This is a genomic window from Thauera sp. K11 (genome assembly GCF_002354895.1).
GTDB classification, from domain to species: domain Bacteria; phylum Pseudomonadota; class Gammaproteobacteria; order Burkholderiales; family Rhodocyclaceae; genus Thauera; species Thauera sinica.
The window spans coordinates 1,258,867-1,316,537 of the sequence record NZ_CP023439.1 but is presented as its reverse complement, the minus strand read 5'-3'; the positions used below and the strand labels follow the sequence as shown (position 1 = coordinate 1,316,537).

Sequence of the window (57,671 nt, the reverse complement as noted above, 5' to 3'; positions counted from 1 at the left end):
GCGAAGTGCTGGCCGGCATTCACCCACTTCTTGGTGGGCACGTAGTTCTTGCCGTCCTTGAACTGGTGCGACGGCGTGATTTCGCGATCATCCGCGGCCAGGACCTTGCGCACGAAGAATATGCCGTAGAAGCGGTATGCCAGTGCGAGGACACAGACCGACGCGATGACGAAGTAGATCGCTTTGTCCATTTTTCTCTCCTCAGAAGATATGTGAACCCTTGGTTGCACGAGACTCATCTTAGGGACGCACCGGCAAGCGCCCCGGAGTTTCCCCGGAGCGGCAGAGGCCGGGGGGCGAGTGGCATGAAACGGGTGGCGAACGGTGGCGGCGCCGGTGCGTCCTGCACGGCCTCGCGGCGAACCAGAAAAAAAGGGTGGCCTGCGGGCCACCCTTGCGCCTGCCGGAGCCGGCCTCAGAGGCCGAGCGTTTCGGCGGTGTACATCGCGATCAGGCGCTCTTCGTCGGTCGGCACGACCGCGACCGCCACCGCACTTCCCGGCGCGTCGATGCGCGCCGCGTGGCGGGCGTTGGCGTCCGCGTCCAGGCGCAGGCCCGCCCAGGCCGACAGCTCGGCCACCCTCGCCCGCACCGGCGCCGCGTTCTCGCCGATGCCGCCGGTGAACACCACCGCATCCAGCCCGCCGACGGCGGCGACCAGCGAACCCAGCTCGCGGGCGATGCGGTAGCAGTAGAGTTCCAGCGCCTCCGCCGCCTCGGGCGCATCCGAGGCGAGCAGCACGCGCATGTCCTGGCTGATGCCCGACACGCCCAGCAGGCCCGACTCCTTGTAGATCAGCCGCTCCACCTGGTGCAGGTCCATGCCGCGCTGCTGCATCAGGTAGAGCAGCACGCCGGGGTCCAGCGTGCCCGTCCGGGTCCCCATCAGGAGGCCGTCCAGCGCGGTGAAGCCCATCGTGGAAGCCTGGCTCCGGCCTTCCTCGAGCGCGCACAGCGAAGAACCGTTGCCCAGGTGGCAGATCACCACCCGCCCCGCGGCGCGTTCGCCCAGCACCCGTTTCATCCGGCGCGAGACGTTGTCGTAGGACAGGCCATGGAAGCCGTAGCGCCTGATGCCTTCCGCCGTCATCGCCCGCGGCAGGCCGAAGGTCTGCGCCACCGGCGGCTGGGTGCGGTGGAAGGCGGTATCGAAACAGGCGACCTGGCCGATGTCCGGCATCAGCGCCGCCACCGCGCGCATGGCGCGGATATGGTGCGGCTGGTGCAGCGGAGCCAGCGGCACGAGGGCCTCCAGATCGCCGAGCACCCCGTCGTCCAGCGCAACCGGGGCGCCGTAGCGCTCGCCGCCGTGTACCACCCGGTGGCCGGCGGCGGCGATGCGCGTGCCCGGCTGGTTCTCGCCCAGCCAGCCCAGCAGATGCACGAGCGCCTCGCGGTGCTGTCCGTCCGGCTCGGGCGCCGCCACCGGCAGCGCCGTCCGGCTGCGGCCGGCGGCCGTCTTCAACGCCAGTTCGGGAGCCGTGCCGATGCCCTCGATCAGCCCGCAGACCGAGGGGGTATCCGCCAGGCCGCCGGCGACCGGGAAGACGGCGAACTTCAGGCTCGAAGAGCCCGCATTCAGGACGAGTACGGATCTCACTTGCAGCTCCGCTCGCGGTTGCGGTGGGCCATCAGTTGCGCCACCGCGCAGGATGCGGCGCGGGTTTCCGCCGTGTCGGCACGGCTCGTCAGCACGATGGGTACGCGCGCGCCGAGCACGACGCCGGCCATCAGCGCGTCCGCCAGGTACTCGAGCTGCTTGGCGAGCATGTTGCCCGCCTCCAGGTCCGGCACGACGAGGATGTGGGCCCTGCCCGCGACTTCCGAACGGATGCCCTTGGTCCGCGCCGCGGCGGGCGATACCGCGTTGTCGAAGGCCAGCGGGCCGTCCAGCACGCCGCCGGTGATCTGCCCGCGATCTGCCATCTTGCACAGCGCCGCCGCATCCAGCGTCGCCCGCATCCTGGGGTTGACCGTCTCGACGGCGGCGAGGATGGCCACCCTGGGTTCGGCGATGTTCATCGTGCGGGCGAGGTCGATGGCGTTCTGGACGATGCTGACCTTGTCCTCCAGGCTGGGCTCGATGGAGATCGCCGCGTCGGTGATCATCAGCGGATGCGGATAGGTCGGCACGTCGGCCAGGAAGACGTGGCTGATCCGCCGTCCGGTGCGCAGGCCGTGCTCGCGCGACACCACGCAGCGCATCAGTTCGTCGGTGTGCAGGCAGCCCTTCATCAGCGCCTCGGCCTCGCCGTCGCGGCACATGGCGACCGCCGCGGACGCGGCGGCCATGGCATCGGGCACGTCGACGACGGGGCAGCCGTCGAGTTCGAGCCCGTGCTCCTCGGCCACCGCCCGGATCCTGCCGGCGGGGCCGACGAGGATCGGCTTCACCAGGCCGGCCCTGGCCGCCTGCAGCGGTCCGGCGAGCGATTCCCGGTCGCATGGGTAGGCGACGGCGATGGGGATGGGCGGCAGGCCGGCCGAAATGCCCAGCAGGTGGCCGTAGCGCCGGGCGCGGTCCAGGATCTTCACTTCCGGCAGGCGCACCTGCGGACGCCGGATCTTGCCCTCCGGCGCGGCCACCACCGCCACCCCGTCCATCACCAGCAGGCCCGCGCGATTGGTCGCCTCGCACGAAAACACGACGTGCCTGCCGTCCGGGCGCTTCTCCCGGCAGGTGAGCGTGACCGCCAGACTGTCGCCGATCGTGATCGGGCGATGGAAGTTCAGGCTCTGGGACACATAGGTCGAGCCCGGCCCGGGAAACTCGTTGCCGAGCAGCGACGAAATCAGGGCGCTGCCCCACATGCTGTGGCCCACCACCTGCCGCGCCGGGCTGGAACGGGCGAAGTCCGGGTCGGTATGCGTCGGATTGAGGTCGCCCGAGATCAGGGCGAACAGGTGGATGTCGTCGGGCGTGAGCGTGCGCAGCAACTGTGCGGAATCGCCGACCCGGATCTCGTCGAACGTGCGGTTTTCGAGGTACTTCTGATTTGAGTGGTCCATGGCTCGATCTCTCCCGATCTGAATGCGCGGCCTCGCGGCCGCCGCGGAAAACCGCTCCCCGCCTCACGCAGGAAATGTTAGGGAGGCCGCCGGAGGGGGCCGGCACTTTCCCCGGAGCGGCCGCAAGGCAGGATTCAATGGCCGGATCCGCGGCGCGAACGGCCCCGGGCGGGTCCGGCGCCGGAGACGGCCGCGGGCCGCGTCGCGCGCCGTCTGCGCGAATGGCGCATTTCCGACACGGGGCCGCCATATATCTGCAATGAAATAGCAACGAAATATTCCTTCGTTCAGTCCGGAAGCCGTTCGCAATAGGCTGGCCGCACCCGATAACCCGTCAGGAGCGCAGCCATGCCGCACACCACGACACGCGAGATCCTGTGCACCGTCGGCCCGTCTTCGCTCAACGCGAGCGTGCTCGTCCGGCTGCAGGAACTGGGCGTGAGCCTGTTCCGCATCAATCTCTCCCACACCCGGCTCCAGGATCTGCCCCGGGTCGTCGAATCCATCCGCTCGCACAGCGACGTGCCGATCTGCCTCGACACCGAGGGCGCCCAGGTGCGCACCGGCGACCTGGTGGGCGGGGAGATCGTGCTGCGCGAGAACACCATCGTCTGGGCCCACCGCGATCGGGTGCCGGGCGATCCGCACAACTTCAACCTCTATCCGCTCGACATCGTCGACCAGCTGGAGGAAGGCGATTTCATCAGCATCGACTTCAACGCCGTGCTGGTGCAGGTGACGCAGCGCCTGCCGGACCGCGTGGCGATGCGCGTGATCCACGGCGGCACGGTCGGCCGCAACAAGGCGGTGACGGTGGAGCGCGACCTGCCGCTCGCGCCGCTGACGGCCAAGGACGTCGAGGCGCTGAAATGGGGGCGCCAGAACGGCATCCGGCACGTCGCGCTGTCGTTCGCCAACCGCGGCAGCGACGTCGATGCAGTGCGCCGGCTCGTCGGCGGCGACACCTTCCTGATCTCCAAGATCGAATGCCGCAACGCGCTGCACAACCTGGACGACATCGCGCAGCGCTCCGACGCGCTGCTCATCGACCGCGGCGACCTGTCGCGCCAGGAGCCGATCGAACGCATCCCCAGCCTGCAGAAGATGATCATCCGGCGCGGCGCGGAACTGGGGCGGCGCGTGTACGTGGCGACCAACCTGCTCGAATCGATGATCGACGCGCCGCGCCCGACGCGCGCTGAGGTCAATGACGTGGTCAATACGCTGCTGGACGGCGCCGACGGCCTCGTGCTGGCCGCCGAGACCGCGATCGGCCGCGACCCGGTGGGCTGCGTCGGGATGATCCTGAAGCTGATCCACGAGTACGAGAACTACCGCGACGCCGTCCATGCGTCGCCGCGCCCCTATCGCGCCAACGACGGCCTGTCGCTGCTCGTCGCGCCGCACGGCGGCGAACTCGTCGAACGGCTCGAACCGGAAGCGGGCCGGGATGCGCTCGGCGCGCTGCCCAGGCTCGCCGTCGGCCGCGACGTCCTGCAGGACGCGCAGCACATCGCGCTCGGCACCTTCTCGCCGCTGCGCGGCTTCATGGACGCGGCCACGCTGGAATCGGTGCTGGCGACCCACCGCCTGCCCGACGGCACGCCCTGGCCCATGCCCATCCTGCTGCCGCTGGATGAAGAGGCCGCGGCCGCGCTCGACTCGGCGCCGGCGGCCGGCGCCGTCGTCCTCACCGACGAGGCCGGACGGCCCCATGCCGTCATCCGCGATGCAAGGCCGTTCTCGTTCGACCGCGATACGCTGGCCGCGCAATGGTTCGGCACCCGCTCCGGCGCCCATCCGGGCGTGCAGCGCGTGCGCCGCTGGAGCGGCCGCTTCCTCGCCGGCACGGTGAGCCTGCTGCAGCGCCTGCCGTCGCCGCACCGCGAGTACGAACTGACGCCGCGCGAGAACCGCTTCGTGCTGCAGCACAAGGGCTGGCGCAAGGTGATCGGCGTCCAGGCGCACGGCCCGGCCACGCGCCTCGACGAACACGTGCAGGTCGGTGCGCTCGAGCGCCACAGTGCCGACGGGCTGTTCCTCAACGTCGGCGTCGACGGCGACTCCGGCCGCGGCTTCCCGCCCGACGCCGTGCTGGGCAGCTACCGCCTGATGCTGGATTTCGGCTACTACCCGGCGGGCAAGGCCACCCTCGGCGTGCTGCCGATCTACCGGCGCCACGCCGGCGCCCGCGAGCAGGTGTTCCAGGCGCTGTGCCACAAGAACGTCGGCTGCAGCCACTTCCTGTTCGACCGCCCGGTTCCGGCCGAACCGGCGGACGACGTCCGCGCGCTGCTGGCCGGCCTGGGCGACATCGGCATCACGCCGATCTTCGCCGGCCAGGTCGAATACGACCCCGACACCCAGCGCTACGTGGAGCACGAAGCGAGGAAGCGCCGCGCCGGCAGCCGCCGGGCCGCCGTCCCCGCCGCCGAAGCCCGCGCGACGCTCAGCCGCAACGAACCCCTCCCCGACTGGTTCATGCGCGAGCCCATCCAGGACATGCTCCGCTCCCGCCTGACCGCCCCGAACCAGGAGCGCAGCCATGCCCACGCCCACTGAGCACGGCGCGGTGGCGCCCGCGGAAAACGAGTTCTGGCACAAGGTGGACAAGACCCTGCGCCACCACGCCGGGCGCGCGAAGGTGACCCTGCGCGCCGCGCTGTGGCAGATGAACCAGTGGCCGGCGGACCGGCCGGTGTTCGTCGTCAGCGGCAGCCGCTCCGGCACGCAGATGCTGTACAAGACCCTGTCGCAGTCGCGCGCCATCGGCACGCTGAACCGCGAGATCTACGCGATCTGGTCGCGGCTGCACGCCCCGCACCACAAGCAGTGGCAAAGCCACGTGCTGACCGCCGAGGATGCGGAGCCGGGCGACCGCAGCTTCATCACCCGCTATTTCTACGCCCATACCGGCCAGCACCGCTTCGTCGACAAGAACAACCAGCACGGGCTGGCGGTGCCCTATCTGCATGCGCTGTTTCCCGACGCGCGTTTCGTCTACATCAAGCGCAACCCGGGCGACACGCTCAATTCGATGATCGAGGGCTGGCACCGGCCGGAGCGCTACGCGACCTGGTCTGCCGGCCTGCCGGCCGAAGTGCAGATCGACGGCGGCCGCTTCACGCGCTGGTGCCACTTCCTGCCCGAGGGATGGCGGGACTACCTTGAAGCCCCGCTCGAAGAGGTGAACGCCTTCCAGTACGCGTCCATCCACCGCGCCATCCGCCACGCTTCGCGCAGCATCCCGCCCGCGCAATGGCACGAGGTGTTCTACGAGGACGTGGTGCGCGACCCGGTCGGCGCCAACCGCCGCATCTTCGAGCACTGCGACCTGCCCTTCACCCCCGAGGTGGAAGCGCATTGCCGCGGCCTGCTCGACAAGCCCTACGACGCCTTTTCCGAGATCCGGATCGACAAGTGGCGCGACCAGCGCCACCGCGAGCGCATCGAGCGCGTGCTGCCCGGGCTGGAGGGCCTCGCCCGCGAGATGGGCTATCGCCTGTAGCGGTGCCGGGCTGCCGGACGCCACGGGGGAGCACGCATGAACCTCGCCAGCCTCGACATCTTCCACATCATCGTCACGCTGTCGGCGATCCTCGCCTGCGCGCACCTGGGCGGATTCGCCGCTGCCCGCGCCGGCCTGCCGCCCATGGTGGGCGAGCTGGGCGGGGGGCTCCTCCTCGGCGCCACCGTACTCGAGCGCATCTGGCCGGAAGGCCACGCCTGGCTGCTGCCCGCCGCGCCGGGCGCGGGCGCGCCGGTGCCGCCGGTGCTCACCACGCTGGGCTTTTGCAGCACCATCGGCCTGTTGCTGCTGCTCTTCGTCGGCGGCCTGCAACTGCGCCGCCTGCTGACCCGGGACGACACGGCGGCGGTGGGCTGGATCGCGGCGACGGGCGTCATCGTCCCGGTCGCGGCCGGCCTGCTGCTGCTCGAATTCGTCGATGTCGGCCGCTACGCCGGCAGCGCCGGTCACCTGGCGGCGCTCAGGATCGTGCTGCTGATCGAACTGGCGATCACCAGCATCCCGGTCATCACCCGCATCTTCCTCGACCTCGGCCTGATGCACACGCGGCTCGCCCGCATCGTGCTGTCGGTCGCCGTCATCGAAGACGTGCTGCTGTACGTCGCGCTGTCGATCGCGCTCGGCATGGTCCAGGCTAGGCCGGGGGGCGACGCGTCGATCCCGCATTTCCTCGGCCTGGCGCCCGATTCGGGCGCGTTCATCGCCTGGCACGTCGCCGCCAGCCTCGCCCTGCTCGCCGCGGCGGCGTGGGGCTTCGGCAAGCCGGGGGCGAGCGGAGGCGCGGTACGCGGCGCGATCCACGCCGTCGCGCAGCGCAGCCCGCTGGCCTGGCTGCTCACCTCCATCCTCGTCATCACCGGCGTCGCGATGCTGCTCGGCCTCGCGCCGATGTTCGGCGCCCTCGTCGCCGGCATCGTGGCCTCGAACAATACCGAACCGCCTTTCGCGAAGGCCCAGCAGCAGGTCGAGTCGGTCGGGCTGGCGTTCTTCATCCCGATCTATTTCGCCCTCATCGGCGCCTCGCTCGACCTGATCGGGGATTTCGACTGGGTGCTCACCGCCGGCATCCTCGTCTTCGGCAGCCTCGTCAAGTACGGCGGCGCCCTCGCCGGCGGTGTCATCGCCGGCGAACCGCGCGCGATGGCGAATGCGCTGGCGATCAGCGTCAATGCGCGCGGCGGACCCGGCCTCGTCGTCGCGTCGACCGCGTTTGCGGCCGGCATCATCAACCCGGCGGCCTACACCAGCCTGGTCGTGCTCGCCATCGCCACCTCGGTCGGCGCCGGCCTCGTCCTCGCCCGCATGCTGCGCAGCAACGCGATCGCCGCCGAACTGGCCGGCGAACGCGGACGCGGCTGCGCACCCTCCGCCCCGCAGCCCGCCGACGCCGCGGGCACATCCGGCGGCACCCCGGTTCCAGCGCAACCCGGAGCGGCATAGACGCGCGCAATAGGGTCCGGCCGGCGGTCCGGCCGGGCGGTGGCGCTCAGGCCGCGGCGCGTGCGCCCGCCAAGCCGGCGACGGGGCGGCAGTCCTGCGCCGGACGCCCGATCAGGTAGCCCTGCAGCCCATCCACCGCCAGATCGCGGGCCAGCCGGAGCTGCTCGTCGTTCTCGATGCACTGGCTCACCACCTTCATGCCGAGGCGGCGGATCTCGGGCACCAGCTCCTCCATCACCTTGCGCGCCAGGCTCAACTGCCCGGCGTGGCCCGACAGGCTGCGGTCGAGCTTGACGATGTCGGGCGCCAGTTCCGCGAGGCGGTCGAGGTCCGAGGAATGGCGGCCGAAATTGTCCAGCGCGATGCGGTAGCCCCGCTCGCGGTATTCCGAGATCGCCGCCGCGAGCCGCGCGGGATGGCGGAAACCGTCGTCGGAGATCTCCAGCACGATGCGATCGGGCGCGAGCCCGCAGCGCGACAGGACCGTTTCGAACACCTGCCCGTGGTGGTCCGGCACCGCCTGCACGAGCTGCGAATGCACGTTGAGGGAGAGAAAGCCGCCGGACTGGTCCGGCTGCAGCAGGAAGTTCAGCGCATGCAGCGTGCGCGCGAGGCGATCCAGATGGACCAGTTCGTCGTCGTCGCCGGCCTCGAGGAACACCGCCTGGGCCGGAAGCCCGTCGCCCTGGCCGTCCACCGCCTGCAGATGGGCTTCATGACCGATCGTCCGCGTGCCGTCCGGCGCCACCACCGGCTGGAACAGCGTGCCAAGCACGCGTCCGCCGAAGCGCGCATGCACGCGCCCGTCGACGATGTCGAAGCAGTCTTCCAGCGCACCGCCGCGGACGAATTGGCTGCGCTTGTTGAAGTAATGCACGAGTTCGGTCAGGGGCACGTCGATCTCCGTGGAGGGCAGGTTGATTCCGGGCGGGCAGACACGGTAACGGCAGGGAGTCCGGCGGCAAACCAAGAATTCATGCAGTCCATATGCCGCGGGAGGCAATCGCCGGCATCGCCGCAGGCCGCGGCCCGCCGGGCGTTTCCGCCCCGGCGGGCGGACGCCGCCGCGGCGCGGGCCATGTCGATTTTTCCGCCCGCCGTACGTCGTGATAGCAGGAGGCGGGCAATAACGCGACCCCCTCGATCCGCCACGGAGATAGTCATGCGCTTTCTGATCATCGTCTACGCCACCACCGAATCGGAAGCGGGCGCCCTGCCCGCCGCAAGCCTGAGCGCCCGGATGGCCGGCTACCACGAAGAGCTGGCCCGGGCCGGCGCGCTGCTCGACGCCTCGGGGCTCGCGCCCACGTCGGCGGGCTGGCGCATCCGCTACGACGATGCCGGCCGCAGCGTGATCCCCGGACCGTTCTCCGCCGACGGCCGGCTGGTGGCCGGCTACACGCTGATCCAGGCGCGCTCGCGCGAGGAAGCGCTGGAATGGACGCGGCGCTTCCCCAACCCGCGCGGCGAAGGCCGGGCGGCCGAGATCGAGGTGCGCCCGCTGTACGACATCGACGGCCTCCCGCCGCCGGACGCCGTCGAGCGCCCGCGTGCGCCGGACGTGGACGGCTGAGGCGGAAAGATCCGCTTGCATGTCGATTCCACCCTGCGCCATGCGTCGACCACAATGAAACGGGTCCCTCGCCCGCTTCCCTCCCTCCACTCCCCGACAAGGAGACAAGCATGAGTTCCGTACAAGCCATCCCCGCCGGCATGACCGCGGTCACCCCGCACCTCGTCTGCGCCGATGCGGCCAAGGCCATCGACTTCTACGTGCGCGCCTTCGGCGCCGCCGAGCACGGACGCCTCACCGGCCCCGACGGCCGGCTGTGGCACGCCCTCATCACCATCGGCGGCGCGGCGGTGATGCTGGTCGACGAATTCCCCGAGATGGGATCGGTCGGCCCGCTCGCGCTCAAGGGCTCGCCGGTGACGATCCACCTCTACGTCGAGGACGTGGACGCCGCCGTCGAGCGCGCGGTGGCGGCCGGCGCCCGCGCCACCATGCCGGTGGCCGACATGTTCTGGGGCGATCGCTACGGCCAGTTGGAAGACCCCTTCGGCCACCGCTGGTCGGTGGCCACCCACGTGCGCGACGTGAGCCCGGAAGAAATCGCCGCCGCGGCCGCCAAGGGCTGCCCCTGACGCACGCAGCGGAGAAAACGCCATGACATTCATGCTGCTGATCGTCGAACCCCGCGGCCAGCGCGCCGAGCGCAGCGAAAGCGAGGCCCGCGGCCTGTATGCGCAGATGCAAGCCTTCGGCGACGAACTGAAGGCGCAGGGCTGCTACATCGCCAGCGAATCGCTGCGCCCGGACGAACACGCGGTGCGCGTCGCCGCGCCCGCCGGCACGCCGCAACTGCGCGACGGCCCGTTCGCCGAAGCCAAGGAAATGGTCGGCGGCTTCTTCCTCATCGAGGCCGCCAGCCGCGAAGAAGCCGTCGCCATCGCCAGCCGCTGCCCGGCCGCGCGCTGGGCCACGGTCGAAGTGCGCGAATGCGCCCCCTGCCACGTGCGGTGAATCCGCCCCGCCCGACACCCGCAGCACCCCGAAGGAGAGATGAAATGGACAACACCGGAAAGTACGTCGACGGCTTCCTGATCCCCGTCCCGAAGGACAGGATCGGGCGGTACCGCGAAATCGCCAGCCTCGCCGGCCAGGTGTGGATGGAACACGGCGCCCTGCAGTACTACGAATGCATCGGCGACGACCTGGAGATCAAGGACATGGTGCCCTTCCCCCGCGCGGCCGGCGCCGGGGCGGAAGACGCCGTGATCTTCTCGTGGATCGTCTACGAATCGCGCGCGCACCGCGACGAGGTCAACGCCGCGGTGATGGCCGACCCGCGCATGAAGTCGATGATGAACGACGACGCCCCCCCGTTCGACTGCAAGCGCATGGCCTACGGCGGGTTCCGCACCCTGGTCGTCCTCGACAAGAACTGAGCGGAGACAGCGATGGCCAGGCAGATCTTCATCAACCTCCCGGTGGCCGACCTGAAGGCGGCCATCGCCTTCTTCGCCGCCCTGGGCTTCGCCTTCGACGCGAAATGGACCGACGACACCGCCACCTGCATGATCGCCGGCGACAACATCTTCGTCATGCTGCTGACGCGCGAGCGCTTTGGCGGCTTCACGCCGAAGCCGGTCGCCGACGCCACCCGCAGCACCGAAGTGCTGATCTGCCTGGCGCTCGACAGCCGGGATGCGGTGGACGGCATGGTGCGGGCCGCCGTCGCCGCCGGCGGCACCACCTACAACCAGCCGCAGGACCACGGCTTCATGTACGGCCACGGTTTCCAGGACCTCGACGGCCACATCTGGGAGCTGGTCCACCTCACGCCGCAGGCCGCAGGCGCCGCATGAAGGCGCCGCCGCGGCACCCGCGCGGGCCGTCGCGCGGCGCAAAGGCGCGCCGATGAGGCACGGCGGCGCGGACGCGATCCGGCGCACGGTCGAAGCCGTCTGGCACATCGAGGCGGCGAAGGTCATCGGCCACGTCGCGCGCATCGTGCGCGACGTCGGCCTGGCCGAAGAATTCGCCCAGGATGCGCTGGTCGCCGCGCTGGAGCACTGGCCGGCCGCCGGCGTCCCCGACAGGCCCGGCGCATGGCTGCTGACGGCCGCCCGGCGGCGTGCGCTCGACCACCTCCGCCACGAGCGCACCGCCGCCGCCAGGGCCGCCGAACTCGGCCACGAACTCGATCTGCGCCACGAACTGGCGAGCGACGCGCTGGCCGAGCAGGTCGACGCCGCCCTCGACGACGACATCGGCGACGACCCGTTGCGCCTCATCTTCGCCGCCTGCCACCCCGTGCTCTCGCCCGACGCCCGCTGCGCGCTCACCCTGCGCCTGATGGGCGGGCTCACCACCGAGGAAATCGCCCGCGCCTACCTCAAGCCCGAACCCACCATCGCCCAGCGCATCGTGCGCGCCAAGCGCACCCTGGCCGCGGCGCGCGTACCCTTCGAAGTGCCGCCGGCGCACGAACTGCGCGAGCGCCTCGCGCCGGTGCTCGAAGTCCTCTACCTGATCTTCAACGAAGGCTATTCCGCCACCTCGGGCAACGACTGGATGCGCCCGGCGCTGTGCGAGGAAGCGGTGCGCCTGGGCCGCGTGCTCGCCGGCCTGATGCCGGCGGAAGGCGAAGTGCTCGGCCTGCTCGCGCTGATGGAGATCCAGTCCTCGCGCCTGAAGGCCCGCGTGGCGCCCGACGGCGAACCCGTGCTGCTGCTCGACCAGGACCGCGGCCGCTGGGACCGCCTGCTGATCCGCCGCGGCCTCGACGCGCTGGCCCGCGCCGAAGCCCTGCCCGGCCCGCTCGGCCCCTACGCCCTGCAGGCCGCCATCGCCGCCTGCCACGCCCGCGCGCCGACGCGCGAACACACCGACTGGCAGCGCATCGCCGCGCTCTACGACGCGCTGGCGCAGGTCGCGCCTTCCCCGGTGGTCACCCTCAACCGTGCGGTCGCGGTGTCGATGGCCTTCGGCCCCGCGGCCGGACTGGAGATCGTCGACGGCCTCGCCGGCGATCCGCAACTGCAGCACTACCACCTGCTGCCCAGCGTGCGCGGCGACCTGCTGACGCGGCTGGACCGCCCCGGCGAAGCGCGGGCGGAATTCGAGCGCGCCGCCGAACTCACCCGCAACGCCCGCGAACGCGCCCTGCTGCTGGCGCGGGCGGCACGCTGCGGCCGCCGCGGCTAGACCGGACGAAACGCAAGGGCAGCCGGAGAGTGCGGCAACGCCGCCCGAAATGCGGGCGGGCACGGCGGGCCATGCCTTTCGGCGAGGGCCGAACGGACCAATACATCGACATTTCAGTTCGCCTGTTCGTCATGGGCGGCCGCTAAGCTTGCGCACTTGTCATGCAGACTCGAGTGTGCCCATGCCGTCCCTCATCCGCCGCCGTTTCCCGCGTCTGGCGAACGTGTTGTCTGCCTGTCTGGCAGCGCTGGCATGCCTCGCGTTCGCGCCCAATGCCGCCGCCGCGACCGGTTGCACCTACCTCAACTTCTCGCTCGGCTTCGAACTGGTCGCCGTCGAAGGCCCCAACGCCGCCGGCGAATACCGCTATGCCACCACCGGGCTGCGCTGCAGCAGCGCAGGGGAGGTGATCTACGATTCGGGCACCGGCCTGAGCCTTCCCTACGACATGGGCTGGAGAGATCCCGTCACGCTGGTGTCCGCCTTCCAGAGCGCATTCGGCTCTCCCGTGGGGCGCCTCTACGTTTCCGGTTGCGGCACCCACCTGCTGTTCGTCAACCGGTTCTGGTCGGCGTCGCGGAGCATCGCCGGGATACCGATCAGCCATCCGGTCAGCACCACCCCCTACGTCGACGTGTTCGAGAGCCCGATCTTCCTGCAACCGGGCACGAACATCGGCATCGCGAAAGACCCGACGACGCAATCGTGCGCCTTGCGCCCGGACAGCGGCCTCAATAACGGCATGTGCATGGCAGGCGTGGACAACGGCCTGGGCAGCACCACCGACAACGGCACCAATCCGATCAACCCCGCGTGGCGGGGCAACAAGACGCAGCGCGAGACCGATTTCACCGGCGAAGGCGCATCGCCGCTGAGCTTCGTGCGGACCTACAGCAGCCGCGCCGCGCGCGTGGCCGGCCTGACGAAAGGCTTCGACAGCAGCATCGCGGGCCAGTGGACGCACACCTACCAGCGCTCGCTGCAACTGTTCGTGCCCTACCTCAACACCGGGGTCAACACGGTGCAGTCGGCGGCGGTGTTCCGCCCAGACGGCAAGATCGTGGTGTTCAGGCCGTCGGGCAGCAACTGGGTTGCCGCGACGGGCGGCGTGGCCGACACGCTTGCGAAGCAGAGCGACGGCACCTGGCGCTACGTGACGAGCGCGGGCGAGGTCGAGATCTACAGCGCGGCCGGCAGGCTCGTCTCGATCACGAGCCCGGAAGGGATCGCGCAGACGCTGGCCTACGATGCGAACGGGCGGCTGGCCACGGTCACCGATCCGTTCGGCCGTGCGCTCGCCTTCGGCCACGACGCCGGCGGCCGCCTGACGAGCCTCACCGAACCGGGCGGCGGCGTCATCCAGTACGGCTACGACACCCAGGGCAACCTGGCGTCGGCCACCTACCCCGGCGGCCAGGCGCGCACCTACCACTACGAGAACGCGAATTTCCCGAAGGCGCTGACCGGCATCGGCGACGAGAGCGGCCAGCGCTACGCGAGCTTCGCCTACGACGGCCAGGGCCGGGCGATCTCGAGCGAGCATGGTGCCGCCGGCAGCGGCATCGACCACCACGGCGTCACCTACAACGCCAACGGCACGGTCACGATCCAGGACGCGCTGTCGAGCAGCCGCACCTTCACCTACCAGGACCAGTTCAACACCGCCAAGCTCATCAATGCGAGCCAGCCGGGCGGCTCGGGCTGCGGTCCGTCGGCGCAGAGCGTGAGCTACGCCTCGAACGGCTTCGTGCAACGCCGCACCAACTTCAACAACGTGCAGACCACCTATGTACACGACGGCCGCGGCCTGCAGACGCAGCGGGTCGAAGCTGCGGGCAAGCCCGAAGCGCGCACGATCTCGACCCAGTGGCACGGCGACTGGCGGCTGCCGGCCAGGGTGGCCGAACCCAAGAAGCGCACCACCTACGTCTACAACGGCGACGGCGGCGTCTACTGCGCCCCGCAGGACGCCACGGTGCCCGGCCCGACCGGCACGCGTCCGCTGGGCGTGCTGTGTTCGCGCACCGAAGAAGCCACCACCGACGCCAACGGCAGCCAGGGCTTCAATGCCACGCTCGCGGGCACGCCGGCGCGTGCCTGGCAGTGGACCTACGACGCGCGCGGCCAGGTGCTGAGCGAGAACGGCCCGAGGACCGACGTCAATGACGTCACCACCTACGGCTACTACACCGACGCCACCCCCGATCACGCCGCGGGCGATCTCGCCACGGTCACCAACGCGCTCGGCCACCTCACCCGCATCACCGCCTACGACGGCGCGGGCCGTCCGCTCACGGTGATCGACGCCAACGGCAACACCATCACCTACGCGTACTGGCCGCGCGGCGGGTTGAGAAGCGTGACGCTCGCGGGCAAGACCACCACCTACGACTACACCGCCTGGGGCGGCCTACAGCGCATCACCCGCCCCAACGGCGGTTTCACCGACTACCGGTACGACAGCGCCCACCGGCTCATCGGCATGAGCGATAGCCGCGGCGACACGCTGCACTACGTGCTGGACAACGCGGGCAACGTGCTACAGACCGACTGGACCAACCCCGATGCCTCGATCGCGCGCAGCCAGCGCTTCGCCTTCGATGCATTGGGCCGCCTGCAGCACCTGATCGAGACCCGCAACGGCGAGGACGTCTCGACGCTGTACGGCTACGACGCCAACGGCAACCGCACGAGCGACGCCAGCTTCCGGGGCAAGACCACCACCACCGAGTACGACGGCCTGGACCGCCCGCTGCGGATCACCGATCCGCTCGCCGGCCTCACCCAGCTCGCCTACGACGGCCAGGACCGCCTGACCGGCCTCACCGCGCCCAACCAGGCCGCGACCAGCTTCACCATCGACGGCCTGGGCAACGTACAGGAAGCATCCGCCGACCGCGGCAGCCGGCCGGCCACCTTCGATGCGGCGGGCAACCTCAAGACCCTGAGCGACGGGCGCGGCACCACCGCGAGCTTCACCTACGACGCGCTCAACCGCCCGCTCACCATCGCCTACCCGCAAAGCGGAGAGAACGTCACCTACACCTGGGACACCGGCTGCGCGAACGGCATCGGCCGGCTGTGCCAGGCGAGCGACAAGCTGGGGAGCACGCGCTACGCGTACGACGCCCGCGGCAACCTCGAGAGCGAGACCCGCACCATCGGCACGGTGAGCCTGACCACCCGGTACACCTACGACGACGCCGACCGGCCGATCACCACGATCACCCCCTCGGGCAAGGTGCTCACCACGAGCCGCGATGCGGACGGGCGCATCGGCAAGGTCGCCGGGGACGTGGCGGGGACGCCGATCGATCTGGTCAAGGACGTGCAGACGGACGCCGCGGGCAACGTCACCGCGCAGACCTTCGGCAACGGCACGGGCCTGAGCCGGCAGTTCTCGGACGACGGCCTGCCCATCGGACAAACGGTTACCCAGGCGACACGCCCCCAGGACGGCGACGTGCCGCTGCCGGCCTGGGCCCTGGCGCTGCTCGGTGCGGGGCTGCTCGGTGCGCTGGGACGGCGCCGCGCCGCGCTGGTACTGGTCTTGGGCCTCGCGGCCATGCTCCTGCCGCACACTTCCACATGGGCCCGGGAAACCCTGACCTACGACGCCGACGGCAACATCGTCGAGCGCGCGAGCCCGAGCGGCACCACCACCTACGGCTACGACGCCCTCGGCCGCCTCGACAGCGAAGCCGGCCCCGCCAAGACCCAGTCGCTCGGCTACGACGCCAACGGCAACCGCACGAGCGACGCCGGCGGCAGCCACACCTACACGCCCCACACCAACCGCCCGGCCAGCGTCGCCGGCCAGGCAGTGAGCGTCGATGCCGCGGGCAACGTCACGCAGCTTCGCAACCTCGGCTTCGTCTGGAACCAGGCCGGCTACCTCGCCGAAGTGCGCCAGGGCACCCCGGCCGGTCCCCTGCTCGCCACCTACGACTACGACCACAAGGGCCGGCGGCTGAGAAAGAGCACCACGGCCGCCGCGCCCCAGGGCGCGACGACGACGCTCTACCTCTACGACCACGCCGACCGCCTGCTGGTCGAGGCCGATGGGGCGGGAAACCCAAGAATCACCTACGTCTGGCGCGACGACACCCCCGTCGCGCTGATCCGCCACGGCACGCCAGAGACGGTGCTGTACCTGGAGACGGATCACCTGAACACCCCGAGGGCTGCGCGCAACCAGGCCGGGCAGGTGGTGTGGCGGTGGGAATCGGATGCGTTCGGCAGCACGGCGGCGAACGAAGACCCCGCGGGCACAGGTACCAGCACGACGGTCAATCTGCGGTTTCCGGGGCAGTACTTCGACAAGGAATCAGGGCTGCATTACAACTGGCACCGGTACTATGATCCGAAGAGCGGGCGGTATGTCTCCAGCGATCCGATTGGGGTGGCGGGTGGGGTCAATACATACGGCTATGTCGGGGGAGATCCGATTTCGAGGATCGATCCTACTGGGAGAATATTCTTCATTCCTGCGCTGATTGGTGCTGCCTGGGGTACAGGCGGATCAGTCACCGCATGGGGTTTGGGCGGTTTAGGTGTTCTGGGTGCAAGCTGGTGGATCATTGAACAAAGCAAGACACCGAATACAGGTGAAGCCGGCTCTTGTCATATCAACCCAGGCAGTGGCCAGGAACGCAAATATGGTGCCGACGGACTGCCTGAATGGGACATAGACTGGGATCACGATCACGGACAGGGTATTCCACACGGGCATAATTGGGATCGCGGTCCAAGTGGAGAGCCAATACGTGGTCCAGGTGTTCCGATTTCTCCTGTCCCGAGAGACCGTGAAAGGGGGCAATAACTGTGAATACTGAGTGTTCTTTATCTTTACATGATGCTGAATTGGTGGCAGTAGCTGTTGATCGCCACAAAGCAGTTGCATGCCTAGATTTTTGTCTTGAGGACAGGAGCCGTCATGTGGTCGAGTTGCGCGGCCTTAAGTCATTCCGCTGCGAAGACCTAACATTACAGAACGTCGTCAATAGGGTTCTTCGCTCCTCCAGCAAGGAATTTTCTGCCGAATATCTCGCCTATTGGACAATATGGAGTACAAGTCTTTCGGATTCAGTCTCATGGTTAAGCGAACAACGCAGGCAAGAGTGGATAGATGCATACGCAAGTGGAGCGTTGGAATTGGTTGTCTTAGAACCATCGGCGGGAGCACAGCTTGCCGCAGTGTGTGAGAAACTTGTATTATTAACCCGGCAATCATCAAGACCCTGAGCGACGGGCGCGGCACCACCGCGAGCTTCACCTACGACGCGCTCAACCGCCCGCTCACCGTCGCCTACCCGCAAAGCGGAGAGAACGTCACCTACACCTGGGACACCGGCTGCGCGAACGGCATCGGCCGGCTGTGCCAGGCGAGCGACAAGCTGGGGAGCACGCGCTACGCGTACGACGCCCGCGGCAACCTCGAGAGCGAGACGCGCACCATCGGCACGGTGAGCCTGACCACCCGCTACAGCTACGACGACGCCGACCGGCCGATCACCACGATCACCCCCTCGGGCAAGGTGCTCACCACGAGCCGCGATGCGGACGGGCGCATCGGCAAGGTCGCCGGGGACGTGGCGGGGACGCCGATCGATCTGGTCAAGGACGTGCAGACGGACGCCGCGGGCAACGTCACCGCGCAGACCTTCGGCAACGGCACGGGCCTGAGCCGGCAGTTCTCGGACGACGGCCTGCCCATCGGGCAAACGGTTACCCAGGCGACACGCCCCCAGGACGGCGACGTGCCGCTGCCGGCCTGGGCCCTGGCGCTGCTCGGTGCGGGGCTGCTCGGTGCGCTGGGACGGCGCCGCACGGCACTGGTACTGGTACTGGGCCTCGCGGCCATGCTCCTGCCGCACACTTCCACATGGGCCCGGGAAACCCTGACCTACGACGCCGACGGCAACATCGTCGAGCGCGCGAGCCCGGCCGGCACCACCACCTACGGCTACGACGCCCTCGGCCGCCTCGACAGCGAAGCCGGCCCCGCCAAGACCCAGTCGCTCGGCTACGATGCCAACGGCAACCGCACGAGCGACGCCGGTGGCAGCCACACCTACACGCCCCACACCAACCGCCCGGCCAGCGTCGCCGGCCAGGCGGTGAGCGTCGATGCCGCGGGCAACGTCACGCAGCTTCGCAACCTCGGCTTCGTCTGGAACCAGGCCGGCTACCTCGCCGAAGTGCGCCAGGGCACCCCGGCAGGCCCCCTGCTCGCCACCTACGACTACGACCACAAGGGCCGGCGGCTGAGAAAGAGCACCACGGCCGCCGCGCCCCAGGGCGCGACGACGACGCTCTACCTCTACGACCACGCCGACCGCCTGCTGGTCGAGGCTGACGGGGCGGGCACCCCGCGCATCACCTACGTCTGGCGCGACGACACCCCCGTCGCGCTGATCCGCCACGGCACGCCAGAGACGGTGCTGTACCTGGAGACAGATCACCTGAACACCCCGAGGGTGGCGCGCAACCAGGCCGGGCAGGTGGTGTGGCGGTGGGAATCGGATGCGTTCGGCAGCACGGCGGCGAACGAAGACCCCGCAGGCACAGGTACCAGCACGACGGTCAATCTGCGGTTTCCGGGGCAGTACTTCGATAAGGAATCAGGGCTCTTTTACAATCTGAACCGGTATTATGATCCGACGATCGGGCGGTACATCTCGCCGGATCCGATCGGGCTCGCGGGCGGCCTGAACTCGTTTGGGTACGCAAGTCAGAACCCGCTGAGCTTCACAGACCCCGATGGCTTACAGGCAACGGCTGTATTGGGCGGGTTCGGCGGTGGAAGTTCAGTAGCCGGAGCAGGCGCTACTGCCGGTCTTGGGGCGAGTGCCGCTGTCGCTGGCGCGGGGCTTGCTGGCTATGGTTTGGGTACGTTACTTTATCCATACGTCGAACCGGCAATATCCAAAGCTGTCGACTGGTGCATGAGCACTTCTGCTGATCGGGAGCAGAAATGCTGGGCTGCATACCAGGCGCAAATACGTATATGCAAAATGAGCCCAACGGCCGCAGCTCGGAAACAGTGTTATGCGCGAGCTGCTGACATTTACGGTGATTGCCTTCGGGGGAAAAATTGAGTTCATCCGCGAAAATGAATGTAATTGCTGAGCGCTCATTGGTCTTGGTGGAGAATGGGACCGGCCAGCGCAGGCCGGTTACAGTGAGGCTGGGACAGCCATATTGGATTGAGGAAGGCATTGAAGCTGCATGTCCCGTCCTGATCGAAGGCATGCTGAGTGGGGCTTCCGATATATATGGAATGGATTTGCTCGATGCGGTCGAGTGCGCAGTTAGGTTCGTTAACTCCTACTTGAAGGATAGTTCCGAAGGAAGTCTCTGCTGGCCTAGCGGAGAATCTTATGAAAGCGAGGGCGAATAGTACAAAGGGGCCGGGCTGCCGTTCCTTGGTTGTGGCAAATCGGGCGTCGTCACGCCCATCCGCCGCGGGATGGGCTATATTGATCTTTGACGTACCCAACCGGTAGCTAGGCCCGAAGGTCTTCAACGACGGGGAGTCGGCAATCCACGGTATGTCATTCCGCATCCTGGCAATCGTCCCGGCGGCTGGAGTTTCGGGCGGTTCTATCCAAGAATAGGTGATTCTCTCCCTCCGCCCAAGAGTCCCCCAGTCATCGCGGATGGTCCATATTGCCCTACACCTACAGTGGGCAACAATCCGAGACCCGGAGGGGGGAGGACAAATACCGATGGTGTCGGAGATCCGTATCAGACATTCGTAAGGAATTCTGGGCCAGGACCCTACACGATTGGCGAAACCGCCAGTGGTGGGACTAGGATATCTGCGCCGGGGCCAAATGGCAGAACAACTCAAATTCGCATCAATGCAGATGGATCCATTAGAGTCGATATTGCGCCTCCATCGCCGGCTCTGCCGGAAACGCTTCATTGGCCCCGGTAGGACATCGAAAGCGAGGTCGTCATGCAGAGTATGTGGTTAAGCTTGGAACCAAATGAACAGGAACTCCTGGCGACTATAGGGCGGAGTCTATGGAATTCTTGGTGTATCGATGAGTCTATGTTTCAGGAGTCATCAAACACATTTCGTGTGTCTGGAATTGTTGTTCGGACGCGCAATGTGATCGTGAGAATACGAAGTCTCGATGTGACCTTGCCCCATGGGGAGGATGAGGCATTTAGGCTTAAGATCGAACGTGACGTTCGGTCGCTGGCTACTCAAGAGCTAAGCGCTATTCAGATTGAAATGCCTAACTGCATGCCGAACGTGTCTGATGAACACCGTTTGTTTCTTGCATATCGAGAACACGATTATCAGTCCAAAGCAATTCTCGTCGGAGAGAGATTTTCCGTAGTTTCGCCAGACACCCTGATTATCAGGAGCGGTGAAAACCAAGTGATGATTCAATCGCACCTTATTCCTACTTGGTTACGCATTAGCTGCGATGCAGATGCGATTCAAGCTGCTATTGCTGCAGCCATTAGGCTTGAGATGTTCTGAACACCGCCATTACCAACGCGTACTGACCACGCGGCGGTCTGCAGCGGATCACCCGCCAACGGCAGTTTCACCGACTACCAGTACGACAGCGCCCACCGGCTCATCCGCGTGGACGACAGCCGCGGCTACACGCTGGACAACGCGGGCAACATGCCGCAGACAAACTGGGCCAACCCGGATGCGTCGGTCGCGCACAGCCAGCGCTTCGCCTTCAATACGCTGGGCCGCCTGCAGCACCTGATCGAGACCCGCAACGGCGAGGACGTCTCGACGCTCCGCGGCTACGACGCCAACGGCAACCGCACGAGCGACGCCGGCGGCAGCCACACCTACACGCCCCACACCAACCGCCCGGCCAGCGTCGCCGGCCAGGCGGTGAGCGTCGATGCCGCGGGCAACGTCACGCAGCTTCGCAACCTCGGCTTCGTCTGGAACCAGGCGGGCTACCTCGCCGAAGTGCGCCAGGGCACCCCGGCAGGCCCCCTGCTCGCCACCTACGACTACGACCACAAGGGCCGGCGGGCGAGAAAGAGCACCACGGCCGCCGCGCCCCAGGGCGCGACGACGACGCTCTACCTCTACGACCACGCCGACCGCCTGCTGGTCGAGGCTGACGGGGCGGGAAACCCAAGAATCACCTACGTCTGGCGCGAGGACACTCCAATCGCGCTGATCCGCCACGGCACACCAGAGACGGTGCTGTACCTGGAGACGGATCACCTGAACACCCCGAGGGCTGCGCGCAACCAGGCCGGGCAGGTGGTGTGGCGGTGGGAATCGGATGCGTTCGGCAGCACGGCGGCGAACGAAGACCCCGCGGGCACAGGTACCAGCACGACGGTCAATCTGCGGTTTCCGGGGCAGTACTTCGACAAGGAATCGGGGCTCTTTTACAATTGGAATCGGTACTATGATCCGACGATCGGGCGGTACATCTCGCCCGATCCTATTGGGCTCGACGGCGGCCTGAACTTGTTTGGGTATGCAAATCAAAATCCGCTCCGATACTCAGACCCAACAGGGGAGGCGGCTACGCTGAGTTGGTGCTTGGGAGGGCCAATTGCGTGCGCTGCGGGCGTTGGTTCGTTAATTCTTATGTCACCGCCCGGGCAGAAGACACTCAAATCTGCGGGCAAAGCAATCGCTGATCTATGCAACGGGAACGATGATGACGACAAGCCTGATTGCCGGAAAGCCAGCAAGTGGGATCTTGTGCAGGCGGGGATACTGGATGAGCATGCTTATAAACGGGAAAACGGTGCTGTGCCAGAATCCCGCTACGACATCTGCAAGTGCAAGGACGGCACAATTCGCATTGCTGCTGTCGGGATGTGCGGTAAGACAAGTGATTTCTGGCACTGATCATGTTTAGGATACTCGGCCAAATATCAATTTATGGCAGGAAAGCCAGTGTTGATCGGTGTGCGTTAGCTGCACCAATTCCGGGATCGACAATTACGCAAATTGGATTAATGCGGAAGATTCCTGACGTAGATTCATGGTGTTATGCCTCACCTTGGTACCGCTTCCATCTTGACTTGATTGATGCCGAAGTGCGCGATTTCATTGCGGCTCATGCGCAACTTGCTGGTGCTTTTTCGGCTTGTGATACCGGAATAGACTATGCTTTTTTTACGCTGTGCCCAGTCGAGCAAAGTGATGAGGAGTGCTTTGCATGTGTGTTGGACCGTGAAACTCTACAGGCACTTTCTGGCTTGGGGGTGGGGCTTCAAATTGCACCAGCACTTGTAATGCCGGATGTGCCTTATTGGGTAGGCGAAAAGGTGCCGGGTTCGGATTAAACCTTTATTGAGGGGGGAACGGCCCGCCTTCTACCAACCAAGCCCCCGGCGTTGGCGGCATTTGAGGGTGGCAATCGTCGTCGCGCCCTTGAATCCCGGATGATCCCTGCGCCGTACTGCAAGGGCTTCTGCGGACATCGTGTCTGCCCAGCCTTCAGCGGCGATCTCCATCACCCTGAAGCCCAGCCCTGCTGGCGTCGCAGTCGTTACCTGCCTTGTAGATTCCCGGCTTTGGTCGGGTCCGGCCATCGCATCGGTCGTGAGACTTGTTCAGCCGCTCGGCTGAATGCAGTGCTGTCCGTGCCGTGCCACCTTCGGGTGGATCGGCATCGAGCGAAGGCCCCGTTCGCAAGAATCGTGGGCCTTCCTTTTGCGCGTGCCGCCCCGTGCGGCGCCGAGCCCCCTCGGCCGCAGGGCGTCAGCAGTATGACTGCCGGCTGTGGCCAATTCCCTATAGCGAAACGTGGCGACGGTGTTGACCGGCGCTCGCTTCACCTCGTCGTCGGCCGATGCAATTGCGGTCGTGCGGCAGGGCGGCACAGCGAGCCCGGGTAGCCCGTCGCCACCGCGCGCGCGTCGTCACTAGGAGCAGCGCGGCTAGTGACGACGCGACTACCACCGCCCGCGGATTCCGCCAGCCCCTGAGGCGCGCGGCCTCCCGAAGCGGGTGGATCGGTAGAAAGGCGATGGCGGCGCATGACGCCGCCGCGTGACGGGCCCCTGGGCCCGATCCCCGAGGTCCCGAACCTCGTTTCCCTCGAACGCAACCGCAGCCCAACTGCCGTTGCCGGCTGATCCCCGGACGGATCACCTTCGCGCCTGATCAGCGCTCCTCGGACCCTGGGTGAATGGTCCTCCCGGTGATGCGTTTCCACCGAAACGCCCCGGGATGCCAAGGCGCGTGCAGCGCCGGCAAGCCGCACAACCCCTGCACACAACGGGAGAGGTGTCCCGTGCTCAGCAATCTTCCACCTGCCCGGTTACGGCCAGCAGGTCGAGCAGAAACACTTATTGGACCAACCCCGATGCCTCGATCGCGCGCAGCCAGCGCTTCGCCTTCGATGCATTGGGCCGCCTGCAGCACCTGATCGAGACCCGCAACGGCGAGGACGTCTCGACGCTGTACGGCTACGACGCCAACGGCAACCGCACGAGCGACGCCAGCTTCCGGGGCAAGACCACCACCACCGAGTACGACGGCCTGGACCGCCCGCTGCGGATCGCCGATCCGCTCGCCGGCCTCACCCAGCTCGCCTACGACGGCCAGGACCGCCTGACCGGCCTCACCGCGCCCAACCAGGTCGCGACCGGCTTCACCATCGACGGCCTGGGCAACGTACAGGAAACATCGGCCGACCGCGGCAGCCGGCCGGCCACCTTCGATGCGGCAGGCAACCTCAAGACCCTGAGCGACGGGCGCGGCACCACCGCGAGCTTCACCTACGACGCGCTCAACCGCCCGCTCACCGTCGCCTACCCGCAAAGCGGAGAGAACGTCACCTACACCTGGGACACCGGCTGCGCGAACGGCATCGGCCGGCTGTGCCAGGCGAGCGACAAGCTGGGGAGCACGCGCTACGCGTACGACGCCCGCGGCAACCTCGAGAGCGAGACCCGCACCATCGGCACGGTGAGCCTGACCACCCGATACACCTACGACGACGCCGACCGGCCGATCACCACGATCACCCCCTCGGGCAAGGTGCTCACCACGAGCCGCGATGCGGACGGGCGCATCGGCAAGGTCGCCGGGGACGTGGCGGGGACGCCGATCGATCTGGTCAAGGACGTGCAGACGGACGCCGCGGGCAACGTCACCGCGCAGACCTTCGGCAACGGCACGGGCCTGAGCCGGCAGTTCTCGGACGACGGCCTGCCCATCGGACAAACGGTTACCCAGGCGACACGCCCCCAGGACGGCGACGTGCCGCTGCCGGCCTGGGCCCTGGCGCTGCTCGGTGCGGGGCTGCTCGGTGCGCTGGGACGGCGCCGCACGGCACTGGTACTGGTACTGGGCCTCGCGGCCATGCTCCTGCCGCACACGTCCACATGGGCCCGGGAAACCCTGACCTACGACGCCGACGGCAACATCGTCGAGCGCGCGAGCCCGAGCGGCACCACCACCTACGGCTACGACGCCCTCGGCCGCCTCGACAGCGAAGCCGGCCCCGCCAAGACCCAGTCGCTCGGCTACGACGCCAACGGCAACCGCACGAGCGACGCCGGTGGCAGCCACACCTACACGCCCCACACCAACCGCCCGGCCAGCGTCGCCGGCCAGGCGGTGAGCGTCGATGCCGCGGGCAACGTCACGCAGCTTCGCAACCTCGGCTTCGTCTGGAACCAGGCCGGCTACCTCGCCGAAGTGCGCCAGGGCACCCCGGCCGGTCCCTTGCTCGCCACCTACGACTACGACCACAAGGGCCGGCGGCTGAGAAAGAGCACCACGGCCGCCGCGCCCCAGGGCGCGACGACGACGCTCTACCTCTACGACCACGCCGACCGCCTGCTGGTCGAGGCTGACGGGGCGGGCACCCCGCGCATCACCTACGTCTGGCGCGACGACACCCCCGTCGCGCTGATCCGCCACGGCACGCCAGAGACGGTGCTGTACCTGGAGACAGATCACCTGAACACCCCGAGGGTGGCGCGCAACCAGGCCGGGCAGGTGGTGTGGCGGTGGGAATCGGATGCCTTCGGCAGCACGGCGGCGAACGAAGACCCCGCGGGCACAGGTACCAGCACGACGGTCAATCTGCGGTTTCCCGGCCAGTACTTCGATAGAGAATCAGGGCTCTTTTACAATTGGAATCGGTACTATGATCCGACGATCGGGCGGTACATCTCGCCCGATCCGATCGGCCTCGCGGGGGGCCTGAACTTGTTCGGGTACGCGAATCAAAGCCCGCTGAGGTTCACCGATCCGAAAGGCTTGGTCGCAGGGGTAGATGACGCAATGCTGCTTGGCGGAATTCTCATAGTTGGTGCTGCTATGAGTACTCCACAGGGGCAAGCTGCAGTCCAACAGATTGGCAATGCCATCAAGGAGATGTGCAAACCCAGCGAGGAATTCTGCAGAAAGCGCAAGAACTACTGCATTACATTCTGCCAGTATGAACTCGACATGCCTGGCAGAACGGATAATGTTGGGCCATACCGTGCCTGTATTCGGCGTTGCATGAATGCAGTTGGGTGCGATTACTAAGAACCTGTTCACGATCTTTCCCCCATTGGGCAAACTCCCCGGATGCGAGAGAAGACCTATCGGAGTGACATGAGTCGTGATCGATTCGAGCAGATTCTTCCGATTCTGGAACAAGCACGCAAGCGTACCAAGCCACGCAGAGTGGATCTGTACGAGGTGTGGTGCGCGGTGTTGTACCTGCTGCGTACGGGCTGCCAGTGGCGAGCGCTGCCCAGCGATTTTCCGAAATGGCGAACCGTGCACTCGTACTTTGCCAAGTGGAGCGAGCCGGATGAGAACGGCGTGAGCCTGCTTGAGCGGGCGCTCAAAAAATCAGGTTGGCGCGGCCCGCGAGAAACAGGGACGCAACGCTTGCAGCAGGTTCTTGATCGTGGACGCGCAGAGCGTGAAGAACACTGACACGGCGGGTCAGAAGGGTTATGACGCGGGCAAGAAGGTCTCGGGAATCAAACGGCACATCGCGGTGGACACGCAAGGCTTGCCGCACGCCATCGCGGTGACGACAGCGGAAGTGACCGACCGCAAGGGTGCGCTACGAGCGTTGGAGCGGTGCAAGCCTGGCTTGAAGCGAGTGGAAAGCTTGCTGGGCGACAGCGGCTACAGCGGTAAACCGTTCGCCCAGGGTGTAGGAGACATCTTGGGCGAACAGGTCACGGTGCAGATCGCCAAGCGCAGTGAGTTGCATACCTTCAAGGTCATGCCCAAGCGCTGGATCGTCGAGCGCAGCTTTGCCTGGCTTGAGAAGAATCGAAGACTGTGGAAGAACTGCGAGCGCAAGCTCAACACCAGCTTGCAATTCATCCACCTGGCCTTCTTGGTGCTATTGCTTAAAAGATCGTGAACAGGTTCTAAGGAGTAATGAATGAATCGTACGGAAGCAGAGAGGATTCACGCGCTGGTGTCTGAAATGTTCGAGCGAGCAAATGATGTGCTCTACATCGTCAACAATTCAGAGGACGCGCAGTTTCGGAAAAAGACACAGCAAGCGATTGGGATGGTGGTTGCTGAGATGGACCTAGAGCTCTTGGAGCCCTTGTACAAGGAGTTTCCAGATCTTCGCCCTCCGGAAATGGAAGAGATCAAAACCTAAGAATTATATTCTTATGTCAAAAAAATAACCCGTAAAGCCACTCTCCCGCTGCCTTTAGCGGCGAGTGGCTGCTACGAGAAAGGCCGTTGATGCGGCCTTTCGTTTCGTCCGGCACCCTGCCATTGCCACGCACAATCGCCGGCAAACCCCGGCGAAGTCGTCATCGCCACTTGACGCGCCCCGGCCCGAGTCGTCCAATGAAGGCTGCATTAAGGCTCCTTGTCCTGCGCCATCGCGGCGCAAAAAGGCGTAGCGCTCGTTACGCGCCTTTCAAGTTCAGCTGATCCTGAATCGGCGTGCGTGGCTCCCGAGGCCGCGCTGTGCAGTTCTTCACTGTTCCTGGTGCGTATGCACCTTGCTGAATCGCCGCGCGGCGCGACCGTCGGCGATGTTCTCCCGTGCACGCGCAAGTTCGCGTGCGCCAATCTCCCTGCACCGGCGTCGGGCCGGCAACATCGATCGCCGCCCGGTGTGCGCGCCGATCGGCTGTGCCCCGGCACCCGGCTGAGCCAGCGCCGCGCGTCGTCACTAGGAGCAGCGCGGCTAGTGACGACGCGCCGACCACCGCCCGCAGATTCCGCCAGCCCCTGAGGCACGCGGTCTCCCGAAGCGGGTGGATCGGTAGAAAGGCGATGGTGGCGCATGACGCCGCCGCGTGACGGGCCCCTGAGCCCGATCCCCGAGGTCCCGAACCTCGTTTCCCTCGAACGCAACCGCAGCCCAACTGCCGTTGCCGGCTGATCCCCGGACGGATCACCTTCGCGCCTGATCAGCGCTCCTCGGCCCCTGGGTGAATGGTCCTCCCGGTGATGCGTTTCCACCGAAACGCCCCGGGATGCCAAGGCACGTGCAGCGCCGGCAAGCCGCACAACCCCTCCACACAACGGGAGTGGTGTCCCGTGCTCAGCAATCTTCCACCTGCCCGGTTACGGCCAGCAGGTCGAGCAGAAACACTTATTGGACCAACCCGGATGCCTCGGTCGCGCGCAGCCAGCGCTTCGCCTTCGATGCATTGGGCCGCCTGCAGCACCTGATCGAGACCCGCAACGGCGAGGACGTCTCGACGCTGTACGGCTACGACGCCAACGGCAACCGCACGAGCGACGCCAGCTTCCGGGGCAAGACCACCACCACCGAGTACGACGGCCTGGACCGTCCGCTGCGGATCGCCGATCCGCTCGCCGGCCTCACCCAGCTCGCCTACGACGGCCAGGACCGCCTGACCGGCCTCACCGCGCCCAACCAGGCCGCGACCAGCTTCACCGTCGACGGGCTGGGCAACGTCCAGGAAACATCGGCCGACCGCGGCAGCCGGCCGGCCACCTTCGATGCGGCGGGCAACCTCAAGACCCTGAGCGACGGGCGCGGCACCACCGCGAGCTTCACCTACGACGCGCTCAACCGCCCGCTCACCGTCGCCTACCCCCAAAGCGGAGAGAACGTCACCTACACTTGGGACACCGGCTGCGCGAACGGCATCGGCCGGCTGTGCCAGGCGAGCGACAAGCTGGGGAGCACGCGCTACGCGTACGACGCCCGCGGCAACCTCGAGAGCGAGACCCGCACCATCGGCACGGTGAGCCTGACCACCCGGTACACCTACGACGACGCCGACCGGCCGATCACCACGATCACCCCCTCGGGCAAGGTGCTCACCACGAGCCGCGATGCGGACGGGCGCATCGGCAAGGTCGCCGGGGACGTGGCGGGGACGCCGATCGATCTGGTCAAGGACGTGCAGACGGACGCCGCGGGCAACGTCACCGCGCAGACCTTCGGCAACGGCACGGGCCTGAGCCGGCAGTTCTCGGACGACGGCCTGCCCATCGGACAAACGGTTACCCAGGCGACACGCCCCCAGGACGGCGACGTGCCGCTGCCGGCCTGGGCCCTGGCGCTGCTCGGTGCGGGGCTGCTCGGTGCGCTGGGACGGCGCCGCGCGGCACTGGTACTGGTACTGGGCCTCGCGGCCATGCTCCTGCCGCACACTGCCACATGGGCCCGGGAAACCCTGACCTACGACGCCGACGGCAACATCGTCGAGCGCGCGAGCCCGAGCGGCACCACCACCTACGGCTACGACGCCCTCGGCCGCCTCGGCAGCGAAGCCGGCCCCGCCAAGACCCAGTCGCTCGGCTACGACGCCAACGGCAACCGCACGAGCGACGCCGGCGGCAGCCACACCTACACGCCCCACACCAACCGCCCGGCCAGCGTCGCCGGCCAGGCGGTGAGCGTCGATGCCGCGGGCAACGTCACGCAGCTTCGCAACCTCGGCTTCGTCTGGAACCAGGCCGGCTACCTCGCCGAAGTGCGCCAGGGCACCCCGGCCGGTCCCTTGCTCGCCACCTACGACTACGACCACAAGGGCCGGCGGCTGAGAAAGAGCACCACGGCCGCCGCGCCCCAGGGCGCGACGACGACGCTCTACCTCTACGACCACGCCGACCGCCTGCTGGTCGAGGCTGACGGGGCGGGCACCCCGCGCATCACCTACGTCTGGCGCGACGACACCCCCGTCGCGCTGATCCGCCACGGCACGCCAGAGACGGTGCTGTACCTGGAGACAGATCACCTGAACACCCCGAGGGTGGCGCGCAACCAGGCCGGGCAGGTGGTGTGGCGGTGGGAATCGGATGCCTTCGGCAGCACGGCGGCGAACGAAGACCCCGCGGGCACAGGTACCAGCACGACGGTCAATCTGCGGTTTCCAGGACAGTACTTCGATAAGGAATCAGGGCTCTTTTACAATTGGAAGCGGTACTATGATCCGACGATCGGGCGTTACATCTCGCCCGATCCGATCGGGCTCGCGGGCGGCCTAAATTTGTTTGGGTACGCGAAGCAGAATCCGCTGACCTTTACCGATCCAAGAGGCGAGAACGCGGCGGCTGTCGTCGTTGGTGGCAGCGTGTTGATTGTTGGTGGCGCGATCTACATGTCCGGGCCATCGGGCAAAAAGGTGATCAAGAGCATCGCGCAGAAAATCAAGGAACTGTGCACGCCCGATGACAAGGATCCATGCGAGGAGCAGCAGGAACTGGAAGAAGCAGCTTGCAGCAAATATTTTGGCCACTGGTCCTATGGAGGCTGCATAGAACGCGCTCGCATCCGCGGCGACATGTGCCGCCGGAAGCAACCAGATCCGCCGCCTCCTTGGAGTGATGCTGACGTAGACGGCTGGGCACCACCTCCTGCACCGAGAGGTAACTGGCGATGACGAGAGATGAGCACGCTGCCTTAATTGCTGAGTTGGCTACGCTGAGAAGTCAGCGTGTCAAGTCCCGGTTCGGCTCCGTTCCAGGGAGTGTTCCTCGGTTAGAGCAGTTGCTGGCGGCATCAACCTCGGACGAGGACCGCGCCGTTTTGTATACGCTGCTCGCAAGCGAATGTTCTAAGGCAAGGAACGATTCGCTTTACATCGACTGCCTGCGCCGACGTATCCACGACTTGCCAAGTGATCCGATGGCACATGCGGGCCTTGCGATCACTCTTGGCATGATCGAACCTTCTAGTAGTAATGAGGCGATCGCAATCGCTGAGAAGGCGCTCGATGTGGCCAAGTCCCAAGATCGTTTAGTGAGATATTGCGCCACCAACCTAGCGCGCCTCGGGTTGATGCTTGATGACTACACTGTGCTTGAGCGGGCACTGACTGAGCTTGTTGGGGATGCGGGGAGCGATCGTTCGGAAGACATTCGCTACGAATTTGACTTCGTCGACAAAATCGACGTTCAGCGCTTTGATGTTGGGCTGTTGGCGCGATATAAAGAGCTGGCCCAGTAGCTGCCACACGCAATCGCCGGCAAACCCCGGTGAATACGTTATCGCCCCTTGACGCGTACCGGCCCGAGTCGTCCAATGAAGGCTGCGTCAAGGCTCCTTGTCCTGCACCATCGCGGCGCGAAAAGGCGTAGCGCTCGTTACGCGCCTATAGAGTTCCGCCGATCCTGAATCGGCGAGCGTAGCCTCCTACGGTTGCGCTGTGCATCTCCTCACTGTTCCTAGTGCGTCTGCACCTTGCTGGATCGTCACGTGGCTCGACCGTCGGTGGTGATCCTCCGTGCACGCGCCCCATCGCGTGCGCCAATCTCCCTGCACCGGCGTCGGGCCGGCAACATCGATCGCCGCCCGGTGTGCGCGCCGATCGGCTGTGCCCCGGCACCCGGCTGAGCCAGCGCCGCGCGTCGTCACTAGGAGCAGCGCGGCTAGTGACGACGCGCCTACCACCGCCCGTAGGTTCCGCCAGCCCCTGAGGCGCGCGGCCTCCCAAAGCGGGGGGATCGGTAGAAAGGCAATGGCGGCGCATGACGCCGCCGCGTGACGGGCCCCTGGGCCCGATCCCCGAGGTCCCGAACCTCGTTTCCCTCGAACGCAACCGCAGCCCAACTGCCGTTGCCGGCTGATCCCCGGACGGATCACCTTCGCGCCTGATCAGCGCTCCTCGGCCCCTGGGTGAATGGTCCTCCCGGTGATGCGTTTCCACCGAAACGCCCCGGGATGCCAAGGCACGTGCAGCGCCGGCAAGCCGCACAACCCCTCCACACAACGGGAGTGGTGTCCCGTGCTCAGCAATCTTCCACCTGCCCGGTTACGGCCAGCAGGTCGAGCAGAAACACTTATTGGACCAACCCGGATGCCTCGGTCGCGCGCAGCCAGCGCTTCGCCTTCGATGCATTGGGCCGCCTGCAGCACCTGATCGAGACCCGCAACGGCGAGGACGTCTCGACGCTGTACGGCTACGACGCCAACGGCAACCGCACGAGCGACGCCAGCTTCCGGGGCAAGACCACCACCACCGAGTACGACGGCCTGGACCGCCCGCTGCGGATCACCGATCCGCTCGCCGGCCTCACCCAGCTCGCCTACGACGGCCAGGACCGCCTGACCGGCCTCACCGCGCCCAACCAGGCCGCGACCGGCTTCACCGTCGACGGCCTGGGCAACGTCCAGGAAACGTCCGCCGACCGCGGCAGCCGGCCGGCCACCTTCGATGCGGCAGGCAACCTCAAGACCCTGAGCGACGGGCGCGGCACCACCGCGAGCTTCACCTACGACGCGCTCAACCGCCCGCTCACCGTCGCTTACCCCCAAAGCGGAGAGAACGTCACCTACACCTGGGACACCGGCTGCGCGAACGGCATCGGCCGGCTGTGCCAGGCGAGCGACAAGCTGGGGAGCACGCGCTACGCGTACGACGCCCGCGGCAACCTCGAGAGCGAGACGCGCACCATCGGCACGGTGAGCCTGACCACCCGGTACACCTACGACGACGCCGACCGGCCGATCACCACGATCACCCCCTCGGGCAAGGTGCTCACCACGAGCCGCGATGCGGACGGGCGCATCGGCAAGGTCGCCGGGGACGTGGCGGGGACGCCGATCGATCTGGTCAAGGACGTGCAGACGGACGCCGCGGGCAACGTCACCGCGCAGACCTTCGGCAACGGCACGGGCCTGAGCCGGCAGTTCTCGGACGACGGCCTGCCCATCGGGCAAACGGTTACCCAGGCGACACGCCCCCAGGACGGCGACGTGCCGCTGCCGGCCTGGGCCCTGGCGCTGCTCGGTGCGGGGCTGCTCGGTGCGCTGGGACGGCGCCGCACGGCACTGGTACTGGTACTGGGCCTCGCGGCCATGCTCCTGCCGCACACTTCCACATGGGCCCGGGAAACCCTGACCTACGACGCCGACGGCAACATCGTCGAGCGCGCGAGCCCGGCCGGCACCACCACCTACGGCTACGACGCCCTCGGCCGCCTCGACAGCGAAGCCGGCCCCGCCAAGACCCAGTCGCTCGGCTACGATGCCAACGGCAACCGCACGAGCGACGCCGGTGGCAGCCACACCTACACGCCCCACACCAACCGCCCGGCCAGCGTCGCCGGCCAGGCGGTGAGCGTCGATGCCGCGGGCAACGTCACGCAGCTTCGCAACCTCGGCTTCGTCTGGAACCAGGCCGGCTACCTCGCCGAAGTGCGCCAGGGCACCCCGGCAGGCCCCCTGCTCGCCACCTACGACTACGACCACAAGGGCCGGCGGCTGAGAAAGAGCACCACGGCCGCCGCGCCCCAGGGCGCGACGACGACGCTCTACCTCTACGACCACGCCGACCGCCTGCTGGTCGAGGCTGACGGGGCGGGCACCCCGCGCATCACCTACGTCTGGCGCGACGACACCCCCGTCGCGCTGATCCGCCACGGCACGCCAGAGACGGTGCTGTACCTGGAGACAGATCACCTGAACACCCCGAGGGTGGCGCGCAACCAGGCCGGGCAGGTGGTGTGGCGGTGGGAATCGGATGCGTTCGGCAGCACGGCGGCGAACGCAGACCCCGCGGGCACAGGTACCAGCACGACGGTCAATCTGCGGTTGCCGGGGCAGTACTTCGATAAGGAATCAGGGCTCTTTTACAATTGGAAGCGGTACTATGATCCGACGATCGGGCGTTACATCTCGCCCGATCCGATCGGGATCGCGGGTGGCTTAAATTTGTTTGGATACGCCAAACAAAACCCACTGAGGTTTATAGACCCTGATGACCTTTCTCCCGATCCACTCAATTCATCAGGTGAGTCGCGAGGCTTGCCGGGAGTGCCGACGTCGTTCGATGTATTTTTCCAGGTGCTCCTGCGAATGACGTCTTTGTTAAGAGCACAATGCAGGCGATCAATGCGATATCGCAGATGTGCAAAGATAGCATTGAGGAATGTCGGCAAAAGTGTGACGCCGCTAACCAAGTTCAGGTGGAGATTTGCAAGATGGCTCCGACGAGACGAGCCAGAGAAGCATGTTATTCCCGAGCAAATGAGTTGTCCGGCCAGTGCCTAAAGAACTGCAAGTAAATGAGATGATACGTGGAAAATCTTAATGATGACCGATTCCCCGTACTAATTGAACGACGTTTGAAAATGCAACGTTCGACGAACGATGATTTAATTGAAATCGTTGTTGAAATCGGCACCCCTTATTGGACTAAACCTGACATCGAAGCGGCTTGCCCCGTTGCAATTCGTGGATGCCTTGGTCGCGTAAATGACATTCGAGGCATTGATCCTTTAAATGCCATGAAGCAAGCAATCAGCTTCGTTGAAATATATCTTGATCGCTCCACCAATAGTGAAAAATTCTTCTGGCCGGATGGCGAGGAATATTCAGACGGGTAAAAACTGTTGGCGCATTGAGTACGCAAAAATAAAATCCACTAAGATTTACAAAGACAGTGATAGCCTTCCTCTGGACATGTCCAATTTGTCGGGCAGATTTAGGCGCTAACCAAGGGCACCGACGCCGTTCGATATAGTGCCCCGAGTGCTTCTGGGAACAATGCGTCAGTACATTCGGTCAATGTGACGGAAAATAGAGATGCACGAACCATATCTCGAGCTTTACATAGAAGATGAAACGTTGCACTTTGCAAAGAAGCTTCCAACCGAGGAAGCTTCTCGCGGAATTATTGAGGTTCCGATTAAGCAAATAACTTCAGACACATTTGACGAGGCTGCAAGAAAAGTAGGCGGAACCGTACTCGGTCTTTTTAAGCTTTGGCATAAGAAGGATTTTGGAAGCTGGGATGACTCCAATGCTTTGGAAAATGGTTCTATCGAAGATTTCTCTGTCGCTTTATATCTGATAGACAAACTGTCTCAAGGATGCTCCGAAGACAGACTGCGACTGATAGATGAAATTCTCAGCGAGGCAGCAATATCGAATGTCGTTGCGGATGACTACTTACGCGACGACTGGCCTTTTTTGAGAAAAAGACTATTGCGGACCTGATAAAGTAGCAAAGAGCGGCTTCGGCCATTTCTTATTAACCCGGCAATCAAATGGATTTTGATATAATTTGTGGCGTGGATAAGATCGACGCCAGAAAGCTGCCGCCCGCAGCCCTCGAACATATTCGCTGCCAGGCGTTTGTGCTTCGCAAGCAAGGTTACATCGCTGAAGTGTGCGGTGTGCATGTCGGAACCGTCCTGAGATGGGCTCGGCGTGCCCAGGCGGATGGCGTCGATATCGTCATCAAAGGCGGGCAACGTGGTCGCCGGCATGGATCGGGGCGAACCCTGACGCGGGTTCAAGAGGAGCAACTGTGCTTGAAGATCATTGGCTCGACCCCCACTCAACTGCAGCTTGAGTTCGCGCTGTGGAATCGCCGTGCGGTGATGCTCGCGATCAAGCAGCTGTTCGGCATCGACATGCCGATTCGCACGGTCGGCGAGTACCTGCGGCGCTGGGGCTTCACGCCACAGCGGCCGGTCAAGCGCGCGCTCGAACAGGACCCGGCCCGGCTCAAGGGGTGGCTCGAAGAGGCGTACCCGAAGATCGTTGCACGCGCCAAGTCTGAGGATGCCGAGATCTACTGGGGTGACGAGACCGCCATTCGCCAGGACGCGAACTGGGTACGCGGCGACTCGATGGCGGGTTTGACGCCCGAGCTTCGCCTGCCAGCCGACCGTCACGGCTCGACTTCGATGATCTCGGCGATCACCAACCAGAGTTTGGTGCGCTTCTCGTTCTTCGAGGGTGCCATTGATGCCGAGCGCTTTATCGTTTTCCTGAAGGATCTGATCCAGGATGCCCAGCGTAAGGTCTTCCTGATCGTGGGCAACCTGCGGGTGCATCGTGCCAACCGTGTTCGCGAGTGGATCGCGGAGAGTGCCGCGAAGATCGAGTTGTTCTACCTGCCGCCGTACGCGCCCGAACTCAATCCCGACGAATACCTGAACCGCGATCTGAAGACGACCATTCGCACGGGGTCGATCGCCAAGACCGCCACGGCGCTTCTTGAAAAGGCGCGCACATGCATGGAACGCATTGCTGCGATGCCGGATCGTGTGCAGGCGCATTTCAGTCATGACTACGTTTGGTATGCACGGTAAGTCGGCTATTTGATTGCCGGGTTAATAATCGGTGCAGATGGTAGGCCAACTGGAGATCGGCTTGATCGTGGTGGGCACCGCGGGCGGTCTGACCCACGTGCAAGAGGGCCGCATGGGCATAGACCGGGGATTACAACGCCGGATGGCAATGAGCACTTGCCAATTAGATGAATATGAAGCCGAAATTTGATTACGACGATATTGTTCGCGTCCGAGGAAATGCCCCTGAGGAAGCTAGACCGGGGGAGAGGGCTTGGATCGTCGGCGTTTTTCTGACAAGACCAAAAGGCGATTATTTCAATAAATTCCCGGAGGGAGTTGTCTATTCTGTTGAATTTGAGGATGGCTCCTCAATTGAAATCCATGAAGCTAATTTAGATCTGGATAATTCAGGAGTGGAATGAGAGAACTGCTCAATGATAATAGAGGCAAAGCATGAAGAGGCTTCGAATTTCGCTTAGATTAGATGATGGTGAAAGTGCTGAGCTAACAGCGGCTTTAAGCTGTGACGGGTTTGAAGGGATAGGACGCTGCTATCTAGGCGTCAAAGACTTCGAACACAGGATTGAAGGATTCCTGGACTATCCCTTGTCAAAATTCGCAGTGCCTTGTATCGAAGGTGGATACTTCAAGGAAGATATGAGCGCTCTTTCCCAGACCCACCTGAAGATTGCAGCCTTCCCAATAGGGAACGTCGGCAAGGTTGCTCTAGAGGTTGAACTAAGCACTCCCTTTGACGAAGGTTTAAGCGTTTTTCGGGCAAAATTAGTCACATTCATAACTTTGGAATATGAAGACTTGAGGAGATTGCACGAGGCGCTGAAGTCCTGCATTCGGGAGCCAGGCGTAGATTTCATTGTTTATTTCTAGCCATACGGCATTCATTGTTGTAAATCCTTCTCAAATTTGGACCAACGACAGCTCAGGCCAAGCTGTACACGTAGGCCGGCCGGCAGATTTCTGAGTGAAACGGTCCCTCGGATATCAGCGCTGGAGCAACAGTGACCGACCGGTCATGGATTGGCGAAACCGCCAGTGGTGGGACTAGGATATCTGCGCCGGGGTCAAATGGCGGAACAACTCAAATTCGCATCAATGCAGATGGATCCATTAGAGTCGATATTACGCCTCCATCGCCGGCTCTGCCGGAAACGCTTCATTGGCCCCGGTAGGACATCGAAAGCGAGGTCGTCATGCAGAGTATGTGGTTAAGCTTGGAACCAAATGAACAGGAACTCCTGGCGACTATAGGGCGGAGTCTATGGAATTCTTGGTGTATCGATGAGTCTATGTTTCAGGAGTCATCAAACACATTTCGTGTGTCTGGAATTGTTGTTCGGACGCGCAATGTGATCGTGAGAATACGAAGTCTCGATGTGACCTTGCCCCATGGGGAGGATGAGGCATTTAGGCTTAAGATCGAACGTGACGTTCGGTCGCTGGCTACTCAAGAGCTAAGCGCTATTCAGATTGAAATGCCTAACTGCATGCCGAACGTGTCTGATGAACACCGTTTTTTTCTTGCATATCGAAAACACGATTATCAGTCCAAAGCAATTCTCGTCGGAGAGAGATTTTCCGTAGTTTCGCCAGACACCCTGATTATCAGGAGCGGTGAAAACCAAGTGATGATTCAATCGCACCTTATTCCTACTTGGTTACGCATTAGCTGCGATGCAGATGCGATTCAAGCTGCTATTGCTGCAGCCATTAGGCTTGAGATGTTCTGAACACCGCCATTACCAACGCGTACTGACCACGCGGCGGTCTGCAGCGGATCACCCGCCAACGGCAGTTTCACCGACTACCAGTACGACAGCGCCCGCCGGCTCATCGGCGTGAGCGACAGCCGCGGCGAGACGCTGCACTACGGGCTGAACAACGTGGGCAACGTGCCGCAGACAGACTGGACCAACCCGGATGCGTCGGTCGCGCGCAACCAGCGCTGTGCTACGACGCCGACCGGCCAATCACCACGATCACCCCCTCGGGCAAGGTGCCCACCACGAGCCGCGATGCGACCGGGCGCATCGGCAAGGTCGCCGGGGACGTGGCGGGGACGCCGATCGACTTGGTCAAGGACGTGCAGACGGACGCCGCGGGCAACGTCACGCAGCTTCGCAACCTCGGCTTCGTCTGAAACCAGGCGGGCTACCTCGCCGAAGTGCGCCAGGGCACCCCGGCAGGCCCCCTGCTCGCCACTTACGACTACGATCACAAGGGCCGGCGGGTGAGAAAGAGCACCATGGCCGCCGCGCCCCAGGGCGCGACGACGACGCTCTACCTCTACGACCACGCCGACCACCTGCTGGTCGAGGCCGATGGGGCGGGAAACCCAGGAATCACCTACGTCTGGCGCGAGGACACCCCGATCGCGCTGATCCGCCACGGTGTCAGCGGTAATCCAATAATCCCCACCTGTGGTAATCGAATTTTCCCCGCCCATCGATCTGAAGGAGTCAGAGATGGAAAGGGAATCAGTGGTGTCTGATGTGGATGCGCTCCCGGGCCCGCGGGCCCGGGAGCGCATCGGCGTTACCGTGTCCGGATTGAAACCGGACACGGAGGGCGACGTGATCGGACGCGAACAATGGGGGGCGATCCAGGCGCGGCGGGCCTCCGGCGCAACTGTCTCGGCGATTGCGCGCGAGTTCGACCTGGACCGGAAGACGGTGCGGCGTTGCCTGAAGCAAGCCGACTGGCGCCCGTATGGGCGCGAGAGGCATGCGGCGAGCGTGCTCGACGCCCATCGCAGCTGGCTCGTCGAGCGGGCGCCGCAGGTGAATTACTCGGCGCGCATCCTCTACCAGGAACTGCGCGCCCAGCGGGACTTCGCCGGCAGCTACGAGACGGTCAAGCTCGCCGTGCGCCCCTTGCGCACCCAAGCTTGTCTGGCCAGCCTGACGCAGCGCCGCTTTGAAACCGGCCCCGGCGAGCAGGCGCAGGTCGACTGGGGGCAGATCACCGTCCGATTCGGGGACGCGCGCACGACGGTGCACGTCTTCGTGATGACCCTCGGCTACAGCCGGCGCGCGTATGCCGAAGGCTTCCTGCATGAGCGCATCGGTGACCTGCTGGCCGCCCACGAACGAGCCTTCGCCCATTTCGGTGGCCGCTGCGAGTTCCTGCTTTACGACCGCATGCGCACCGTCGTCCTGGGCACCGTGACCGATGCCGACGGCAAACGGCGCCCGACGCTCAACGCGACGTTCGCCGCGTTCGCCGATCACTGGAGCTTCACGCCGCGCCTGTGCCGCCCGTATCGCGCCCAGACCAAGGGCAAGGTCGAGTCCGGGGTGAAGTACCTCAAGCGCAACTTCGTGCCCGGCCGCACCTTCGCCGACCTGGACGACTTCAATCAGCAGTTGGTGGGCTGGCAGGCCGAGGTCGCCGACCAGCGCATCCACGGCACGACTCACCAGCGGCCGATCGAGCGCTTTGCCGACGAAGTGTCCGTCCTCGTGCCCACTGCCGGGCAGGCGAGCTTCCTGCAGGCAATGGTGCGCACGCGTGTCGTGGCCGACGACTGGCTCGTCTCGATCGACGGCAACCGCTATTCGGTGCCTTTCGGGCTGATTGGTCAGACGGTCGAAGTGGTCCGCGCCGGCGGCTCCTGGCTGATCCGTCACCGTGGGCGTCTGGTTGCCGAGCACCCGGTGCTGGCCGGCCGTGCCCAGCTGTCGGTCTGCCCGCAGCACGACCCCGGTGCAGCCATGCGCAATGCACGCAAGCACCACGTGGGGCCCGCGGCGGCCAGCGGACCGGCCGATGGTCTGTGGCGCGCACCCGACACGCTCATGGTGGAGGTCCGTGACCTGGCGCTCTATGACACCTTGCTCGAGGCTGGGGCTTTCGGTGACAGCGCGCGGGAGGTGGCATGATGGCCAAGAACACGCCAGCAGCGGCCACGGGCGCCGCACTCACCACCCCCGCTCAGCTCGAGCGTCTGGGCGAACACCTGCACAAGCTGCGGCTGCAGAAGAGCGCCGAGCGCCTGGAGGCGATGCTGCAGCAGGCCGCCGCCGACGAGTTGCCCTACGCCGACTTCCTCGAACAGGTCCTCGGCGAAGAGGTCGCGGCCAAGACCGCGAAGAACATCTCGATGCGCACCGCGATGGCACGCTTCCCCTTCGTCAAGCCGCTGGAGACCTTCGACTTCGCCTACCAGCCGTCGATCGACAAGCGCCAGGTGCTGACACTGGCGAGCTGCCACTACATCGAGCACGGCGACAATGTGATCGTGTTGGGGCCGCCCGGTGTCGGCAAGACGCATCTGGCCGTCTCGCTTGGCATCAAGGCGATCGAGGCCGGCTATCGCGTGCTCTTCACCTCGGCCGCGCAACTGATCTCCACCCTGAGCAAGGCCTTGGCCGAAGGCCGGCTCGACGAGAAGCTCAAGCTCTACACCACGCCGCGCCTGCTGATCATCGATGAGATCGGCTACCTGCCGATCGAGCGCATCGGCGCCAACCTGTTCTTCCAACTCATCAGCCGCCGCTATGAGCGCGGCCCGATGATCCTCACCAGCAACCAGAGCTTCGGTGCGTGGGGCGACGTGTTCGGCGACCGCGTCATCGCTACCGCCATTCTCGACCGCCTCCTGCACCACGCCGTGACGCTCAACATCCGCGGCAACTCCTATTGCCTCAAGGAGAAACTCAAGGCCGGGCTCGTCCGGTCATTTGAAGACGAATCCCAACCGGGCGGGGAAATTTGAATGACCACACGGGGGAAAATTCGGTTGCCCTTGACACACCCCGAGGGTGGCGCGCAACCAGGCCGGGCAGGTGGTGTGGCGGTGGGAATCAGACGCCTTCGGCAGCACGGCGGCGAACGAAGACCCCGCGGGCACAGGTACCAGCACGACGGTCAATCTGCGATTTCCAGGGCAGTACTTCGATGCGGAGTCAGGGCCGCATTACAACTGGCACCGGTACTATGATCCACGCACCGGACGGTATATCTCCAGTGATCCAATTGGGCTTGAAGGAGGAATCAATACTTACAGCTATGTCGGGGGAAACCCGATTAGCGAGGTAGATCCGCTTGGACTGACAACTTTCGCATGTAAAGTACCACTCGATGCGTTAGGTGGTGGAGACGGGCAGCGAACTGGTCCTGATTTGCGAGGGAATCCGCTCTATCACGAGTATCTGTGCATTGTTCGAAACGGAATCGTTGAATGTGGAGGTCAGACCCGGAATCATGGCTCTCCGCCAAATCCTAGCTGGATGCCGGCTTGGTGGCCCTATGGGCCTGGCGCTCCCAGTAATGACAGCTACTCAGAGAATCAATGTGAAAAGAAGCGGGATGATGACGACTGTTACGAAAGCTGTTTGAGTAGCGAGTTCAAACGCCCGCGGCCATTCTATGGAGTAATTGGCATGGGGACAAATTGTCAAGAATGGGTTAGCGATATTTCTAAGCGATGCGAAAATCAATGCGAGAAAAAATAATATCAAATCCATTAAAAGCACTTTGGCTTTCCTGCTGCCTTGGTGTCCTTCTTGTCACGTTTATGCGACAGGACGACAAGGATATCGGCATCATTTTCGTCTACGTCATGTCCATTTTGGCATTCCCATCCGGCATTATAGTGGTGATGGTAGTCGCTTGGGCTGCTGCAATGCTTGCATCAAATAGCGTATCTTCTTCACCCGACCCATTTATCCAGGAGATTGCCGGTATTGTAATTTGGGCATTTATCACAGTAGCGGGTTATATTCAGTGGTTTGTCTTAGTGCCTTGGGTTTGGAAAAAATGGAAAAGCCGCTCGCTGAATAGGTCATAGGCGTAGTTTTACGCTAGCCGATGCACTGGGCACCTCACCCGGATCACCACCTACCACGGCAGCACCAACTGACCGGCCTCCTCGCGCCGAGCGCAAGAGCAGCCAGGAAGCACGGCGGAACCGGTCCTCTTCCGGCGCTCATATCGATTGCACTTCTTCTTCGTTGGGCATCGAAGGCCCCCCAGCCTATGCTCGCTCCGACATGCCGGCCGATTCCGGTCGACATCGCCTGACACAAAGCAACACACGGAGCCCGATCACATGAAGAAACTGCACTTGGCCACCCTGGCCGCGCTCGCCCTGCTCTCCGGCCTGGCCCAGGCCGACCGTCTCGACGACATCAAGAAGAATGGCGTGCTGCGCGTCGCCGCGTTCGACAGCAACCCGCCGTTCGGCTTCATCGATCCGAAGACCAAGCAGATCGCCGGCCTCGACGTCGATTACGCCAAGGAACTGGCTGCCCGGCTGGGCGTGAAGCTCGAGCTGGTGCCGACCAATCCGGCCAACCGCATTCCGTTGCTGACCGCCAACAAGGTCGACGTCGTGCTGGCCAACTTCACCATCACCGAGGAACGCGCGAAGCAGGTCAACTTCAGCATTCCCTACTTCGCCTCCGGCCAGCAGTTCATCGCCAGGAAAGGCACCCTGAACTCGCCCGACCAGCTCGGCAAGCTGCGCATTGGCGTCGACAAGGGCACGACCAACGAGATCGTGCTGCGCGAGAAATATCCCAGCGCCACGCTGGTCGCCTTCGACGACACCCCGTTCGCCTTCACCGCGCTGCGCAACGGCAACGTGCAGGCGATCACGCAGGACGGCCCGAAGCTGATCGGCCTGCTCGCCAACGTCCCCGACAGGGACAAGTACGAGATCCCCCCGTTCTCGATCTCCGACGACCTGATCGGGGCTGGCCTGCCCAAGGGCGAGACGCGGCTGACCGAGTTCGTCGATCAATCGCTGCGCGAGCTGGAAACCAGCGGCAAGGCGCAGAAGATCTACGACGCCTGGTTCGGCCCCGCCACCAAGACCCCGCTCGCCCGCATCTTCCGCATCGGCGACAAGTAACACGCCCTGCGCTTCCGGCCCCCGCCCGGCATCCAGACCGGCGGCGGGCCGTTTTCGTACCCGCTTCCGATGACGTTCTCCGCCCCGCCATGGCCGCCGACCTGCTCGCACCAAAATATCTGGGCTGGCTGATCGAAGGTTTCGGGGTCACCCTGGCGCTCTCCGCGCTGGCATCGGCCGCCGCCACCGCACTCGGTCTCGCCCTCTGCCTCGCCCGTGTCGCGCGCTCGCCGCTGTGGTCGTGGCCAGCACGCACGTGGCTGTCGATGTTCCGCAACACGCCGCTGCTGGTGCAGTTGTTCTTCTGGTATTTCGGCGCCAGCGCGCTGATGCCGGAGGGCCTGCTGACGTGGCTGAACACGCCGCACCACTGGCACCTGGCCTTCTTCGGCGTGGCTTGGCCGCCGTTCGAATACCTCGCCGGCTTCCTCGGCCTGACGCTGTACACCTCCGCCTTCATCGCGGAGGAATTCCGTTCCGGCGTGCAGGGCGTTCCCCGCAGCCAGATCACCGCCGCGCAGGCGCTGGGGCTGACCCGCCTGCAGGTCTGGCTGTACATCGTGATGCCGCAGGCGTTTCGCATCGCGCTGCCGCCCCTGCTCGGCCAATACATGAATGCCGTCAAGAATTCGTCGCTGACGATGGCGATCGGCCTCGCGGAGCTGTCGTACGCCTCGCGCCAGGTCGAGACCGAAACCTTCAAGACCTTCCAGGCTTTCGGCGTCGCCACGCTGCTCTATATCGGCACCATCGCCGCGATCGAGCTGGCGGGCCAGTGGGTGCAGCGCCGCCGGCCGGCGCCCGGCGCAGGGAGCTGAGCCATGGACTTCTCGGTCGTCGCCGGCAATTTCTCCTACTTCATGCTCGGCGCGTGGCCCGACGGAGCACTGGGCGGAGCCGCGCTGACGCTGGTGCTGAGCGTCGTCTCGGCGCTGGCATCCGGCGTACTCGGGCTCGTATTCGGCATCGCGCTCGCCATGACCCGCGGATTCGCGCACGAAGCGCTGCTCCTGGGGCTCGGCTTCTTCCGCGCCATACCGGTGATCATGCTGATCTTCTGGACCTACTTCCTGCTTCCCATCCTGTTCGGCATCGACGTGCCGGGCGTGGACACGGTGGTGGTCGCGCTGTCGCTGATCGGCGGCAGCTATCTGGCGCATTCGGTGCATGCGGGAATCCTCAGCCTGCCGCCGGGGCAATGGCAGGCCGCGGCGGCGCTGGGATTCCGGCGGGGGCAGGCCCTGCGCCTGGTGATCCTGCCGCAGGCGCTGCCGATCATGGTGCCCTCCTTCATCAACCAGTGGGTCGCCCTGATCAAGGATACGTCGCTCGCCTACGTCATCGGCGTCGGCGAACTCTCCTTCGTCGCCACCCAGGTCAGCAACCGGGAAATGGTCTATCCCACCGAGATCTTCCTGTTCGTGGCGCTGGTCTATTTCATCCTGTGCTCGACGCTCGAACTGTGCGCCAACAGGCTGGCAAGACGTTTCGCGAACAGGGCGGCGTGACCTCATCGCACCGGCGTCCGGACAATACGGCAGCCTAGTTGTGACGCGCCTGCACCGGGCCTGGCCCACACGTTTTCGTGCAGAGCGATTCCGATTTCTACCGCCGGCGCGGTGGCAACCAAGTACTGCGGCATTCCGGTACGGATTACGCCGTTCTCAACCGCCTGCACGGCGGCAAACATGTTCCCGAGCTGGCGCACCAGCGCGTGAAACTTCTCAACCGCCTACGCAGCGACAAACCCGAAAGCTCAGCACGAACTCGGCCGCACCGACTTCTCAACCGCCTACGCGGCGGCAAACGCGACCTTGCTCGCACCGCTGCGCCCGCCCTTCTTCTCAACCGCCTACGCGGCGGCAAACAGCGCTCGCGGCGACACCTCCATCCATCGCCTCTTCTCAACCGCCTACGCGGCGGCAAACGTGACATGGCCCAGTGAGATGGCTGTGTCGGTGAAACGGCCTAGTCTGATTGCCCGAGCTGTACAAGCCACCGAAGGTTTTCTATCCCTTTAAACTCCGCGTCCGCCAAGTGATCACAGTCGCCTAGCTTCCATTCCTGTCCTGCCCTGAGATGACTAAGTTGAGCTTGCAAACATAAGTTACCGATCTCTGTCCTCACTATGGATTCTTGAACCCCACCTGCCTCATAGGCACCGCTATAGGACACTGAACAAATGGTATTTGAAGATACATAGGCTCCATATGAGTTCGTGGCCTTGTACCTTAGAAAGAACGCGCCATCCGGTAGATCAAGCCCCCTGCTTTTCAAGTTTGAGACTACCTTTGCTGAGTCAGGATCTTTCAAGGACAACCTAAGACTGTCTAGGCAGGCTTCTTCAGGACCCGCCAAGCGTGTCACTGCAACTCTTATAGGTGCCCTGAAAGCTACCAATAGCAGGGCTACTACGGTGACGGCTATAGCGGCTATAGCAATGGGTCTGGGCTTCATAAGGGGCCTTTAATGTGCTTGGCCCATAGCAAATCTATGAGCATCTCTACTGTCTGATTCCTGCTCTTAAGATTGTTCTTTGCCTTTATCTCGTCAAGCTTAAAGATTATCTCTGGCGGCAGATTAAAGCTTGTGGTACGTGCAGGTGTGTAGGTTAGCTGGTCATCCGTGTAGGTTTCTATGGCCTCTATTAATGCTGAGGTCTTAGTTCCTCTTCGTGAGAGGTCACTTAGCTTGTCATGGCTCTTCTTAGAAAGCAGGAAGGAGATGTTCGTTAGCATAATGATATTAACGCTAGTCTGGTAGTTGACGCTTAGTCATGTATTGCTGCTCTGCCAAGCTAGATCAATAAGCAGTGCAATGGTCTGGTTTCGGCTCTTCAACCCGTTCTGCTCCTTTATCTGGTCCACTTCTCAACCGCCTACGCGGCGGCAAACATGCAGTCACTGCTGCTCGACCGCATCCAATTCTTCTCAACCGCCTACGCGGCGGCAAACTGCAACTGAGCGACGACGCGGAGTTCCTTGTTCTTCTCAACCGCCTACGCGGCGGCAAACTGATCGCTGCCGCCAATGTCCCGCATCTGTTCCTTCTCAACCGCCTACGCGGCGGCAAACGTCGGACCATTCGGCGCCGCGTTCGAGGCGTTCTTCTCAACCGCCTACGCGGCGGCAAACACCCGGCGCGCGCCGACACTCGAACTCAACCACTTCTCAACCGCCTACGCGGCGGCAAACCCGAGAGTGACGAGATGTTGCGGACTTGCTACCTTCTCAACCGCCTACGCGACGGCAAACTTGTTCTCGCGATGGGTATGGCATTCGTCTTTCTTCTCAACCGCCTACGCGGCGGCAAACCCTGTTGCGCAGCCCATCCCCGCCCGCAAGCACTTCTCAACCGCCTACGCGGCGGCAAACGGCTCCAAAAAAGAAGCCGGCGGCTGCACAGACTTCTCAACCGCCTACGCGGCGGCAAACGCCCTGGCATGTATCGGGGCGGCAGTGATCGCCTTCTCAACCGCCTACGCGGCGGCAAACGATAAGGCGGTCACTGATGCCTTTCAGGAAATCTTCTCAACCGCCTACGCGGCGGCAAACATAATCAGACGACGACGACGACGAACCCGGGTCTTCTCAACCGCCTACGCGGCGGCAAACTTCGACGGGTTTTGAATGTCGTCCGGGGGTTACTTCTCAACCGCCTACGCGGCGGCAAACGAACCCTGCTGATGGCGCCTGCGGCCGGCCTTCTTCTCAACCGCCTACGCGGCGGCAAACGGGCCAGAGCGAACCTCAGTCGCTCTCCGAATCTTCTCAACCGCCTACGCGGCGGCAAACTCGCAGCGGCCAGTAAAGCAGCCTTCGTCTGTCTTCTCAACCGCCTACGCGGCGGCAAACGGGTTTCGACTCGTCGGCCGCACCGGCGACCACTTCTCAACCGCCTACGCGGCGGCAAACGAAAGTTTGTCGGATGGGGCTCAGGTGGCGATCTTCTCAACCGCCTACGCGGCGGCAAACACGTCTGAACCCTACGAATACCATCATACATACTTCTCAACCGCCTACGCGGCGGCAAACGTCTAGGGGCTTTTCTACTCAGTCTTTTCAGTCTTCTCAACCGCCTACGCGGCGGCAAACACCATCCGAGTACATATAAACATGCTCGACCACTTCTCAACCGCCTACGCGGCGGCAAACAATACGGGGGAATGCCGAGAACCGCCGTGCAACTTCTCAACCGCCTACGCGGCGGCAAACTAACCTCGCCCATTGCAGACCCTGATGGACAACTTCTCAACCGCCTACGCGGCGGCAAACATCCCCACCTGTCACCAAACACGATGGTGACACTTCTCAACCGCCTACGCGGCGGCAAACGCAATCACCGCCGCAACGACCGCCGGCGCATTCTTCTCAACCGCCTACGCGGCGGCAAACCCCTTCCGATGTCCTAATAATAGGACAGATAACTTCTCAACCGCCTACGCGGCGGCAAACCCTGAAGTGGAGCAGGGCGGCAGACTGCAAGTCTTCTCAACCGCCTACGCGGCGGCAAACGGTATGCACGCGCACGAGTCGGACACGAACCGCTTCTCAACCGCCTACGCGGCGGCAAACTCTTCGCCGAAAAAAAACGCCTGCTTGAAGCACTTCTCAACCGCCTACGCGGCGGCAAACATCGTGACGCCGGCGCGTATCGCGGCCTTCCTCTTCTCAACCGCCTACGCGGCGGCAAACTGAACGAATCTTTCGCAAACTCCCCTATAAACAGCCCCTTACGCACCAGCGAAGGCTCCAGGCTTCATTTTATCCGGCTTCCCCAAGCCTATGATTTCAGGGATATTTCTCTGACAGAGTCTTGACGAAGCCAAACAGGAAATCCAATGCGTCGGCTTCCTGCAAGACCTCGATGAGGCGGGCACGGAAGGTATTGTCTTTGATTCGAGTATCTGCGCCGCACTCGAAGGCCAGAGGCATCACGTAGGCGTCCTTGATCAGGTCTGCAATGTCGAACACGAGTGCGCCGCGGCGGGTCTTGCCGTGCAGGAGCGGGAAGGCGTAGCTGATGCCGAGTCCGTTGAGGGCGACTGCGGCGAGACCGTAGGCGATGTAGTTGCCGTGGTCGAGAAAGGAATTGATCCGATCCTCCTTGCTTGCCCGGGCACCGGCGCCCTCGTTGCGGGTGAACTGCAGGCCGTAGCCCGCCGACAGGCTGGCGTAGAGCGCCCGCGCCCATTCGGCCTCGGCAAGCAGCAGGGTTTGCACATCGGCGATGGCGGCGCTGCGCTGGCGGAGTTTCTCGGCGGCAGCGGGGGGCAGAACGATCCGCCTTTGCAGGAGGTCGGCGTTCCTGCCCCATGCCTTCTCGGTGAGCGAGATGCGTTCGGCGATCAACGCCTTGGCCAGTTCGAGGCGATGGCTGTCGTTCATCCAGAGGCGAACCCAGCTCTGCATGTATTCCGTCGGGCGGTATTCGCTCTGCGGTGTCAGGAATACCGGTTCGGTGACGGCGAAGAGCGGGGAGCCGCCGCTGCCGCAGAAACCCACCAGCACGTTGGATTCGGCCAGACGGCGCATGGCGGCGTCGGTGATGGAGGTGCCCTTTCCAAGAAGGAGCAGCGCCGTGTTTCGTTCGGGGAGGTTGAAGTATTGCTCTACGTCTTCCCCGCTCTCGGTGAGCCAGACGATCCGCTCATCCCTCTGGAGCACCCTGGCATGCTCGAGATAGAAGATATTGGCTCGCCTGGAGAGGAGTATCTGCCGGGGTTTGGCACGAGGCGCGCTCATGGCAGGACCGGCAGGCCAAAGGGTCTCGATGCGGTGGCGAGGCCGTAGGCATCCGGCTCCGCAGGGCCGCCGGCCGACGCCTCGATGGCCTGGACGTAGAGGCGCCATGCATTGCCGTTGCTTTCGCTGCGCAGGGGCAAATACGGCAGCCTGGCCTCGTCCGCCATCCGGATGCGGCGCAGGCGCAAGCTTCCGTCCGGCTTTCGCTCCGCCTTGCGGGCCGGGATGCGGTAGCGCCGATAGCTGACCCACGGCCCCGCGAAATCGCCGGGTACCGCTTTCGGATAGCCGAAACGGCCGTTCGCGCCGAACGCGGGATGGCCGTCCGTTGCCGCGACGAGGTAGTCCAGCCCCTCGCGCGACCCGGCAAAGATGCGCATCCTGGGAAAGGTGCGCGGGTAGTCCGGCAGCGCCAGCGCGTACTGTCCGGGTCGCTGCCGGAAAACTCCGTGCATCAGCCTCAGGACGACGGCCGCCGCCATCGGCGAGGCCCGGCGGCCAAGGTCGATGTCTACGTAGCAGCGGGCCTCCATCACTCCTTGCCTCCGGAAAACACGCCGCCGCGAATCAGGCTGGCGATCATGAACATGCCTTCCGGCGAGGCCGGGTCGAGGGTGTTGAGGCGTCGGGCGAATTCGAAGGCCGAGGTCTTCTTGTCACGGAAGAATTCCTGTGCCTCGAGGCTGGCGCCATTGGGCTCCACCGGCAGCGGACGGCCGTATTCGCGATAGCGGGGGTACCAGGTATCGATGGTGCGCAGGGCATTGCCGAGCTTCTGGTCGCGCAATGCCGCATGCCCCATCACCCGGGTACTCGCAAAGTCCATGCCGCTGTCGCGGCCGCCGCGCTCGGGGGAGCCGAGGCAGTACAGAGGGCGGGCAAACCCGCGCGGCTTGTTTTCGACATAGTTCTGGGAGGGGAAAACTTCGATGGCCCCACGCAGGCCGAAGTCGAGCCGCGCCTCGATGTCGAGCCCGGCATCATCGTCACCACGCAGGCCGTCCGCGATCAACGAGGCGATCCGGCCTTCATCGTCGGTGATGTCGTCGAAGTGGCTGAAGGGCACCGCGAGCGCGTCGAATTTCGCCACGGATTTCCCGGCGACGCTCACGCCGACCTCGATCGTCCGCGCAATCGTCCGGTTGCGCCAGAGCCAGCGGCCGTTGGCGATGTTGCGGGCAAAGCGTGCCGCGACCTCGCCAACACCTGCGGACTGCTTGGCTCGTTCGATGAAGCCGGTCACGCTGTCGCGGTAGTTGCGCACCAGGTCGTCGGCATCCGTGCTGGACGGCGCGCAGGCAAAGAGCACGTTGTCGAGGTTCAGGAAGCGCAGGCTGAAACGTACGGCCAGCGCCCGGGCATACTCGTCGAGCTTGGCGGTGTCGGTGGTCTGGATGTTCGAGACTTCTTCCCGCCTGGCGTTGGCCGCCGTGCTCCGGGCCGCGTCGCCGTATTTGTTGACGTTCTGGGTGCCGCGGATGCCGTGGCGCACGACCATGACCGGCGTCTGGGTGTCGTCGAGCACATTGAAGAAAAGCGCGTCGGTGATGACGAGCCCGCGCTGGAAGGACAGGACGCCGGGCAGCTTCTTGAATTCGGGTGCGTTCATGGAGCGACTCCTTTACAGGGATTGGATTGGCGAACGACGAACACGTCGTCCTGCAGCCAGGTGTGTTCCCAGAACGGGATGGGGCGCCTTCCGTAGTCGCCGGTGGAGACGTACTGGACGAGGCCGAGCAGCGGTTCGCAGAAGGCGTGGAGCGGGTTGCCGGCGGAAGGGCCGTGGTCCGTCTGCCGCACGCCGTCGCGCATGGCAAAGGGTGTGGTCATGGCATAGCCGAGCACGGTGGCGGCGAGCCAGGATTCGGGCAGCGGAAGCGGCGAGGCATCCGGGTCTTCCGGCGGCCGGACATGCCGCCTGGGCGCACGGCCGATGACCTGGACGAGCGCCTCCACCGGGTTGTCGTCGAGCGCCATCAGGTCACTGCGCTCGACGATCCAGAAGCCCTTGGGCAACCGGATGGCATCCAGTTCGTCGGCGGAATCCGGCTCGCCGAATCCATCGATGCAGCCGCCCGCGATGCGCGCGGTCCGCAGGAAGCGGGCGATCCGCTCGCGGTTGATGCGCCCGTCGATCTCCACCAGCAGCGAAAGCGTGAGGTGGCAACTGGCAGTCGGCTGCAGGGACAGGGCATGGGGGTTCTTCGACGAGTAGTCCACCGCGTCGATGAAGGTAGCGCCGCGCCGCTGCTGGGGATGGAAGTCGTAGAAGCCGTCGCTGCCATACTCGCCGAGCAGTTGCGCGTCGTGATGCAGGATGGCGACCCGCCTGGGCCGGCAGGCCGTCTTGAGCCCGAGGTTGTGGACGAAGAGGTTGATCGCCATCACCGGCGCAGCGTTGATCGCGTAGTTGCCTGCCATGGCGTTGGCCGCGCGGATGCGCAGCCGGGGCAGGAGCAGATAAGTCACCGGGCGGCCTCCTCGATCATGTCCTGCAGCTCATGAATGTCCGCCTGGTCGAAGTGGAATTCCTCCCTCCCGTCGCTGAAGCGATGGTCGGCAATCAGGTAGGCAAGGCGGACGGCGAAGGCGCGTGGCCAGTCCTTGCCGCGCAGATCGGGATCGACGAGGCCGCGGGCGACCGGATCGGCCTCCGCCGACACCAATGGCACGCCGTCCGCCGGCAGGATGTCCCGGTGGGCCAGCAGTCGCTGACATGCCCTCTGTCCCTGCAGCAGGATGGCGCGGGCGATGCCGCGGATGTGCTCGATCTCCTCGTCGCGGGTATGCATGTCGGTCGGAATCCTGCCGCCGTTGCGCGCCCGGCTGGCCGAGCACCATGCCCGGAACGCCAGCAGCAAATCACGGGGCAGCCTGATCGCCGCCCCCTGGAAATGAAGAGCGAGCGCCGCCTTGAGCTGCCGTTTCTCGACGGGGGCGAAGAACACCAGCGGACGCTGCATTTCCCGGACCAGAGACCCCACGTTCTGCGGATTGGCGCCGCCGAGGCCGAACACGGCCACCGGGATGCGCTGCAACAGGGGTGTCTCCCGCTGCCGCTCGTTGTGGGCGCGCACCGCTTCGCGGAGCCGAAGGCTCACGCCGCCGGCTCCGAGGGGAGTGACGGCCACGTAGCCGCCATCCGGCCGCGGCAGCAGAAGCTGCCTGGCCCGCAGCGAAACCTTGTCCGTCCCGATCTCGCAGCCGTTCGCCGTCGCCTCGGCGAGCGTGTCGAGCAGGCGCCGGGCGTCGTCCGGCGAGGCTGCGGCACGGCCTTCGCGGAGCTGTTCGAGCTGCTTGACCGCGGTCGCCGTCTTGCCGGCATTGGCGACGTAGTCCAGCGCCGGCGTCTCGCCCGCGCCAAGCAGCGTACGGGCAGCAACGTAAGGGAGCCGCAGCGCCTGCGCCCGGGACAGGCGAACACCCCCGGCCGGAATGTTGGAGTTGGCCGTCTTGTGGGAGAAGGTGACGAGTTGCGAGCTGGTCTTCACATACAACTCGTGGGGTAGTTCGACCCACTCCGGGGGTTCGGGGGCGGGGGATTTCTTCTTGCGGGCCATCGACGCTCCTTGATCAAAAGGGTGACGCTATCAGGCACATCGTATGCGCCATAATTTTACCTGTATTCTTCACTAGGCAATAATAGCGCCATAGGTTTCCTTTCGCCCGAGCAGCGGCAAGTTCTTGCAGAACCTTTATCCAGGAACCGACGTACTTCTCAACCGCCTGCACGGCGGCAAACACAGCCTGCCCGTAGAGCAACTGGCTGATCGACCTCTAAGCCGCCTGCACGGCGGCATGTCCAGGACGACCTGGTTGCTGCACTACTTCTCAACCACCTGCTCCGGTGGCGGCGGTGAACTTAACACGGACGAGGACGAACTTCGATGCACGTCACCCTGATCTCCGCCTGCGAACGGCGGGCCGTCAAGCGTAGCCGGGCGATTCTCGACAGTTACGCGATCCGCACCGGGGAGCGGTCGTGGGCTACGCCCATCACGCTGGAAGGGCTGCACGAGTTGCGCGGCCTGCTGAAGGCATCGGCCACGCGCCAGACTGCAGTAGCGTGCTATCGCAACGAGGGACGGGAACGCATGCGCCTGCTCTGGGTGGTGGGCGCGCGGGACGCCTTCGGGCCGGACGGGCATTTTCCCGCGGGCCATACGCGGCGCAAGCGCTCCCCTCCCCCGCCCTGGCTGCGCATCGTCGGTCTGCTCGCCCATGCGGGCGGACTCGGGCACGACCTGGGCAAGGCCGGCAATTTCTTCGCCGACAAGCTGGCCCGCGCGGTCGCCGCCCCGGGGAAGAAAGGCGAGGCGGACCCGGTGCGCCACGAATGGATCTCGATGCGCCTGATGCAGCAATGGCGCGACGGCAAGGACTGGGAGCGGGCTTGGAAAGCCATCGCCAGGCCCGTTCCGTTGTGCGATCCGGGCGGACTGGAAGACTGCGGGGTCGAAAGCGCCGCCACCGCGCTCGACTATCTGGTGGTGACCCACCACCGGCTTTTCGGGCCCGACAGCGGAACGTCCGCGCCGACTTCCGGCCGCCACGTGGCCGATGCCTCCCGCGCCCGGGAGCTGGCCCCGGCGGGCGTGCTGCCTCCAGACATTCGCGATCTGCTCGGCCGGGTCCTGGCGCGTCTCGCACGCAAGGCGGGGCAGCGCAGTCCCGCGTTCTGGCGCGGTGCGGCGATCTTCGCCCGCGCCGCCCTGATCCTGGCCGACCATGAAGTCTCCGCACGAACGCTACCGCCCGGAACGCGGGGTTGCGGGCTGTTCGCCAACACCCGGGAGGAGCGCTTCAACCAGCCTCTGTGCTGGCATCTCCGGACGGTCGGCGCGCGTGCCGCGGACTTCGCCTGGCGGATCGCGACCGTGAGGCTGCCGGGGCTGGCGACGGAGACCGTGGAGCACATCCTGTCTCCGGCCGACGGGAAGGGACGCTTTGCATGGCAGAACCACGCGGTTGCGGCGGTGGCCGGGCTGCGCGAAAAATCCGAAGGCGGCCTGCTCGTCTTCAACATCGCCGCCACTGGCGCCGGCAAGACCATCGCGAACGCCAAACTGGCATGTACCGTATCACCGCGGCCGCGGTTCGCCATCGCGCTCAACCTGCGGACGCTCACGCTGCAGACCGGCGATGCACTGCGGCGCGACCTCGGGCTGGGCGCGGACGAACTTGCCACCGTGATCGGCGACCGCATTGCGAGCCGGCTCCATGCCGCGGACGAGTCATCCGGCACGGCTCACGCGGGCACCTTCGAGACGGACGGCCCGGCAACCGAGTACGACGCCCACGGCGGCGAGGCGATCCTGCCCGGATGGATGGATGCGCTGACCAGGGAGCGGCCCGCCTTGCGCCCGGTGATCGGCACGCCGGTGCTGGTTTCCACGATCGATTACCTGATCAACGCCGGGGAACCTGGACGGCAGGGGCATCATGTGTCGGCCCTGATACGCATGGCCGATAGCGATCTGATACTCGACGAGATCGACGCCTACGAACCCAAGGCTCTGGTCGCGGTCCTGCGCCTGGTGCAGGTCGCAGGCTTGATGGGGCGAAGCGTGATCTGCTCCTCCGCGACACTCGCCCAGCCAATCGCAGAGGCGGTGCTGCGCGCCTTTCGCAGCGGCGTGGAGATGCGCTGCGCGCTGGAAGAGCGGGCCATGCGCTTCGGCATCGCCATCGTGGACGATCGAACGCGGCCGAACACGTTCTGCAGCGACGAGGATTTCTCCGCGCAGTACGCCAGGCACGTGCGGACCCTGCTCGACACGCCCCGGGCTGCCGTTCGCAAGGCTTACGTGCAGCCGGTTTCGGCACGCGGCATGACGGCCTTCCTGGCGGCCATCGGTGAAGCAGCGGCCCGCCTGCACCAGGCGCACGCCTGGCTGGGGCCGGGCGGCAAACGCCTGTCGTTCGGCCTCGTGCGCGTCGCAAACATCCGAACCGCCGTCGCCGCCGCGCGAGCCCTCTCCGCAGCCCTCCCCCATGCCCGGGTGGCCTGCTACCACGCACGGGACTTCCGCATCCAGCGACATCTGAAGGAAAGGCGGCTGGACACCCTGCTGAGCCGGAAGCAGGGAGACCTGCACATCGTCCGCGACGGGGAGATCAGGCGCCTGCTTGCCGAAAACGGGTCGTCCGACGCGCCGTTCATCGTCGTCGCCACGCCGGTGGAGGAGATCGGCCGGGATCACGATTTCGACTGGGGCGTCATCGAGCCTTCCAGCGCCCATTCCCTCGTGCAGGCCGCAGGCCGGATCAACCGTCACCGCCTCCGGGAGGTCACCGCAGCCAATGTCGCCATCCTCCAGTACAACGCCCGCTGGGCAACCGGAAAGATTGGAGATGCGGTGTTCATGCGGCCGGGACTGGAATCGGCATCGGCGGAGTTGCGGTACACCAGTGCGGATCTGCTTGCCCTTTTGGCGGATGCCGATCTCGATGCGCTGGACGCGCGGCTGCGGCTGGGCGGCGGCCTGATGGCCAGGGACGAGGACCGGATCGTCTCGGCCCGCCTGGCGACGCCGATGCGCATCCTCGAAGGCGGACAGGACGACCCTTCCGGGTGGATGACCCAGGCCTTCTACGCCGACTACCCCTTGCGGAATGCGGATCTGCTGGAAACCTGGCATGCGGAGCCCTGCGATGGAGGATGGGTCTTCAAGCGGCAGGCCAGGCCGTCGGACGACGAGCCGTGGGTCGTCTGCAAGCCGGCCTTCGATGTGACGCGGGCCACCAACGACTGGCTGTGCTGGAACCTCGACGAACTGGCTGCCGCCTGCGACGAGATGCGCATCCGGCGCGACGAAGGGCTGGAGTTCCAGGCTCCGGCGCGCGATGGACACATCCATCCGGCGTGGGATCGATCCTTCGGTTTCTACTACGGCGAGCCGGCGCCCCAGGCGACCGGCGAGGCGTCCGCCCGACCGGCCTGCGATTTCTGACGGCCGCAAGCCCGCTGCGACATCTCGCCGCAGCCCGGCATTCCTGAGCGGAATCAAGAGATTTCACTTTCTGCGTTGCTAGAGTCCGCCTCCGTCGAGGCTACGCAACGAGTGAGATCCCGAACCATGTTCACGAAACCCCAACCGATCGCACTGGCGGTAAGCATGGCGCTCGCTTTGCCCGCCTGGGCCCAGGGCGGCGCGGATGTTCCGGCCCTCACGCTGGGCGAGGTCGTCGTCTCGGGCGACGCCAGCGGCCCGCTTGCCACGCGCAGCATCCTCACCTCGGTGGACGTGCTGCCCCGCGAGCGGATCGAGGACCAGGCGGTCGCCAACAACTGGCAGTTGTTCGGCCAGGTGCCGGGCGTGATGCTCACCGAATTCGGCCAGGGCAACACGTCCGGCAAGTTCTCGATGCGCGGCTTCAACGGCGAGGGCGAGATCAACGCGGTAAAACTGCTGATCGACGGCGTGCCGAGCAACAGCAACGACGGCAACATGCCCTACATCGACCTCGCGCCGCTGCTGGACATCGAGTCGATCGAGGTGGTGCGGGGCACCAACGATCCGCGCTACGGGCTCCACAACATCGCCGGCAATGCCAACATCCAGACGAAGAGCGGCGGCAACTACGCGACCGGGCGGCTGGCCTACGGCAGCTTCGGCACGCGCGACGCCCAGGCGGCGCTCGGCATCGAGAAGGGCGGCTTTTCGCAGAACTACGCCGTCAGCTACCAGAAGAGCGACGGCTACCGCGACCACTCGGCCTCCGAGAAGGCCGGCTTTTCCGGCAAGTGGTTCTATTCGCCGGACGACGGCGCCAGCCGCTACGGGCTGATCGTGCGGCATCGCGAGGCGACCGCGGACGAGGCCGGCTACCTGACCCGCGCCCAGTCGCGCGCCGACCCGGAGATGTCGCCCGCGCACAACGCCTTCGACAGCGACGAGCGCCGCATGACCCAGGTGGCGGCGCAGGCCGAAACCGTCATCGGCGAAGACCTGTACTGGACCGCCCAGGCGTACATGAACGATCTGGACGACCGCCGCTACGTGACCTTCTCCGCCGGCGTGCCGCAGCAGGAGCGCTACGTGGCCGAGAACCACGTCGGCGCCTCGACGACGCTGACCTGGCGGGCGGGAGACACGGCGCTGGGCAACCTCACCCTGGTCGGCGGCCTCAACATGGAACGCCAGGACAACCGCAGCGAGCGCTACAACACCGTGCGGCAGGTGCGCCAGAGCCGCACGCGCAACCAGCAGTTCGACTTCGACATCCACGGCGGTTTCATCCAGGCGGTGCTCAGGCCGACGAAGGATCTGACCATCACCCCGGCCTACCGGGTGGACGCCGTCTCCGGCAGCTACGCCAACCGGCTCAATGGCACGAACTACGACATCAACGACTACGGCCTCATCGAGCAGCCCAAGCTGAGCGCCGTCTACAAGCTGGCCGAGGGCTATTCGCTCTACGGCAACTGGGGGCGCAGCTTCCAGGTCGGGGTCGGTACCGCCGCCTACAAGGTCAACCAGGCCGACGATCTGGCGCCGTCGATCAACGAGGGCTGGGAGGCGGGCATGAAATTCCGCCCGCTCGGCTGGCTCGAGGGCCGCGTCGCCGTGTGGCGCCAGACCGCCTCCAACGAGGCGCGCCGCAGGCTGAACGACCCCGCCAACGACGCCGAGAACATCGGCGAGACCCGCCGCCAGGGGGTGGACGTCCAGCTCAACGCCCAGCCCACGGCAAAGCTTGGGCTGTGGGCCGGCGCCGCGCTGCAGCGCTCGAAGATCCTCAAGGCCGATGCCGCCTCGGTGCAGACCGAAGGCAAGGAGATCGACCACGTTCCCCATCTGCTCTACAACCTCGGCGCGGACTACCGGCCGAGCGACGCGCTGCGCCTGTCGGCCTGGATGCAGGGCCAGAGCGGCTACTACCTGGAGCGCACCAACACC

The 57,671-nt window shown here is 65.0% G+C and carries 48 protein-coding genes and 2 CRISPR repeat arrays (2 of these 50 only partly in view); of the genes, 38 read left to right on the top strand and 10 right to left on the bottom strand.

Translation table 11 applies throughout. The features are described 5' to 3' along the window. The 3 genes from CCZ27_RS05755 to CCZ27_RS05745 all read right to left on the bottom strand — a co-directional run. On the bottom strand, positions 1 to 191 hold the start of the coding sequence (locus CCZ27_RS05755; RefSeq protein ID WP_096446388.1) for a carbon starvation CstA family protein. 1,624 nt of this gene lie to the left of the window's left edge; only the first 191 of its 1,815 coding nucleotides appear in the window; its start codon is at positions 189 to 191; the stop codon falls past the left edge of the window. Positions 192 to 415: 224 nt separating this feature from the next. Next, the gene (locus CCZ27_RS05750) at positions 416 to 1,600 is read right to left on the bottom strand and encodes an acetate/propionate family kinase (protein WP_096446386.1); all 1,185 of its coding nucleotides are present in this window, start codon (positions 1,598 to 1,600) and stop codon (positions 416 to 418) included. Continuing rightward, positions 1,597 to 3,009, bottom strand: a complete 1,413-nt coding sequence (locus CCZ27_RS05745) for a bifunctional enoyl-CoA hydratase/phosphate acetyltransferase (RefSeq protein WP_096446384.1) — start codon at positions 3,007 to 3,009, stop codon at positions 1,597 to 1,599. Before CCZ27_RS05745 ends, CCZ27_RS05750 begins: the two co-directional genes overlap by 4 nt. Before the next feature lie 348 nt (positions 3,010 to 3,357). Here CCZ27_RS05745 and CCZ27_RS05740 point away from each other — a divergent pair, with 348 nt between their 5' ends. From CCZ27_RS05740 to CCZ27_RS05730, 3 genes are read left to right on the top strand one after another with little or no spacing between them, the layout of a single operon-like run. Further along, entirely contained in the window at positions 3,358 to 5,571 is a 2,214-nt protein-coding gene (locus CCZ27_RS05740; RefSeq protein ID WP_096446382.1) for a pyruvate kinase, read from the top strand. Further along, complete coding sequence (locus CCZ27_RS05735) at positions 5,555 to 6,517, top strand: sulfotransferase family protein (protein ID WP_096446380.1); 963 nt, start codon at positions 5,555 to 5,557, stop codon at positions 6,515 to 6,517. Before CCZ27_RS05740 ends, CCZ27_RS05735 begins: the two co-directional genes overlap by 17 nt. 36 nt (positions 6,518 to 6,553) lie before the next feature. Then, positions 6,554 to 7,978: a cation:proton antiporter gene (locus CCZ27_RS05730; RefSeq protein WP_096446378.1), complete on the top strand. Its 1,425-nt coding sequence runs from the start codon at positions 6,554 to 6,556 to the stop codon at positions 7,976 to 7,978. Positions 7,979 to 8,024: 46 nt separating this feature from the next. Here CCZ27_RS05730 and CCZ27_RS05725 read toward each other — a convergent pair whose 3' ends face one another. After that, positions 8,025 to 8,873, bottom strand: a complete 849-nt coding sequence (locus tag CCZ27_RS05725) for an EAL domain-containing protein (protein ID WP_096446376.1) — start codon at positions 8,871 to 8,873, stop codon at positions 8,025 to 8,027. Positions 8,874 to 9,140: 267 nt separating this feature from the next. Between CCZ27_RS05725 and CCZ27_RS05720 the strand changes: the two genes are divergently transcribed. The 33 genes from CCZ27_RS05720 (at position 9,141) to CCZ27_RS05610 (ending at position 44,532) form a co-directional block, all read left to right on the top strand. Continuing rightward, complete coding sequence (locus tag CCZ27_RS05720; RefSeq protein WP_096446374.1) at positions 9,141 to 9,551, top strand: YciI family protein; 411 nt, start codon at positions 9,141 to 9,143, stop codon at positions 9,549 to 9,551. A 110-nt stretch (positions 9,552 to 9,661) separates the two neighbouring features. Further along, a complete protein-coding gene (locus CCZ27_RS05715; RefSeq protein WP_096446372.1) occupies positions 9,662 to 10,123 on the top strand; it encodes a VOC family protein in 462 nt (153 codons plus the stop codon). Between the two features lie 22 nt (positions 10,124 to 10,145). After that, positions 10,146 to 10,502: a YciI family protein gene (locus CCZ27_RS05710; protein WP_096446370.1), complete on the top strand. Its 357-nt coding sequence runs from the start codon at positions 10,146 to 10,148 to the stop codon at positions 10,500 to 10,502. A gap of 44 nt (positions 10,503 to 10,546) precedes the next feature. Continuing rightward, entirely contained in the window at positions 10,547 to 10,927 is a 381-nt protein-coding gene (locus CCZ27_RS05705; protein WP_096446368.1) for a DUF1428 domain-containing protein, read from the top strand. 12 nt (positions 10,928 to 10,939) lie between these two features. Next, positions 10,940 to 11,347 (top strand): VOC family protein, encoded by a 408-nt coding sequence (locus CCZ27_RS05700; RefSeq protein ID WP_096446366.1) that lies wholly within the window; start codon positions 10,940 to 10,942, stop codon positions 11,345 to 11,347. Positions 11,348 to 11,399: 52 nt separating this feature from the next. Beyond that, complete coding sequence (locus CCZ27_RS05695) at positions 11,400 to 12,689, top strand: RNA polymerase sigma factor (protein WP_096446364.1); 1,290 nt, start codon at positions 11,400 to 11,402, stop codon at positions 12,687 to 12,689. 181 nt (positions 12,690 to 12,870) lie between these two features. Continuing rightward, positions 12,871 to 17,511 carry an RHS repeat-associated core domain-containing protein gene (locus CCZ27_RS05690; protein WP_198363276.1) on the top strand — a complete coding sequence of 1,547 codons (4,641 nt, stop codon included), beginning with the start codon at positions 12,871 to 12,873 and terminating at the stop codon, positions 17,509 to 17,511. A gap of 643 nt (positions 17,512 to 18,154) precedes the next feature. Beyond that, positions 18,155 to 19,789, top strand: coding sequence for an RHS repeat-associated core domain-containing protein (locus CCZ27_RS24530; RefSeq protein WP_096446359.1), 1,635 nt, complete (start codon positions 18,155 to 18,157; stop codon positions 19,787 to 19,789). Positions 19,790 to 19,803: 14 nt separating this feature from the next. Beyond that, a complete protein-coding gene (locus tag CCZ27_RS24705; protein WP_385961635.1) occupies positions 19,804 to 20,091 on the top strand; it encodes a DUF6968 family protein in 288 nt (95 codons plus the stop codon). A 744-nt stretch (positions 20,092 to 20,835) separates the two neighbouring features. Next, on the top strand, positions 20,836 to 21,189 hold the full coding sequence (locus tag CCZ27_RS23350; RefSeq protein ID WP_157748463.1) for a hypothetical protein: 354 nt from the start codon (positions 20,836 to 20,838) through the stop codon (positions 21,187 to 21,189). A gap of 108 nt (positions 21,190 to 21,297) precedes the next feature. Continuing rightward, positions 21,298 to 22,551, top strand: a complete 1,254-nt coding sequence (locus CCZ27_RS05680; protein WP_096446357.1) for an RHS repeat domain-containing protein — start codon at positions 21,298 to 21,300, stop codon at positions 22,549 to 22,551. Positions 22,552 to 22,553: 2 nt separating this feature from the next. After that, complete coding sequence (locus tag CCZ27_RS23345) at positions 22,554 to 22,991, top strand: hypothetical protein (protein WP_157748462.1); 438 nt, start codon at positions 22,554 to 22,556, stop codon at positions 22,989 to 22,991. Positions 22,992 to 23,937: 946 nt separating this feature from the next. Further along, the gene (locus CCZ27_RS05675; protein ID WP_198363275.1) at positions 23,938 to 26,196 is read left to right on the top strand and encodes an RHS repeat-associated core domain-containing protein; all 2,259 of its coding nucleotides are present in this window, start codon (positions 23,938 to 23,940) and stop codon (positions 26,194 to 26,196) included. Positions 26,197 to 26,238: 42 nt separating this feature from the next. After that, positions 26,239 to 27,037 (top strand): IS5 family transposase gene (locus CCZ27_RS05670; RefSeq protein WP_096446353.1). Its coding sequence is split into 2 segments (ribosomal slippage): positions 26,239 to 26,510 and positions 26,509 to 27,037, totalling 801 coding nucleotides; the frame shifts between segments, so codons are not numbered across the junction. Positions 27,038 to 27,058: 21 nt separating this feature from the next. Then, positions 27,059 to 27,286, top strand: a complete 228-nt coding sequence (locus tag CCZ27_RS05665) for a hypothetical protein (RefSeq protein ID WP_157748461.1) — start codon at positions 27,059 to 27,061, stop codon at positions 27,284 to 27,286. An 892-nt stretch (positions 27,287 to 28,178) separates the two neighbouring features. Then, the gene (locus tag CCZ27_RS05660) at positions 28,179 to 30,506 is read left to right on the top strand and encodes an RHS repeat-associated core domain-containing protein (RefSeq protein WP_198363274.1); all 2,328 of its coding nucleotides are present in this window, start codon (positions 28,179 to 28,181) and stop codon (positions 30,504 to 30,506) included. Beyond that, complete coding sequence (locus tag CCZ27_RS23340; RefSeq protein ID WP_157748460.1) at positions 30,503 to 31,072, top strand: hypothetical protein; 570 nt, start codon at positions 30,503 to 30,505, stop codon at positions 31,070 to 31,072. The genes CCZ27_RS05660 and CCZ27_RS23340 overlap by 4 nt, the downstream gene beginning before the upstream one ends. Before the next feature lie 771 nt (positions 31,073 to 31,843). Continuing rightward, positions 31,844 to 34,117 (top strand): RHS repeat-associated core domain-containing protein, encoded by a 2,274-nt coding sequence (locus tag CCZ27_RS05650; protein WP_198363273.1) that lies wholly within the window; start codon positions 31,844 to 31,846, stop codon positions 34,115 to 34,117. 26 nt (positions 34,118 to 34,143) lie between these two features. Continuing rightward, positions 34,144 to 34,452, top strand: coding sequence for a DUF6968 family protein (locus CCZ27_RS23335; RefSeq protein ID WP_157748459.1), 309 nt, complete (start codon positions 34,144 to 34,146; stop codon positions 34,450 to 34,452). Between the two features lie 199 nt (positions 34,453 to 34,651). Further along, entirely contained in the window at positions 34,652 to 35,065 is a 414-nt protein-coding gene (locus CCZ27_RS23330) for a hypothetical protein (RefSeq protein WP_157748458.1), read from the top strand. Positions 35,066 to 35,139: 74 nt separating this feature from the next. After that, positions 35,140 to 36,168 carry an IS630 family transposase gene (locus tag CCZ27_RS05645; RefSeq protein WP_096452219.1) on the top strand — a complete coding sequence of 343 codons (1,029 nt, stop codon included), beginning with the start codon at positions 35,140 to 35,142 and terminating at the stop codon, positions 36,166 to 36,168. 167 nt (positions 36,169 to 36,335) lie between these two features. Beyond that, on the top strand, positions 36,336 to 36,572 hold the full coding sequence (locus tag CCZ27_RS23325; protein WP_198363272.1) for a hypothetical protein: 237 nt from the start codon (positions 36,336 to 36,338) through the stop codon (positions 36,570 to 36,572). A 31-nt stretch (positions 36,573 to 36,603) separates the two neighbouring features. Beyond that, complete coding sequence (locus CCZ27_RS23320; protein ID WP_157748456.1) at positions 36,604 to 37,038, top strand: hypothetical protein; 435 nt, start codon at positions 36,604 to 36,606, stop codon at positions 37,036 to 37,038. Between the two features lie 506 nt (positions 37,039 to 37,544). Beyond that, entirely contained in the window at positions 37,545 to 37,898 is a 354-nt protein-coding gene (locus CCZ27_RS23315) for a hypothetical protein (RefSeq protein ID WP_157748455.1), read from the top strand. Positions 37,899 to 38,164: 266 nt separating this feature from the next. Next, positions 38,165 to 38,308, top strand: coding sequence for a hypothetical protein (locus CCZ27_RS23310; protein WP_157748454.1), 144 nt, complete (start codon positions 38,165 to 38,167; stop codon positions 38,306 to 38,308). Positions 38,309 to 38,332: 24 nt separating this feature from the next. Then, positions 38,333 to 38,659, top strand: coding sequence for a hypothetical protein (locus CCZ27_RS05640; protein ID WP_096446343.1), 327 nt, complete (start codon positions 38,333 to 38,335; stop codon positions 38,657 to 38,659). Then, positions 38,634 to 40,049 carry an IS21 family transposase gene (gene istA / locus CCZ27_RS05635; RefSeq protein ID WP_232516573.1) on the top strand — a complete coding sequence of 472 codons (1,416 nt, stop codon included), beginning with the start codon at positions 38,634 to 38,636 and terminating at the stop codon, positions 40,047 to 40,049. The genes CCZ27_RS05640 and istA overlap by 26 nt, the downstream gene beginning before the upstream one ends. After that, positions 40,049 to 40,885 carry an IS21-like element helper ATPase IstB gene (gene istB / locus CCZ27_RS05630; RefSeq protein ID WP_198363338.1) on the top strand — a complete coding sequence of 279 codons (837 nt, stop codon included), beginning with the start codon at positions 40,049 to 40,051 and terminating at the stop codon, positions 40,883 to 40,885. The genes istA and istB overlap by 1 nt, the downstream gene beginning before the upstream one ends. A 46-nt stretch (positions 40,886 to 40,931) precedes the next feature. Continuing rightward, entirely contained in the window at positions 40,932 to 41,624 is a 693-nt protein-coding gene (locus CCZ27_RS24700) for an RHS repeat-associated core domain-containing protein (RefSeq protein WP_096446339.1), read from the top strand. Next, a complete protein-coding gene (locus tag CCZ27_RS23305) occupies positions 41,609 to 41,959 on the top strand; it encodes a hypothetical protein (protein WP_157748453.1) in 351 nt (116 codons plus the stop codon). Before CCZ27_RS24700 ends, CCZ27_RS23305 begins: the two co-directional genes overlap by 16 nt. Before the next feature lie 261 nt (positions 41,960 to 42,220). After that, positions 42,221 to 43,024 carry an ABC transporter substrate-binding protein gene (locus tag CCZ27_RS05620; protein WP_096446337.1) on the top strand — a complete coding sequence of 268 codons (804 nt, stop codon included), beginning with the start codon at positions 42,221 to 42,223 and terminating at the stop codon, positions 43,022 to 43,024. An 89-nt stretch (positions 43,025 to 43,113) separates the two neighbouring features. Next, complete coding sequence (locus CCZ27_RS05615; protein ID WP_096446335.1) at positions 43,114 to 43,842, top strand: amino acid ABC transporter permease; 729 nt, start codon at positions 43,114 to 43,116, stop codon at positions 43,840 to 43,842. A gap of 3 nt (positions 43,843 to 43,845) precedes the next feature. Next, positions 43,846 to 44,532, top strand: coding sequence for an amino acid ABC transporter permease (locus CCZ27_RS05610; RefSeq protein ID WP_096446333.1), 687 nt, complete (start codon positions 43,846 to 43,848; stop codon positions 44,530 to 44,532). A gap of 152 nt (positions 44,533 to 44,684) precedes the next feature. Then, positions 44,685 to 44,952: a CRISPR direct-repeat array (repeat unit 28 nt; unit sequence CTTCTCAACCGCCTACGCGGCGGCAAAC). A 525-nt stretch (positions 44,953 to 45,477) separates the two neighbouring features. Here the strand turns inward: CCZ27_RS05610 and CCZ27_RS23300 are convergent. The 6 genes from CCZ27_RS23300 to CCZ27_RS05585 all read right to left on the bottom strand — a co-directional run bounded on the left by CCZ27_RS23300 (position 45,478) and on the right by CCZ27_RS05585 (position 52,328). Beyond that, positions 45,478 to 45,762, bottom strand: a complete 285-nt coding sequence (locus CCZ27_RS23300; protein ID WP_157748452.1) for a hypothetical protein — start codon at positions 45,760 to 45,762, stop codon at positions 45,478 to 45,480. Positions 45,763 to 45,889: 127 nt separating this feature from the next. Beyond that, positions 45,890 to 47,718: direct repeats of the CRISPR family, unit length 28 nt; unit sequence CTTCTCAACCGCCTACGCGGCGGCAAAC. A 96-nt stretch (positions 47,719 to 47,814) separates the two neighbouring features. Then, positions 47,815 to 48,768 carry a type I-F CRISPR-associated endonuclease Cas1f gene (cas1f, locus tag CCZ27_RS05605; RefSeq protein WP_096446331.1) on the bottom strand — a complete coding sequence of 318 codons (954 nt, stop codon included), beginning with the start codon at positions 48,766 to 48,768 and terminating at the stop codon, positions 47,815 to 47,817. Then, on the bottom strand, positions 48,765 to 49,250 hold the full coding sequence (locus CCZ27_RS05600; protein WP_157748451.1) for a type I-F CRISPR-associated endoribonuclease Cas6/Csy4: 486 nt from the start codon (positions 49,248 to 49,250) through the stop codon (positions 48,765 to 48,767). The genes cas1f and CCZ27_RS05600 overlap by 4 nt, the downstream gene beginning before the upstream one ends. A gap of 50 nt (positions 49,251 to 49,300) precedes the next feature. After that, positions 49,301 to 50,377, bottom strand: a complete 1,077-nt coding sequence (gene csy3 / locus CCZ27_RS05595) for a type I-F CRISPR-associated protein Csy3 (protein WP_096446327.1) — start codon at positions 50,375 to 50,377, stop codon at positions 49,301 to 49,303. Then, the gene (locus CCZ27_RS05590) at positions 50,374 to 51,237 is read right to left on the bottom strand and encodes a type I-F CRISPR-associated protein Csy2 (RefSeq protein WP_096446325.1); all 864 of its coding nucleotides are present in this window, start codon (positions 51,235 to 51,237) and stop codon (positions 50,374 to 50,376) included. The genes csy3 and CCZ27_RS05590 overlap by 4 nt, the downstream gene beginning before the upstream one ends. Further along, a complete protein-coding gene (locus CCZ27_RS05585) occupies positions 51,234 to 52,328 on the bottom strand; it encodes a hypothetical protein (RefSeq protein ID WP_096446323.1) in 1,095 nt (364 codons plus the stop codon). The genes CCZ27_RS05590 and CCZ27_RS05585 overlap by 4 nt, the downstream gene beginning before the upstream one ends. A 327-nt stretch (positions 52,329 to 52,655) precedes the next feature. On the opposite strand from CCZ27_RS05585, the gene CCZ27_RS05580 reads away from it, so the two are divergent. Beyond that, positions 52,656 to 55,721, top strand: a complete 3,066-nt coding sequence (locus tag CCZ27_RS05580; RefSeq protein WP_096446321.1) for a P-loop NTPase family protein — start codon at positions 52,656 to 52,658, stop codon at positions 55,719 to 55,721. 165 nt (positions 55,722 to 55,886) lie between these two features. Continuing rightward, on the top strand, positions 55,887 to 57,671 hold the 5' portion of the coding sequence (locus tag CCZ27_RS05575; RefSeq protein ID WP_232516572.1) for a TonB-dependent receptor. It continues 195 nt past the right edge of the window; the window shows 1,785 of its 1,980 coding nt (coding positions 1-1,785); it begins with the start codon at positions 55,887 to 55,889; its stop codon lies beyond the right edge, outside the window.

Coding starts and splice junctions, on each gene's coding strand:
- CCZ27_RS23340 (WP_157748460.1), top strand. CDS start 30,503: ATGACGAGAGATGAGCACGCTGCCTTAATTGCTGAGTTGGCTACGCTG.
- CCZ27_RS05620 (WP_096446337.1), top strand. CDS start 42,221: ATGAAGAAACTGCACTTGGCCACCCTGGCCGCGCTCGCCCTGCTCTCC.
- CCZ27_RS05700 (WP_096446366.1), top strand. CDS start 10,940: ATGGCCAGGCAGATCTTCATCAACCTCCCGGTGGCCGACCTGAAGGCG.
- CCZ27_RS05745 (WP_096446384.1), bottom strand. CDS start 3,009: ATGGACCACTCAAATCAGAAGTACCTCGAAAACCGCACGTTCGACGAG.
- istB (WP_198363338.1), top strand. CDS start 40,049: ATGGCCAAGAACACGCCAGCAGCGGCCACGGGCGCCGCACTCACCACC.
- istA (WP_232516573.1), top strand. CDS start 38,634: ATGGAAAGGGAATCAGTGGTGTCTGATGTGGATGCGCTCCCGGGCCCG.
- CCZ27_RS05615 (WP_096446335.1), top strand. CDS start 43,114: ATGGCCGCCGACCTGCTCGCACCAAAATATCTGGGCTGGCTGATCGAA.
- CCZ27_RS24705 (WP_385961635.1), top strand. CDS start 19,804: ATGAATGTAATTGCTGAGCGCTCATTGGTCTTGGTGGAGAATGGGACC.
- CCZ27_RS23320 (WP_157748456.1), top strand. CDS start 36,604: ATGAAGAGGCTTCGAATTTCGCTTAGATTAGATGATGGTGAAAGTGCT.
- CCZ27_RS23345 (WP_157748462.1), top strand. CDS start 22,554: ATGTTTAGGATACTCGGCCAAATATCAATTTATGGCAGGAAAGCCAGT.
- CCZ27_RS05695 (WP_096446364.1), top strand. CDS start 11,400: ATGAGGCACGGCGGCGCGGACGCGATCCGGCGCACGGTCGAAGCCGTC.
- cas1f (WP_096446331.1), bottom strand. CDS start 48,768: ATGAGCGCGCCTCGTGCCAAACCCCGGCAGATACTCCTCTCCAGGCGA.
- CCZ27_RS05720 (WP_096446374.1), top strand. CDS start 9,141: ATGCGCTTTCTGATCATCGTCTACGCCACCACCGAATCGGAAGCGGGC.
- CCZ27_RS05740 (WP_096446382.1), top strand. CDS start 3,358: ATGCCGCACACCACGACACGCGAGATCCTGTGCACCGTCGGCCCGTCT.
- CCZ27_RS23305 (WP_157748453.1), top strand. CDS start 41,609: ATGCGAGAAAAAATAATATCAAATCCATTAAAAGCACTTTGGCTTTCC.
- CCZ27_RS05705 (WP_096446368.1), top strand. CDS start 10,547: ATGGACAACACCGGAAAGTACGTCGACGGCTTCCTGATCCCCGTCCCG.
- CCZ27_RS05730 (WP_096446378.1), top strand. CDS start 6,554: ATGAACCTCGCCAGCCTCGACATCTTCCACATCATCGTCACGCTGTCG.
- CCZ27_RS05610 (WP_096446333.1), top strand. CDS start 43,846: ATGGACTTCTCGGTCGTCGCCGGCAATTTCTCCTACTTCATGCTCGGC.
- CCZ27_RS05710 (WP_096446370.1), top strand. CDS start 10,146: ATGACATTCATGCTGCTGATCGTCGAACCCCGCGGCCAGCGCGCCGAG.
- CCZ27_RS05735 (WP_096446380.1), top strand. CDS start 5,555: ATGCCCACGCCCACTGAGCACGGCGCGGTGGCGCCCGCGGAAAACGAG.
- CCZ27_RS23300 (WP_157748452.1), bottom strand. CDS start 45,762: ATGCTAACGAACATCTCCTTCCTGCTTTCTAAGAAGAGCCATGACAAG.
- CCZ27_RS23330 (WP_157748458.1), top strand. CDS start 34,652: ATGCACGAACCATATCTCGAGCTTTACATAGAAGATGAAACGTTGCAC.
- CCZ27_RS05585 (WP_096446323.1), bottom strand. CDS start 52,328: ATGGCCCGCAAGAAGAAATCCCCCGCCCCCGAACCCCCGGAGTGGGTC.
- CCZ27_RS05690 (WP_198363276.1), top strand. CDS start 12,871: ATGCCGTCCCTCATCCGCCGCCGTTTCCCGCGTCTGGCGAACGTGTTG.
- CCZ27_RS05600 (WP_157748451.1), bottom strand. CDS start 49,250: ATGGCGGCGGCCGTCGTCCTGAGGCTGATGCACGGAGTTTTCCGGCAG.
- CCZ27_RS23325 (WP_198363272.1), top strand. CDS start 36,336: ATGAATATGAAGCCGAAATTTGATTACGACGATATTGTTCGCGTCCGA.
- csy3 (WP_096446327.1), bottom strand. CDS start 50,377: ATGAACGCACCCGAATTCAAGAAGCTGCCCGGCGTCCTGTCCTTCCAG.
- CCZ27_RS05580 (WP_096446321.1), top strand. CDS start 52,656: ATGCACGTCACCCTGATCTCCGCCTGCGAACGGCGGGCCGTCAAGCGT.
- CCZ27_RS05715 (WP_096446372.1), top strand. CDS start 9,662: ATGAGTTCCGTACAAGCCATCCCCGCCGGCATGACCGCGGTCACCCCG.
- CCZ27_RS05665 (WP_157748461.1), top strand. CDS start 27,059: ATGAATCGTACGGAAGCAGAGAGGATTCACGCGCTGGTGTCTGAAATG.